The sequence below is a fragment of the Plantactinospora veratri genome (genome assembly GCF_036421995.1).
GTDB lineage: Bacteria > Actinomycetota > Actinomycetes > Mycobacteriales > Micromonosporaceae > Plantactinospora > Plantactinospora veratri.
In genome coordinates this window covers 512,428-569,944 of sequence record NZ_JAZGQL010000008.1, presented here as the reverse complement: position 1 = coordinate 569,944, position 57,517 = coordinate 512,428, and the positions used below count along the sequence as shown (strand labels likewise).

Genomic DNA, 57,517 nt, shown 5'->3' with positions numbered 1-57,517 from the left:
TCGTCGGGCGTACCCGCCCGGCGAGCATCTCCATCTCCTCCCGGGTGAGAGCGCTCGGCGGCCAGACGTAGATCACGATCCGGTTGGTGTTGAAGCGGGTCTTCGAGGGTCGACGCGCCTGTGCCCGGCGGATCGAGTCGAGGCAGGCCGCGACGGTGTCCTCGGTCGTCGGCAGCGAGACCAGCCGGCCGTCCTGCTCGCGCAGCTCCGTCAAGTCGCGCACCTGCGCGAACGCGACGAGGCGCTCGTCGGACGGGTTCTGCCGGGCCACGCACTGGAAGAGGTAGACCTCCTCGTCCGAGGAGGGCAGCCGGGTCAGGTCGAACTCGCGCAGCCGCTCCAACTGCATCCGCTGCGCGATGTACGGGTGCAGGCCGCGGATCAGCCGCTCCTCCGCCATCCCGGTCGGCGACGGGCGGAACGTGAAGTGGTGGTGCATCACCGCCCCGTGCCGCCCCGCGACGGTGGTGGTGAGCCGGCGGACCTGCGGCGGCAGCGGATGCGCGCCGATGACCTCCAGCAGCCCCGCCGCCATCGCGTCGAAGTCCGTCGGCTGGTTCTCCCAGGCAAGGTAGAGGTCGGCGTCGACCGAGTCCTCGCCGCCGGCCACCTCGGCGAGCCCGCGCAGCGCGCTGCCGAGCGCGTCGAAACGTACCGCCGCGGAGACCAGGCTCGAGTCCGCCCGCCGGGCGACCACGAACGTGCAGCCCGCGACCTGGCGGGTGTCGACGCCGGTGAGCCCCTTGTTGCCGTAGTACCGCCGGGTGAGCACCTCCAGCATGACCGCGTTGTCGAGGTCGTCGCGGACGAGCCGCTGGCCGAGCAGCCGGACCAGGGGCTCGGTGCTGCGTACCATCTCGGCGATCCGCTCGGCACGGTCCGCCGCGTCGGGCTGGGCGTCCAGGTGGCGCAGGTGCTTGCGGACCCGGGCGTAGACCAGGGCGCGGTTGCGGCGCAGCAGCGGCTGGGCGAACCAGGCGAACACCACGCCGCGGGCGAGGTCGGCGACCACCGGGAAGCGGACCTGGGTCGCGGCCACCAGCCGCTCCAGGGCCAGACCGGCCGGCTCGCGCAGCGTCTCGTCCGGTGGCGGCTCCCGCAGCCAGGCGCGCAGCAGCGTCGCGACGACCGTGGCGTCGGCGGAGGCGCGTTGCTGGGCGAGGAAGATCCGGAACACGGCGGCTTCCAGCGCGGGGGAGCGCTCCAGTTCGGTGACACCGTAGTGTTCGAGCGCCCGGGCGAGCCTGGCCTGGAAGGCACTCGGCAGTCCGGCCCGCTCGACGTCGAGGCTCTGCAGGTAGGTGTGGAAGTACTCCCGGGCGCTGTGCACGTGCGCCTCGCCGCCACCGTCCTCACCCGAGGGCCGGTTGCGGCTCAACTCGGCGAGGTTGGCGAAGACGTTGACCAGGTCGAGTTCCTCGGCCAGCGGCCGGTGACCCTCCTCGATGGCCAGCTGGCGGGTGGCGAGGTAGTCGTCGAGCACCCGGCGGTCGTCGTGCGGGTCGACGTCGAAGCCGAGCAGCAGGCCGCGCAGGTTCTCCTGGCCGCGCCGGGCGCGTTGCCGGGCCGGGATCTCCCGGGGCGCGGCCGGCAGGTCCAGCTCGACGGTGGCGGCGGCCGGACCCTCGTCGGCCCCCTCGCCGAGCGGCTCCAGCCGCAGCAGCGGCGCGCCGGCCTGCACCTGGCTGCCCACCGAGACGGCACATTCCTTCAGCCGGGCCCGGAACGGCGCCCGCAGCACCGTCTCCATCTTCATGGCTTCCAGCACCAGTACCGGTGCCCCCGCCTCGACCTCGGCGCCGACCGGCAGCGGCGTGGCGACGACCAGCGCGGGCATCGGGGAGCGGACGACACCGCCCTCGTCCCGGCTGACCCGGTGCGTCACGCCGTCCACCTCGACCAGGTGGACCGGCCCGTGCGTCCCGGTGAGCAGGCGGTACCGGTTGCCGTTGACGACGATCTGTCCGCTGTGCCGGTCGAAGCGGTCGAGTTCGACGTCGGCGGTGCGGACGCCGCCGCCCGTCTCGATGCCGACCCGGAACCGGTGCGGGCTGATCCGGGCCACCCGCAGCCGGTAGCCGACCCCACGCAGCTTGAGGTCCAACGGCCGGCCGCTGGAGTGCTGCACCTGCGGGCGCCCGCCGGACGCCGTCGCCAGCAGCCGCCGCCGCTCGACGCGCTCCTCCTCCTCGTACGTCTCGATCGCGGCCGCCGCCAGCGCCACGGCGGAGTGCCGGTGCGCGACGAGCCGGCCGGCGCCCCGGACGCGGTCGATCCAGCCGGTGTCCGCGCTCGCGTCGACGACCTCGGACTGGTCGAGCAGGTCGAGGACGAAGCTCTTGTTCGTCGCGCCGCCCTCGATGACCACCGTGGTCTCCGCCATCGCCCGGCGAAGCCTGCCGAGCGCCTCGTCGCGGTCCCGCCCGTACGCGATGATCTTCGCGATCATCGAGTCGAAGTCGGCGGGGATGGTGTCACCCTCGCTGACGCCGGTGTCCACCCGGATGCCCGGTCCGGCGGGCAGGTCCAGCCGCACGATCCGGCCCGGCGAGGGCGCGAAGTCCCGGTCGGGGTCCTCGGCGTTCAGTCGGGCCTCGATGGCGTGCCCGCGCTCCACCGGCGGCCCGCCCTCCAGCCGTCCGCCGGAGGCGACGTGCAGTTGCGCCTTGACCAGGTCGAACCCGGTGGTGGCCTCGGTGATCGGATGCTCGACCTGTAGCCGGGTGTTGACCTCCAGGAACGCGAAGAGGCGGTCACCGGGGTGGTAGAGGAACTCGACGGTCGCCGCGCCCCGGTAACCGACCGCGACGGCGAGCCGTTCGGCCGACGCCTTGAGTTCGGCGGTCTGCGCCGGGCTGAGCACCGGCGAGGAGGACTCCTCGATGACCTTCTGGTTGCGTCGCTGCACCGAGCAGTCGCGGACGCCGAGCGCCCACGCGGTGCCCTGGCCGTCGGCGATCACCTGGACCTCGACGTGTCGGGCACCGGTGACCAGGCGTTCGAGGAACACCACGCCGCTGCCGAACGCCCGCGCCGCCTCCTGGCGGGTCCGCTCGAAGGCGTCGGAGAGCTCCGAATCGCGTGTGATCACGCGGATGCCGCGCCCGCCGCCGCCCGCGGTCGCCTTCAGCATCAGCGGGTAGCCGATCTCGGCCGCCGCCGCCAGGGCGGCGTCGAGGGTATCGACCGCGCCGCGACTCCAGGGCGCGACCGGTACCCCGACCTCCTCGGCGATCAGCTTCGCGCCGATCTTGTCGCCCAGTTGGCGCATGGCGTCCGGGTTCGGGCCGACGAAGGTGACCCCGAGCTTTTCGCACAACTCGGCGAACGCCGGGTCCTCGGCGACGAAGCCCCAACCGACCCACGCGGCGTCGGCGCCGGACCGGACGAGCGCCTGCTCCAGCACCGCCATGTCGAGGTAGGGGCGCGCGGAGGCGGGGCCGAGGTAGTAGCCGAGATCCGCCTCCCGGACGAAGGTCGCGGTACGGTCGACGTCGGTGTAGAGCGCGATGGTCTCGATCCGCGTCCCGGTCTGCGCAGCCAGCTCTCGGACCGCGTGGATGAGCCGCATCGCGGCCTCACCACGGTTGACGATGGCGATACGGCTGAACACCCGACCGACCCCTCCGGTAGACCCACGATCAACTCGCCACGGGACGGCTGCCCCCGGCAGTGATCACCCTGCTGCCTGGCGGCCGGCGGCGCCATGTCGTACGCACCGAACAGTACGCACCCCTGTTTGTAGGAACCTAACAAAAGCTTTTGGCTGTCTCCACTCCCTGGTTGCCGGCATCGCCACCGATCGGGCCGACCCGTCAGCCGGACTCGACGCCCGCGCGCGGGGTTGCCCGGGCCGCCGCCGGGGATGCCCCGGCGGCTGGTGGACCGGAGACGCGGCGCAGCCCGCGTACCGCCGGGGCGAGCAGCAGGGCGACGCAGCCGAGCACGCCGACCGCGACCGAGGTGGCGAGGACCCGTTCGGCACCGACCAGGCCGGCCGCCGGACCGGAGAGCCCCTGACCGATCGGCAGGCTCCCGTTCGAGCCCAGCACCTCGTACGAGGTGACCCGGTTGAGCAACTGGGGCGGTATGTGGGTCTGCACGCTGGTCTGCCACATGATCGACCAGAAGGCCCAGGCCAGGCCGTTGACCGTCGCCGCGGCCATCAGCACCGTCAGTGGTGCGTGCAGGGCGATCGCCAGCGGCAGTAGCCCGTAACCGAACATCATCACCGCGCCGGCGGCCAGCGGCCGGTGCGGCTTGACGCGCAGGGCACCGAGCCCGCCGAGAATGGTGCCGACGGCGACGGCCGACTGGACCCAGCCGTACGCCGGGGCGCCCAGACGCTGGCTGATCAGCACCGCGCCGAGCGGGATCAGCGGACCGAACAGCAGGATCCCGTAGACGGCCCAGATCAGGATGACGTTCCACATCCAGGTACGGGACCGGAACTCCCGCCAGCCGTCGGCGAGGTCGCGCAGCATGGACCTGCCGGTGCCGGCCACCGGAAGCCGGCCCAGGCGCAACCCGGCGAGACAGGCGGCACTGACGGCGAAGGCACCGACGGCGACGGTGAAGACCGGGCCCGCGCCCAGGAAGCCGAAGAGCAGGCCGGCCGTTGCCGGGCCGAGCATCTCGGCGAGGGAGTTGGCGACCTTGATGGTGGAGTTCGCCCGTTGCACGTCGCTGGCCACGATCGGCACCATGCTGTTCACACCCGGCTGGAACATCGCGGCGGCGGCTCCGCTGACCGCCCAGCAGAGCAGGAGCAGCCACAGCGGCGGCGTGCCGAGGAAGAACGCGGCGGCCACGACGGCCTGGGCGAGCATCCGGGTCAGGTCGGCGCCGACCATCAGCGGGCGGGCGCTGAACCGGTCGGCGAGTACGCCGCCGAAGAGGATGCAGCCCAGGAACGGGATCATCCAGGCGGCGAGCACGAATCCGACGCCACTCGCGCCGTAGAGCCCCCCGATCGCCAACCCGGCGCCGACCACGAGCATCGCGTCGCCGAAGAGCGAGACCGCCCGAGCCACCAGATAGTACGAGAAGTTGCGGGTCCACAACACGTGTCGAGCGAATCATGACACCGGTGGCTGCGCCATCGGAGCGGAGAGCCGCTCCCGATCGGACCGCCGGCTGTCACGCCCCGGTTTCGTGGTGCGGGGTGTTGACCGGCTTCGACTCCGGTGAACCGTGCTGGCGGAGGAAGATACTGAGCACTATCAGTGTGCCGACGGCGAGGAACTCGCTCTGCCAGTTCTGCATCGACTGGAACCAGAACTCGCTGCTGCCGAGGAACTGCCACGCCGTGATTGGCGGCGCACCGGAGTCGAGCATCTGCTGTTCGTTGTACTCGGCGGTCCCGCCGAGCAGGTGCAGCACGAAGGAGGCGCCGAAGAGCAGGAAGAGCGCGATGGAGAGGCTGTTGCGGTAGAGCGCCAGCAACAGGCCACCGGCACGTACCGGCCAGGGGGAGTTCGACTTCGCCTTCGTCGGGTTGTCGCCGGGCCGGTCCTGGTCGGGATCGGGCTTGGACTCGGCGGAACCGCGCTGCACCAGATAGACCGTGAGTAGCACGTACGCGCCCATCTGGAGGAACTCCGATTCCCAGTTCTCGAACACCGCTTCGGCGAAGTGCCCCGTACCGAGGTAGCCGAGATAGCCCTCCGGCCGCGCACCGGCCTGGATCAGCTCGTCGTTGCGGGTCTGCCAGCCGAAGAAGCTCTGTAGCACGAGGAAGAACAGGAACGCGCCGAACATCGTCACGGCCAGCGCGTTGTCCCGCAGCCAGCGACGGAGCCGGTGCGCCGGCTGCGGGTCGGCGGTGCGACGCGCTCCGGCCCGACCTGGTGTGATGGTCTGCTGTCCCATGCCGATACCTCCTTTCGGAGGAGGTGCTCTTCCCGGATCAGGAAATCCCTCCTGCCCGGGCGATGCTTCCCGGCCCTGGTTCGCGGAAAACCTGGTCACGGCGTGTCGTAGCCGAATGAACGGGAGGGGGTTGCCCGGCGGCGGGCGGGCGGAATCAGCACCCGGGCAGCGGAACGGGGTCGTGCTGGTAGGTGTGCACCATTTCGATCTGACCGAAGGGCCGGTGTACGACGAGTCGGCTCGGCCGATTCGCCCGGGCCACCTTGCGACCGGCGACGATCGCGCTTTCCTTGCTGCCGTATCGGCCGACGACGGACGAGTCGCGTTCCACCTTCCAGCAGTTGATTTCGGGGATCACGTGGTATTGCGCCCGGTCGGGCATTCTGCGCCTCCTGTCTGCTTCTCGTCATAGGAGCTACCCAGGAGACCGCAGAGGTAACCGGAAATCCATTTTGGTGGATGGGATCGCCGCTGGTGTCGGCGGTCCGGCGAAGACCTGGAGTGCCCGAGCCGGGCCGGGGGTAGAACAGCCGGCATGGCAGCGATGGTGAACCATGAAGTTGCGTCGCGCTGACCTGGGCGCGCCCGGTTACGGCCGCCGCCGACGGGGACGCGGGGTGACGTTTCTCGACTCCGGCGGACGGGCCATCACCGACCCGGCGCAGCTCCGCCGGCTACGTGGCCTGGCCATCCCGCCAGCCTGGCGGGAGGTGTGGATCTCGCCTGACCCTCGGGGGCACATCCAGGCCACCGGGATCGACGAGGCCGGCCGCAAGCAGTACCTCTACCACCCGGTGTGGCGGGAGCGGCGGGACCGCGAGAAGTTCGCGCACGTCCTGGAGGTCGCCGGACACCTCGGCCAGCTCCGCAAGCAGGTCGACCACGATCTGCGCGAGCGCGGCCTGACCCGGGGCCGGGTGCTGGCCACCATCGCCCGCCTGCTCGACCTGGGAATGTTCCGGGTCGGTAGCGACCAGTACGCCGCCGGGGAGGCGCCGACCTTCGGTGTCGCCACACTGCGCCCGGAGCACGCCCGGGGGGCCGGCGGCTGCGTCGTGCTGGAGTTCCCGGCCAAGGGCGGAGTGGAGCAGAGCCGACGGGTGACCGATCCCGAGGTCTGCCAGGTGCTCCGCAGCCTGCGGCGGCGGCGCCGGGGCCGGGAGCGGCTCTTCGGCTACTGGGAGCGGCGGCGCTGGTGGGACGTACGCGCCGAGGACGTCAACGACTACCTCCGCGAGGCCAGCGGTACCGACATGACGGCGAAGGACTTCCGTACCTGGCACGCCACCGTACTCGCGGCCACCCGGCTCTGTGCGGCCGGACCGCGCAACTCCGAGGCGAAGCGGCGGCGGGTGGTGGCCGGGGTGATGCGGGAGGTGGCCGACCTGCTCGGCAACACCCCGGCGGTGGCCCGGGCCTCGTACGTCGACCCCCGGCTGCTCGACCTCTACCGGGACGGTCGGCTCGGACCCCTGGCGGGAACGTCCGGCCAGTCGGCCGAGCAGGCGGTGCTGGCCCTGCTCGGCGACTGACTCCACCACCCCGGAATGGCCGGGCGTCCCGCTGCCCGGCCGACCGGATGTCCGGCGTGGAGTACGCCGACGCGGTCAGCGCCGCCGTACCTCGCCCATCGTCTCCTGGGTCTGCCCGCGCAGATCCTCCGCCGAGGAGCGCGCCTGATCCCGCATCTCGCCCGCGTGCTGGCCGGCGCGAGAACGGACCGACTCGACGGCGTGTTGGGCCGGCCCGCGCAGGTTCTGCTGTGCCTGCTGGGCGATGCCGCTGGCCTGCTGCTTGATCTGGTCGGAATGCTCGGCGACCTCGTCGCGGATCCGGCCGACCGCCCGCCGTTCCGGCGAACTCGCCGGCAGCAGCGCGGAGGCGAGCACCCCGAGCCCGAACGCGACGAGACCGGCGGCCAGCGGGTGCCCCTCCGGCATCTTCCGGGTCTGCTGTCCCAGCTCCTGGATCCGGTGACCGGCCGAGGAGATCCCGGCCTGCGACGTCTCACGGGCCCGCTGCATTCCGCCGCGGGCCTGCTGGGCACCCTCCCGGGTCCGGTCGACCGCGCCGGCCACGTCCTGGCGGGCATGCTCGGCGGTACCCATCACGGAGTCCCGGATCCGCTGCCAGGCGTTTCGGGCCCGGCTGGCCTGGTGGTGCGCCATGTTGCGCGGGTTCACCCGGTCGCCGATGTTGCGCGGGTTCATCCGGTCGCCGAGCGCGCTCAGGTTCTCGCCCAGGCGATCCTGGGTGCGGTCGGCGTCGGCTCGGATCGAGCCTGGGTCCGTACTCATCCTTGTCCCCCCGATCGATGGTGTGTCCCGTCACGCATGGCGGAAGGCATCCGCCGGATCGACTCGGACGTCTGCGGCAGCGGCCGGAGACTGCGCGCCTGGCGCCTGGCCACCCCGACGAGAACGGCGGCGATCACCGCCCACACTCCCGCGACGACCAGAGCCGCCCAGCCCTGGTCCATCACGTTCGACAACCCCCACCAGAGGGCGTACGACAGGAACAGCAGCACCATCAGCGCGCCCAGCGCGGCGCCGCCGAACATCCCGGCGACCCGGCCGGCGGTGCGCGCCTCCTGCCGCAGCTCCAGCTTCGCCAACTGGATCTCCTGGCGGACCAGGGTCGACGTGTCGCGGGTGACGGCGCCGAGCAGCTCGCCGATCGAGGCGCGGGTGGGGTCCTGCTCCCGGTCCGCGCCGAGACCACCCGCCGAGACGCTCACCGCCGTACCTCGCTGGCTCGTCCGTCCCCGCCGCGCTGGCCGACTTCCGGGTTGCCGTGCGGCGGCCCGGCCTGCGGCGGACCGGTCATCCCGGACGGCTGTCCGAGTGTTGCCGCGTCGGGATGGCCGGCCTCGGCCCGCCGTCCGTCCGGATGGGGCTCGGTTCCGCCGCCACCCTGCAACGCGTCCCGGGTCCGGGTCAGCCGGCCGGCGAGCACACCGGCGACGGCGGCCCCGGCCAGGAAGAGTCCCGGGTTGCGGCGGGCGTAGTCGCGCACGTCGTTGAGTACCATCCCGGGCTCACGCTGGTCGAGCCACTGGGCCGCCCGCTGGACCCGGTCGGCCGCGTGCCGGACCAGGTCCTTGCCGACCCCCTGCTGTTCGCTGCGTTCGGACATCGCCTGCAGCTCGTCGCCGAGCGCCCGCAGACCGGACGCCGCGCGATGCTGCTGGGCGCTGGCCTGCTCTTTGAGCTGGGCCGACGCCTGCCCCATCAGCTCGTTGGCCTGCCGTCCCGCCTCGGCGGCGACGTCCCGGCCCCTATCGGCGGCATTGTGCGCCAGACCGCCTCCGGTCTGTGCCAACCGCTGTCCGGTCTCGGTGGCGCCATGCCGCGCAACCTGGGTCTTCGACCGGTGACCGTCACCGGCCGGGTCGGCATTACTGTGCTGTGTCATATCCGCCCCCAGCTTCGCCCGCGGTGTCGGCGGCCGGTTACCCCGCTGATCGGCTGATATACCGACTGCTACCGACCTTTCGCGCCCCCTGACCAGGGGCGACGGTGATAGTCGACGGGATCGCACCGGTCGGCCCTTCTGTCCCGAACCGGGTGGTGGACGGCGGTGTGGGGGTGAAAGTTGCGGACCGGTGCCGCCCGGCCCGCCCAGTGGCCCGTCCGGTTCGGTCGGGGGCTCAGTCGGGGGTTGGTTCGGCCGGGCGGCTCAGTCGCCCGCCGACCCGGGCCGGGAGAGCCGGGAGTGCAACTCCGCCTTGACCCGCTCGGGGAGCAGCTTGGCCGCGCCGGCGAGCAGCCGGTTGTGCACCGAACCGGCGACGACGTGGTCCTTGCCCGCCATCATGGCCTCGAACCCGTGCCGGGCCACCTCGGCCGCGTCGTCCTTCGGGCCGGCACCGAGCCTGGTGTCGCGCATGTCGGCACGGTCGAAGAACTCGGTTTCGGTCGCCCCCGGCATCAGCGCGGTCACGGTGACCCCCGAATCCTCCAGTTCGTTGCGCAGCGCCTCCGAGAACGAGAGCAGGAACGCCTTGGAGGCGGCGTACCCGGCCTCGAAGGGCCCGGGCTGGGTGGCGGCGATCGACGAGGTGAACATGACCCGACCGGTGCCCCGGGCGACCATCTGCGGTATCCCGAGCTTGGCCAGGTGCACCGCCGACCGTACGTTGAGGTCGATCAGCCGCAGTTCGTCGGCGAGGTCCGTCTCGGCGAACCTGCCGTTGACGCCGATACCGGCGTTGATCACCAGGGCGTCGAGGGGGCGACCCGTCGCGAGGACCCGGTCGTACGCCTGCTGGACGCCGTCGGGCGTCGCCAGGTCCGCCTGTACGGGCTCGACGGTGACGCCGAGCGCCTCGACGTCCCGGGCGGCCTCGCGGATGCGGTCGTCCTCGGCGACGACGACCAGGTCGAAGCCGTGCCGGGCGAACTCCTTCGCCAACTCGTAGCCGATGCCGGTGGATGCGCCGGTGACCAGGGCGAGCGGCCGGCCGGAGGTGTCGGTCATGTCGGTGCTCCCTGATGGTCTGAGAAACGGTCCGCCGCGACGCTCGGCGCCGGCCGCGGAGCCCGCCGCGAGTCTGTCGGGTCGGATGATGCCCCGCCGGCCCCGCGCTAAACCGTTACCCGTACCGCACGGGCGCGGGACCGGCGTCGCTGCGGGGCCGGCGTCGACGTCGCTACGGGGTCAGCACCACCTTGATGCAGCCGTCCGTCTTCTTCTGGAACATCTCGTAGCCCTCGGCCGCCCGATCCAACGGCAGCCGATGGGTACGCAGGTCCTGCACGCCGAGCGGATCGTCCTCCCCGGCCAGCAGCGGCATGATCTCGTCGGTCCAGCGGCGTACGTGTGCCTGTCCCATCCGCAGTTGGACGCCGCGGTCGAACATCTCCATCAGCGGCATCGGGTCGAGTTCCCCACCGTAGACGCCGGAGAGGGAGACGGTGCCGCCCCGGCGTACCGACTTGACCGCGGCGTGCAGGACGCTGAGCCGGTCCACTCCGAACCGGTCCGTCATCGACCGCGCCACCGCGTCCGGCAGCATGCCGACCGTGGTCTGGGCGAGCCTGCCCCACGGGGAGCCGTGCGACTCCATCCCGACCGCGTCGATCACCGCGTCCGGCCCCCGGCCGTCGACCAGGTCGATGAGGGCGCCCGGCACGTCGTCGAGATCGCTGACGTCCACCGTTTCCACGCCGTGCCGCCGGGCCATCGCCAGCCGCTCCGGCACGAGGTCGAGCCCGATGACCCGGGCGGCGCCGAGATGGCGGCCGACCCGGGCGCAGAACTGCCCGACCGGCCCGAGACCGAAGACGGCGAGCGTGCCGCCCGGCGGTACGTCGGCGTACCGCACCGCCTGCCACGCGGTGGGCAGGATGTCGGAGAGGTAGAGGTAGCGCTCGTCCGCACCGGTCGCCGGCACCTTGACCGGCCCGAACTGCGCGTGCGGGACCCGCAGGTACTCCGCCTGGCCGCCCGGCACCGAGCCGTAGAGGGAGGTGTAGCCGAACAGCGCCGCGCCCTTGCCCTCGGACCGGACCTGGGTCGTCTCGCACTGGGCGTAGAGCTGGCGCTCGCACATCCAACACGAGCCACAGGAGATGTTGAAGGGCACGACCACCCGGTCACCGGGACGGAGCCGGTCCACCGCCGAGCCGACCTCCTCGACGATGCCCATCGTCTCGTGGCCCAGGATGTCGCCCGGTTCCAGGTAGGCGCCGAGCACCTCGTAGAGGTGCAGGTCGGAGCCGCAGATGGCGGTCGAGGTGACCCGGATGACCGCGTCGGTCGGTTCCTCGATCCGTGGGTCCGGCACCTCCGTCACCCGCACGTCACGCTTGCCCTGCCAGGTCAACGCCTTCACCGTGTCCGCCTCCCGTCGACAGTTGGGGATGGCGGAAGTGCTACCCGAGTGCCCGATGCGCCAACCCGCGTCGCCGTCCCAGGTGACACCTGACGCCGAACCTACTCCGCAGGGTCACGCCCCAGGTCGCGGAGAGTCACCCGGTGGTCGTGCCCGCCGCGCCCCCGCCGACGGGAGATGGTGCAGATCACGCGGGAGGAACCGGTCGAGCGTTTCAACGGGACGGCCCGGTGGAAGTAGTCACCCGCCGCGTTGCCCGGGTCGGCCGGGAACGCGGGGGAGGGGGCGTCATGCGCAGATACCCGGGCCTGGCGGCGACGTTGGCGCTGCTGCTCGGCGTCACCGGTTGCGGCGGGGTGGGCGGCACCGGTGACGACGGCGGCACCGGCGGGTCCGGCCGGCTCACCACCCTCGGCTTCAGCCTCTCGGACGAGATCGCCACCAGCCGGGTCGACGCCTTCAAGCAGGCACACCCGGAGATCACTGTGGAGATCACCGAGGGTGGTTTCGACGAGCAGCAGTTCCTCTCGGCGGTCGCCGACGGCAACCCGCCGGATCTGGTCTATCTGGACCGGAAGCTGATCGGCACCTACGCCACCCGGGGCGCGGTCACCCCGCTCACCGACTGCGTGCGCGAGCACGGCATCGACCTCGACCAGTACCGGCCGGTGGCCCGCCAGCAGGCCACCCTGGACGGTGTCCTCTACGGCATCCCCGAGTTCTACAGCGTCCGCGTCGTCTACCTGGACGAGGCCGTACTCCGGCAGGCCGGCCTCACCCCCGACCAGGTCGACCTGGCGAACTGGGCCGGGCTGCCGGCCCTGACCGACCGGCTCGCCGGGGTCTCGAACGGCCGTCTCACCCGGATCGGCATCGACCCGAAGATCCCCGAGTTCCTGCCGCTCTGGGCCAAGGCCAACGGAGCCGACCTGCTCTCCGCCGACGGGCGGACCGCCCGGCTCGACGACCCCAAGGTGCTGGAAGCGCTGCAGACCACGTACGGGTTGCTCCAGCGGCAGGCCGGCTGGGACAGGTTCAAGGGCTTCCGAGACACCTTCGACTTCTTCGGCGCGGACAGCCCGCTGGCCCGGCACCAGCTCGGGGTCTGGCCGATGGAGGACTGGTTCCTCAACCAGGTGGCCAAGAACACCCCGGACGCGCAACTGGTCGTCAAGCCCTTCGTCGACCGGCAGGGCAAGCCGCTCACCCTGGTCACCGGCCAGAGCTGGGCGATCCCGAAGGGCGCGAAGAATCCCGACGCGGCCTGCGAGTTCGCCAAGCAGATGACCGCGACCGAGACCTGGGTGGCGGCGGCGAAGGCGCGGGTCACCGCCCGGCAGGCGAGCGGGGCGCCCTTCACCGGCCTCTACACCGGCAACGCGGAGGCGGATCGCCGGATCATGTCGGAGATCTACCGCCCCAGCGGCAATCCCCGGTTCGACAGCGCCGTACAGACCATCCTCTCCGTGCAGGAGCACGCCTTCACCGTTCCGGCGTCCCGGGCCGGCGCGGAGTTCGACAAGGCGTGGATGGACGCGGTCAACCGGGTGCTGTCGGGGCAGAGCGACCCGGCCGAGGCGCTGCGCCGGGCGCAGTCCGAGGCGACCGCCGCGCTGGACCGGGCCGCGAAGTAGACCGACGATGGCGACCACCACCGTCGAGGTCCCGGCGGCCGACCGGGCCGCCGGGCCCCGCCGGCGCCGCCGGATGAAGCCGCTGGCCCGCCACGAGATGCGCTGGGCGTACGTCTTCATCGCGCCCTGGCTGGTCGGCCTCCTGGTCTTCCAGGCCGGCCCGATGCTGGCCAGCCTCTGGCTCAGCCTGACCGAGTACGACGTGGTCAGCGCGCCGACCTGGACCGGGCTGGACAGCTACCGGCGGATCGCCGAAGACCCGACGGTGCTGCGCAGCCTCACCAACACGCTCTACTACACCGTGCTGCACGTGCCGCTCACGATGGCGGTCTCGCTCGGCCTGGCGATGCTGCTGCTGCGGGTCGGCCGGTTGCAGGGCTTCTTCCGTACCGTCTTCTACCTGCCGGTGATGACTCCGGCGGTGGCGATCGGGGTGCTGTTCCTGCTGCTGCTCAACACCCAGGACGGTCTCGTCAACCGGGGCCTGGCGGCCGTCGGCGTCGACGGCCCGGCCTGGACCACCGACCCGGACTGGGTGATGCCGGGAATCGTCCTGATGAGCCTCTGGAGCCTCGGTTCGACCGTGGTGATCTACCTCGCCGCGTTGCAGAACGTGCCGCGCGACCTGTACGAGGCGGCGGACATCGACGGAGCCGGAGCCTGGGCGCGCTTCCGGCACGTGACCGTACCGATGATCTCGGGGTCGCTCTTCTTCACCCTCGTCGTGAACACGATCGCCTCGATCCAGATGTTCACCGAGGTCTACACGATGTACTTCGGGAACCGGGAGACGCAGAAGGCGTTCAACTCCGATGCGGCGACGTTCTACGTGATCCGGCTCTTCCAGGAGGCGTTCCAGTTCCTGCACATGGGCTACGCCTCGGCGATGGCCTGGCTGCTCTTCCTGGTGATCCTCGCCATCACGGCAGTGCAGGTACGGCTCTCCCGGCGGTTCGTCTACTACGAGGGGCGGGACCGATGACCGAGACCGCGACCCGGGCCGGCGACGCCCTCGTCGTACCGCCGGCCCACGGGGGAGCGCTGTCCCCCGGTCGGGCCGGGGCGGCGCCGGAGCGGGCGACCGCCCGTTCCTGGTGGCGCCGGCTGCCGTTCGTCCTCGCGCTGGTCGGCGCGGCGCTGCTCTTCCTGCTCCCGTTCGCCTGGCTCGTCACCGCCTCGTTGCGCCCGCGCGAGTACATCTTCTCCGCCGGGCTCCTGCCGCTGCCCTTCGCCCCGGAGAACTACTCGGAGGCATGGTCGGCGATACCGCTGCTGAGTTGGCTGTTCAACAGCCTGGTGGTCGGAGTCGCCGCCGCGGCGGCGGTCACCGTCTCCAGTGCCTGGATCGCGTTCGGCTTCGCCTACTTCCGGTTCCCCGGCCGGAACCTGCTGTTCGGTCTGGTCCTCGCCACCATGATGCTGCCGTTCGCGGTCACCATGATCCCGACGTACCTGATCTGGTCGGAACTGCGCCTCACCGGCACCCAGGTGCCGCTCTGGGCCGGCAACCTCTTCGGGTCGGCGTTCTACATCTTCCTGATCCGGCAGTTCCTGCTCTCGCTGCCCAGGGAGTACTTCGAGGCGGCCCGGGTCGACGGGGCCAGCTATCCGCAGCTCTTCTGGCGACTGGCGTTCCCGTTGATCCGGCCCGCGCTGCTGGTGGCGTTCGTCTTCGAGTTCAAGGCGAGCTGGACCGACCTGATCAAGCCGTTGATCTATCTGCGCGACGAGGAGCTGTACACCCTGCCCCGGGGACTGAAGGTACTGCTGGACCGGTTCGGGTACGGCGGCGAACAACAGTGGGAGATCGTCCTCGCCGGCAGCGTCATCGCCACCGTACCGATGATCATTCTGTTCTTCCTGGCCCAACGGCACTTCGTCGAGGGCATCGCCACCACCGGCCGCAAGGGGTGACCACCGGCCGGCGCGGCTGTGCCGGATCGCCCGTCGCCGATGCGACGACCCGCATCGAATCCGCAGCTTCTGGGTAGGAGGACCGCAAGCCCGTCCCAAGAAGAGGTGATCTGTTATGACAACCGCACGCGAGATCATGACGCCGAATCCCACCTGTGTCGGCGAGAATGACGACATGTTGACGGCCGCCCGCCGGATGTCGGAACTCGGTGTCGGCTCGATGCCGATCTGTGGCAGTGACAACCGGCTGAAGGGCATGCTCACCGACCGTGACATCGTCGTCAAGGTACTCGCCCAGGGGCGTGATCCCGGCAGCGTGACGGCGGGAGAACTCGCCCAGGGCAAGCCGGTGACCATCGGAGCGGACGACGACGCCGAGGAGATCCTCCGCACCATGGGCAGCCACCAGGTGCGCCGGCTGCCGGTGATCGACGGGCACGACCTGGTCGGGGTGGTCGCGGTGGCCGACGTCGCACGGGCGCTGCCGGACCGTCCCGTCGGTGACCTGGTCGACGCCATCTCGCAGGGCTGACCCGAACGCACCACACCGGGTGGACGGCACCTCCGCCGAGCCGGCCGCCCGCCCCGAACCCGGGCTCGACGGTACCGGCGCCGTCGAGCCCATTGGCGTCCGCACCGTCTGGCGTCCGCACCGTCTGGCGTCCGCACCGTCTGGCGTCCGCACCGTCTGGCGTCCGGACCGTCGCCCCGGTACTCCGCCCGGTGCCGACGATCCGGTCGCGATGACTGATTCTCCGACGATCCGGGTAGGGCGAGGGCACCCCTATTCGAGGAGGACGGCATGCGCATCGGCTACTTCCTGTCCAGTGAGGAGTACACCCCGGCCGAACTGCTGGAGCAGGCACGCGGGGCGGAGGCGGCGGGTTTCCAGGGACTCTGGATCTCCGACCACTACCACCCCTGGGTGGACGCGCAGGGGCAGAGCGGGTTCGTCTGGTCGATGCTCGGCGCGCTGAGCCAGGTCTGCTCGCTGCCGGTCACCACCGCCGTCACCTGTCCCACGGTCCGGATCCACCCGGCGGTGATCGCCCAGGCCGCGGCGACCACCGCGGTGCTGCACTCCGGCCGGTTCGTGCTCGGTGTCGGCACCGGCGAGGCGCTCAACGAGCACATCTTCGGCGACGCCTGGCCGAACGCCGCCACCAGGCTGGAGATGCTGGAGGAGGCCGTCGAGGTGATCCGCGAACTGTGGCAGGGCGGGTTCGTGGACCACCAGGGCAAGCACTACCGGGTCGAGAACGCCCGGATCTACACCCGGCCGGAGACCCCGCCGCCGATCTACATCTCCGGCTTCGGGCCGAAGGCCGTCGACCTCGCCGCCAGGATCGGCGACGGCTACATCAGCGTCAGCCCGGACGGAGAGCTGGTCAGCCGGTTCCGGGCCAACGGCGGAGGCGACAAACCGTGCCAGGCCGGCTTCAAGGCGGCGTACGCCAGCAGCGTCGAGGAGGGCGCGAGGATCGCGTACGAACGCTGGCCCAACGCCGGAGTGCCGGGCGAGTTGTCTCAGGTGCTGCCCTCGCCCCGGCACTTCGAACAGGCCGCCCAACTGGTGACCCAGGACCAGGTGAAGCAGGCGTTCGTCTGCGGTGACGACCCGGAAGCCCACCTGGAGATGATCGGCAGATACGCCCAGGCCGGCTTCGACGAGGTCTACGTGGCCAACACCGGACCGCACTACCAGGGACTCTTCGCGCTCTACGCCAAGCACGTCCTGCCGGCCCTCGGCGGTAACGGCTGAACCGGCGACCAGGCCGGGCAAGGGGTGAGTGAACAGCTCCGACGCTGGGTAGTGGGCAGTCATGACGACACATGACGACTCGATCCTGATCGGCGGCCCGCGAGACGAGAGCCTCGTCGCGGCCGGCGACGCCGGGCTGATCGAGCTGGAGATTGACGGACTGATCCACCGGTACATCCGGACGACGGCGACCAGAGAAGTCGGCGACGGCACGTACCGGGTCTACAACTACGACGGGGAGGTGGCGCCGGACGGCGGGAGTTCGGGTTCAGAGAACGCCCGGGACCGGGTGGCGTCCCCGCTGGCCGCCGGCCAGGCCACCGAACTGGCTACCGGCCCGGGTGACCTGTCCGGGTCCCGGTCGTAACGTTCCCCGTCCCGGTCGTAACGTTTTCCCGGCGCCGTCCGGGGCCCGCCGCCGGCAACCGCCCGGCAACCGGCGGCCCCGGGCGGCGTTCGCGTGCCCGACCGGCCGTCGGCAGCGGCGTCACCCGGCTGCCGGAGCCGTCGGACCGGGCCGGGCCGGCGGCGGCGCGGCCTCGTCCGCGTCCGACCCGGCCGGCCGGGTGGCGGTCACCGGCTGCCCGGCCGTGCGGCGTCGGGGAGCCCGGCCCGGCGGTGCGGGGGGTTCCGGGCCGGGGTCGGACAGTGCCGGCAACGGCAGGCGGCGGGACCGACCCGGCCGCAGGCGCAGCGGCGTGCCATGGTGCCGCAGCCGGATCCCCGCCTCGTCGGTCCCGTCCCGCAGCAGGTACGTCGCCGAGTCACCGGTCACGGTGACCCGGAGCCGACAACCCCGCCAGCGCAGCGAGAACTCCAACCGGGTCAGCGCCGCCGGCAGCCGGGGCGCGAACGCGAGTTCGTCGCCCTGGTCACGGAGCCCGCCGAAGCCCGTCACCAGCGCCAGCCAGACGCCGGCGAGCGCGGCGATGTGCAGACCGTCGCGGCTCTGCTCCGGGAAGTCGTGCAGGTCCTGCAAGGCCGAGTCGGCGAGATGGGCGTAGCCGAGTTCCAGGTGCCCCAGTTCGGCGGCGAGGATCGCGTGCGCGCTGGCCGACAGCGACGAGTCGCCGACGGTACGCCGGTGGTAGTAGTCGAAGTTGCGGGCCTTCTGCTCTCGCGTGAACAGCTCGGCGCAGTGCTGCATCGCGAGTACGACGTCGGCCTGCTTGATCACCTGCCGCCGGTACAGCTCCAGGTAGGGGTAGTGCAGCAACAGCGGGTACTCGTCGGATCGGGTGCCGGCGAAGTCCCACTCCTGTAGCGCGGTGAACCCGGCACACTGCTGGTGCACCCCCCGTCCGGCGTCGTACGGCAGGTGCATCGCCTCGGCCGCCCTCCGCCAGGCGGACAGCTCCGCCTGCGCGACGCCGAGCTGCCGGGCCCGCTCCGGCAGCCGGCCGGCGGCGGCGACGGCCCCGAGCAGGTTGTGCCGGGCCATCACGTTGGTGAACAGGTTGTCGTTGCCGAGCGCGGTGTACTCGTCCGGCCCGGTCACGCCGTCGATGTGGAATCCGCCCGCGTCGTCGAAGTGGCCCACCCGGTTCCAGAGCCGGGCCGTCTCGACCAGCAGCTCCAGCCCGGCGTCGTGCAGGAACGTGAGGTCGTCGGTGGCGGCGACGTACCGCAGCACCGCCGCGGCGATGTCGGCGTTGACGTGCAGGGCGGCGCTCCCGGCCGGCCAGTATCCCGAACACTCCCGGCCGTCGATGGTCCGCCACGGAAAGGCCGCCCCGGCCAGCCGCAGTTCGCCGGCCCGCTGCCGGGCCCGGTCGAGGGTGGCGTGCCGCCAGCGCAGCGTCGCCTCGACCGCCTCCGGCCGCAGGTAGCTGAGTACCGGTAGCACGAACGTCTCGGCGTCCCACATGGTGTGGCCGTCGTAGCCGTTGCCGGTCAGCCCCTTGGCCGGCAACGGACGCTGTCCCGCCCGGGCGCTGGCCTGTAGCACGTGGAACAGCCCGAACCGTACGGCCTGCTGAAGCTGCGGGTCGCCATCGACGACCACGTCCGCGTCGTCCCAGAACCGGTCGAGATAGCCCCGCTGGTCGGCGCGGAGTCCCGCCCAGCCACGTCGGTTCGCCTCCGCGAGTGCCGTGGTCGCCTCCGCGATCAGCTCGTCGAGGGGCCGCTGCCCGGACGAGGCGTACCCGACGAGTTTGGTGACCCGGAGCCGCTGCCCCGGCGCGAGTTCGGCCTCGACGGCGACCCGCACCAGATCCGGGCCGGTGTCGACGTCGGCCTCGGCTCGCGGCGGCCCGTCGAGCAGGTGCGTGACGGTGGCGACGATCCGCTGGCCGCTGCGCCGGGTCTGGTGGGCCAGGAGACCGCCGAGACCGTCGGCGGTGTGCCGCTGCGACAGCAGCGGGCGTTCGAGGACGTTCGGGGCCCTCGGGTCGTCGCTGTCCCGTTCGGGCAGGGCCGGGTTGGCCCGCAGTTCCGAGTGCAGCCGGATCCGGACCGGTCGGTCGGTGGCGGCGACCTCGTACCGGATCGCCAGCACCCCGGGGTGGACGAACGAGACCAGCCGGGTACTGCGCACCTCCACCGCCGCACCGGACCCGGCGGTCCAGCCGAACGACCGCCGGAGGATGCCGGCGCGCAGGTCGAGGACGCGTTCGTGCCGGTGCGTGCCGTCGGCCGTCGGCTCGACCGGCTGGCCGTCGACGAAGAGCCGGAACCGGGTTCCCTCCGGCACCCCGACCAGCACCTGGTTCTGTTCCGGGAAGGCGTAGCCGTTCTCCGGGTAGCTGAGGTCGTACTCCTCGAAGCACGAGTTGAGGTAGGTGCCGGGGTTGCCGCTGACGCCGCCCTCCTCGAGCGTGCCGCGTACCCCGAGCCGGCCGTTGGCCAGCGCGAAGACGGACTCCAGGTCGGCCAGGGCACGGTGGCCGAGGCCCTCCTCGCGGATTTCCCAGGTCGGCTCGCCGGGCTCCGGACGGCCGGTCCTGGCGCGTGGTACCGGCATCGTCGGGTGCCGTCTTCCGCTGGCGGGGCCGGTGTCGACGGTCACGCCGGCCCGCCGATCCGCGAGTCCTCGCCTGGCTCCGGGTCGAGCCCCGCCAGCCGCTTCCGCAGCGTGCTGCCGTCGAGCGCCGGGCGGCCTCCCGGATGCCCGACGCTGGCTCCGGCGGCGGCCACCGCATACCGGGCCGCGTCCGGCGGTGGATCACCGCGGAGCAGTGCCACGGTGAGGGCGGCGGTCAGGGCGTCTCCCGCGCCGGTGGTGTCCACGACCCGCTCCTCGGTGAGCGGCACCAGCAGATGTCCCTGGCCCCAGCGACGGTCCGCCCAGACGAAGAGGTTTCCCGCCGGCCCGAGGCCGAGCACGACCAGACCGGGGCCGGCGTGCAGTAGCTGCTCGGCGGCGGCGCGGACCTGCGCCGGGTCGTCGGCGGAGACGCCGGTCAACAGCCCGGTCTCCCGGTCGTCGGCCCGCAGCACGTCGGCGGCGGCCAGCAGCGGCCGGCGGTGCCGGTCGTCGGCCGGGGCCCCGTCGAGGACGAGCAGCCGGCCCGCCTCCCGGGCGAGCCGCGCCGCTGCCAGCGCCGTCTGCGGTGGCTGCTGGAGCTGCACGAGTACGGCGTCGGCGGCGAACGCCTCGGTGGCCGCCAGTACGTCCGCCTCGGTCAGCAACATCTCGTCGGGCAGGTGTTGCAGGTAGCGCCAGCCACCGTCGGCGTCCAGCGCCTCCACGATCAGCCCCGTGCGGGCCCCGACCCGGCGCCGTACCTGCGACACGTCGACACCGTCCCGACGCGCCTGCGCCAGCAGATCGTCACCGACCCGGTCGTCGCCGGCCACGGCGAGCAGGATCGGACGCGCGCCGAGCTGGGCCAGCGCGACCGCCTGGTTGGCGCCCTTCCCGCCGAGCAGCTCGCGCCGGCACCGGACGTCGGCGGCGTTGCCGGCCGGGGGCATCCGGTCGACCACCAGTACGAGGTCGCGGGCCAACTGTCCGACCACCAGAACCTGCGGGATAGCGCTCACGGACGTCCAGCTACCCAGAACCGGCCCGGGCTACTCGACCGGACGAACCTGAACGGCAGCACCCGGAGGTGCGACTCCACATCCGAGGGAGGGGGCCGAGCCTGGGGACCGGCCCGTGAGCCGGCTCAGGTGCCCTCGGTCATGACGGAGAGCAGGCCGGTCAGCTCCAGGACCCGGCGGACGTTCGCCTGGCAGTTCACCACGTTCAGCCCGGCACCCTGGTTGAGCGCCCGGTTGTACGCGCGGACCAGGGTGGCGATGCCGCTGGAATCCAGGAAGGTGACGCCGGCCAGGTCGACCACGACCTTCTCCGGCTTCTGGTCCAGCAGCTCGTCCAGACAGTCCCGTAGGCTGTCGGCGGTGCTCATGTCGATTTCGCCGTCGGCTGCCACCCGGACCTCGGCGCCGTCGCGTACCACCGTCAAGGACAGCTCGGCGGCGGTGGATTCGAGATCCGGGGACATCTCCCACCTTCCGTCCGTCATCGCATCATAATGACACCTGCCGGGACCGGTGACGCGCAGGTCGGCGCTTGGTTCCCCGTCGACCCCGATCCGAACCCACTATGCCCGATCGACACCCGTGCCCGGTCATGGCGGTGGTGACGGCCCGATCACGGTGGCGAACGGGCAGGACGCGCCCCCGGGCCGGGTCCTCCGCCGGGACCACTAACCGGGGCGAAATCGGGTAGTCGCGCGGAATGTCCGAGGCGGCGATCGCCGATTACGGTTTGCTGTCCGACTGCGCCTCGGCGGCGCTGGTCAGTCGGGACGGCTCGGTCGACTGGTGGTGCCCGGGCCGGTTCGACGCGCCGTCGGTGTTCGGGCGGCTGCTGGATCCGGATGCCGGCCACTGGCGGCTCTGCCCGGCGGACGGGGTGGGCGGGCAGGCGGAGCGGGGCTACCTCGACGACTCGCTGGTGTTGCGGACCGTCCATCACACCGTCGGTGGTGACGTCGCGGTCACCGAGGGTCTGGTGGCGGAGCCCGGGGCGCGCGGGCACGAACTCGGGCAGAACTCCCCGATGCTGCTGGCCCGGGTCGTCGAGGGACTGACCGGCAGGGTACGGATGCGGTGCGAGTACGTGCCACGGCCGGAGTACGGGCTGGTCGTTCCGTACCTGCACTGTCGCGGGGACGAGGTGTTGGCCGAAGCCGGTCCGTTGACCCTGGCCCTGCGCAGCCCCGTGCCGCTGGCGTGTGCACACGGCCGGGCGTACGCCGAGTTCGACGTGGTCGCCGGTCAGGTGCTCGGCTTCGACCTGGTCTCCGCGCCGCCCTACGGGCCGCCGCCCCGGCACCTGGAGCCGGTGTCGGCGCTCGCGGAGACCGTCGAGGCGTGGCGGGTGATCCGGGACCTGCACCCCTACCACGGCCGCTATCCGGAGCTGGTGCGGCGCAGTTCGTTGGTGGTGCAGGGCCTGACCTACCGGCCCAGCGGGGCGGTGGTCGCGGCCGTCACCACGTCGTTGCCGGAGCGGCTCGGTGGTGCCGACAACTACGACTACCGGTACGCCTGGCTGCGGGACTTCTTCCTGACCATGCGGGCGCTGTGGGTGACCACGTGTCCGGAGGAGACGGGGCGACTCTTCGGCTGGGCGGCCCGTTCGGCGGGGCGTACGGGTGACGAGCCGGTGCCGATCATGTACGGGGTGACCGGCGAGCGGGACCTGTCCGAGTACTCCCTCGACCACCTGCGCGGGTACGCCGACAGCCGACCGGTCCGGGTCGGCAACGACGCCTGGCGGCAGCGGCAGCACGACGTACCCGGGGTACTGCTCAGCGCGTACCTGCTCCGCGACGCGCTCGGTGACCTGTCGGAGGAGTCCAAGGCGCTGCTGGTTGGCCTGGCCGAGCAGGCCACACACTGGCGGGAACCGGATGCCGGCATGTGGGAGGAACGCGGTCCTGGACGGCACTACCTGGCGTCCAAGGCGCTGTGCTGGGGTGCGCTGGACAGCGCGGTGAAGCTCGCCCCGCTCCTTGGCCCGCGTGCCGACCCCGAGCGGTGGGCCGCCGTCCGCGACGAGATCCGGAGCACGGTACTGCGGGACGGCTGGAACGAGCGGGTCGGCGCCTACACCGGGGTGATCGGCTCGGCGGAGCTGGACGCCTCCGTCCTGGTCCTGCCGGGCTCGGGGATGGTGGCGGCCACCGATCCGAGGATGCGGGCCACGATCGAGGCCATCGCGACGGACCTCAGTACCGAGGGTCTGGTCCGGCGCTGGCCGGACGATCCGGCCGGCTTCGTGGCATGTACGTTCTGGTTGGTCGAATGCCTGGCGATGGCGGGCGAGACCGAGCGCGCCGTCGCGCTGTTCGAACGCACCGCCGCCCGCGCCAACGATCTCGGACTCTTCGCCGAGCAGATCGATCCGCGCACCGGCGCGCACCTCGGCAACACCCCGCTGGCGCTGTCACATGTCGGCCTCATCGGAGCAGCCTGGCGGCTCACCACACCCGGCTTCCTCTGAACCTCGCGGTACCTCCGGCTCTGAATCTCGCGGTACCTCCGGCCCGCCGGGTCCACAGCGACGGTACGTCGTCGGTTCCGGCGGGCCGTTCACCGGGTGGGACGGTCCCGGCGTCCGACGTACAGGCTGGCGGCGCACCAGAGGGCGAGGACGCCCGACAACCATGCCACGACGACGTTGACGGGACGGTTGAATCCAGTTAGGACCTGGCCCACGAACGCGCACGTCATTGCCGTCAGGAGCAGCCATTGGACGGCCCTGGGTATCCTGCTCATGCGGTCACTCCCTCCGATGCCCCCGGTCGGAGAGTCTGGTACCCGACGCCGAGCGGTGGCACTCGTCCCGGCCCGGGTGCTGGGACGATGTGTCCATGAGGCAGAACGCGTCGGTGGTGTCGGCCGGGCCGACCTTGCGGTGGTGGGGCCTGCTGCGGCTCGCTCTGGTCCTGTTGTGGCTGCTCGCGGCGGGCACGGCCTGGTGGCTGGCACCCCGGGAGCAGAGCTACGACCGGGCGAGGGCGGACGTGCTCGCCGGCCGGGTGAGCGCGTACCAGTGGGGTGACGGGTGGGATGTCGATCCCCTGCCGTGGTTCGACGCTCCCAGCCTGCATGCCTCCGGCACCCTGGGCCCGCTGTTCGTGTGGCGAACCCCCGACGGTCGGGTGCACTGGACCGACACCGGGACGTTCGATCAGGTGATCGTCAGCGGGGCCGTCGAGCCTGCGGGCTACTCCGGACCGGGCGCCGTCGGGATCGCCCAGCACCTCCGGGCGGCCGGCCTGGAACACCGAGCCGGCGACGTCCACCCGCTGGGAGCCGTCGCCGTCGCCGGGTTGGGTCTGGTCCTCGCCGCCGTCTTCCTCGGTGTCGTCGTCGCCGGTCCCGCCCCGGTACACGGCACCCGGTGGTTCTGGTTCTGGCTGGTGGCGATCGCACCGTACGGCCTCGGGGTGCTGTTCTGGTTGGCCCGGGACCGCCCGTGGTCGCGGTCGACGGCACCGGTTGGCATGCTCGGCGGCGGCGAACCGCGGGACCGTGGCGCGCTCGGGTTCGGTCTCGGCATCTTCGCCGCGATCCTGGTCGGCGCGGTGCTGCTGTTCCTGCACGATGCCCTCGGCGACCAGTGGGTGCCACGGCCGGGCGGCTGAGCCGGCGGGCGCCGAACCCGCAACCAATGGTTGCGCATTCCCGGTGGGTGCACTAACCTGACGTGCAACCAAACGTTGCGAGAGGGTGGCGAGCATGGAACTGGGAACGATCGAACGAGAGATCCACATCGAGGCTTCGCCCGAGGTCGTCTTCGACGTGGTGAGCAGTCCGGAGCATCTGCGCGGATGGTGGCCGGACGAGGCGGAGTTCCCGGCCGTGCCCGGGGGAGCAGGGCGGATCGGCTTCGGGGACGTGTCGCAGGACGGCACCTGGGAGCAGTTCACCGTTGTCGACGCCGTGCCGTCGCGGCTCTTCTCCTTCCGGTGGACGCACGGTGCGGGCGAGGCGGCCGGTCCGGGCAACTCCTTCCTGGTCGTCTTCGAGCTGGAACCCGCCGGGACCGGGACCCTGCTGCGGATGACCGAGAGCGGCTTCCGCGAGCGCGGCTGGGACGAGGCCAAGGTCGTCGCGGAATACTCCGCGCACGTCACCGGCTGGGACTTCTACCTGCCGCGCCTGCCGACGTACGCGGCGAAGGTCGGGGCGGGGGCGTAGGCGTGACGGTCGACGACGACCTCTGGTCGGCGGTCGGCGATCCGACCCGGCGCCGGATGCTCGACCTGCTGCTGAGCGAAGACGGCGGTACGGCGACCAGCCTGAGCGAGCGGCTGCCGGTGACCCGGCAGGCGGTGGCGAAGCACCTCGTCGTCCTGCACCGGGTCGGCCTGGTACACGGCACGGCCGCCGGCCGCGAGAAGCAGTTCCGCGTCGATCAGGATCAACTCGCCCGCGCCGTCGCCCAGCTCGCCGACGTCGGTGCCGCCTGGGACTCCCGGCTCCAGCGCATCAAGCGCATCGCCGAGACGATCCAGCGCGGCAGGGACGCGGAGCACGGCACCCGGAAGCAGAGACGGTAGCCGGGAACGCGGAGGCGACCCACTCACCGTGGCCCGGGGCTCGGTACACCACGAGCCCCGGGCCACCGGAGTCAGGGTGTGATGGCGATGCCGATCCTGCGGTCGCGTCGCCCGAGGACGTCACGGGCAACCGGCGGACGGAGCCGTCTCCCCGAAGCTGGCCCCCGGGGCATCGGTCCCGGTCATACCGGCCGGCGGGTTCGAGCGGCGGGTGGCGAAGAGCGCGGCGAAGCCGTCGAGCAGGCAGCTCAGGCCGAATTCGAAGGTCTCGTCCCAACCGGCGTCGAAGGCGTCCTCGGCGAGTGCGGCCATCGCCGGGTAGTTGCCGGACGTCATGGCGCGCTCCAGCACCGGCAGATGCTGGCTCCAGAACTCCTCGTCGCTGACACCGCTCTCCTCGGCCGCCGCGTCGTAGAGGATCCGATGCCGGGCGTAGCCGGTGACGAAGCCGTCGAGGGTGATCATCACACTGATCCGCTCCTGGCTGGTGAGACCGAGGTCGGCCAGCGCGGCGACGACGATCTCGGCCCCGGCGAGACTGTTCGGGCCCATCACCGGGCGGGTCCAGTTGACCTGTAGTAGCCAGGGGTGCGCCAGGTGCAGTCGGTACGAGTCGTGGGCCACCGCCGTCAACAGTTCCCGCCAGCCCTTGTCGGCGGCCCGAACCGCCTCGTCGCCCGGACCGCTGACCCTGTCCAGCATCAGCGCGAGGAGTTCCGCCTTGCCGGGGACGTACCGGTAGAGGGTCATCGCACCGACCCCGAGTTCGCCGGCCACCCGCCGCATGGAGATGGCGGCGGTGCCGTCCCGGTCGGCGACGGCGATCGCCGCGTCGACGATCCGGTCCAGGGTCAGTGTCGGTTTCGGTCCACGGGCGGGGCGCTCGGTGCCGCCCCAGAGCAGATCGATGCTGCGTCGCAACTGCTCCGTGGGGCTGAGCTCGCTCGTCATGGTGCGGTCATCCTACAAGTCGGTTGTGATCTGGGTACGGCGTACGCTAATCTCCGTACACCGTACCCAGTCTAGGGGGTTTTCCGTGCCCACTTCCGGCCACGTCGTCTTCACCGAGGGCCTACAGAAGCGATATCGCGACACCCAGGCACTGGCCGGGCTGGACCTCGCCGTGCCGCGCGGCCTGGTCTACGGACTGCTCGGACCCAACGGCGCCGGCAAGACCACCGCCGTACGCATCCTGTGCACCCTGCTCCGCCCGGACGGCGGTCGCGCCGAGGTCGCCGGCCACGACGTACGGACCGAGCCCCGCCTGGTGCGCCGCCGCATCGGCCTGACCGGGCAGAACACGGCGGTCGACGACAACATCACCGCCCGGCAGAACCTGGTGATGTTCGGCCGGCTGTTCCACATCGGCGCTGCCGCCGCCCGGCAACGCGCCCAGGAGTTGCTGGACCAGTTCGGCCTCGCCCATGCCGCGGACAAGACCCCGAAGAAGTTCTCCGGCGGGATGCGCCGCCGGCTCGACCTCGCCTCCAGCATGATCCTCGCCCCCGACGTGCTCTTCCTGGACGAGCCCACCACCGGGCTGGACCCGGCCGGACGACGCGAGGTGTGGCAGGCGGTCGGTGATCTCGCCTCGCGCGGCACCACGGTCGTGCTCACCACCCACTACCTCGACGAGGCCGACCGGCTCTGCGACCGGATCGGCGTCATCGATCGCGGCAGGAACCTCGTCGAGGACACCCCGGACGGGCTGAAGCGCCGGATCGGCAACGAACGACTCGAGATCGTCGCCGCCGAACCGGCCGACCTGCCGGCGATCCGCACCCTCGCGGCGAAGGTCGCCGCCGCCGGGCGTACGGCCACGGTGGACGACGGCGTACTCGCGGTCAGCGTTCCGGTGGACAACGGCGTGGCCGCGCTGACCGAGGTCGCCTCGGAACTGCGCCAGCGGGGCATCGCCGTGGCCGACCTGGGGCTGCGCCGCCCCACCCTGGACGAGGCCTTCCTGCACCTGACCGAAGAACGCCGGGGCGCCGACACGCACCCCGACGCGATCCGCCCGACCGCTCAACTGGAGGCCAGCAGATGACGACGATCCCCCTCGCACCGGAGACCACCGACACCCTCGGCAGCCGGGTCAAATGGGCGGTCGTCGACTGCTGGACGATCCTGATCCAGGAGATGGTGCACCTCGTCCGGCAGCCCTCCAACTTCGCCTGGCAGCTCGGCTTTCCGATCGTCATGGTGCTGATGTTCGTCTACGTCTTTGGCAGCGCCATGGACGTCTCGGGGCAGGGTGCCGGCGCCGGCTATCTGGAGTACGCCATGCCCGGTCTCTTCGCCATGACCATGGCCTTCGGCTTCATGAACACCGCCTTCGCGGTCGCCATGATCAAGGAACGGGGCTTCATCGACCGGTTCCGCTCCATGCCGATGGCCTCGTCCGCGGTGGTCACCGGACGCGGCCTGGCCGACGTCATCCACGCCACGGTGGACCTGGCCATCCTGGTCGTCATCGCGCTGGTGCTCGGCTGGCGTCCCGGGGGCAGCCTCGCCGCGACGCTGACCGCCTTCGCGCTGCTGCTGTGGCTGCGTACGGCCCTCATCTTCGTCGGCATCCAACTCGGGCTGATGCTGAAGAACACCGAGGCGGCCGGAAACCTCTTCGCGCTCGCCTTCCCGTTCGGCATGGTCTCCTCGGTCTTCGCGCCACCGGACCTGATGCCCGGCTGGCTCGGCGCGGTCGCCGCCTGGAACCCGGTCTCCTCCACCGCCGGTGCGATCCGGGAACTCTTCGAGTCTCCCGCAGTGGCCAGCGGGTACTGGATCGAGGAGCACGCCGTCACCACCGCCGTGCTCTGGCCTGCGGTCATCACGGCGATCTTCCTGCCCCTGGCGGTACGCCAGTACCAGCGCCTCGGTCGCTGATCGCCAGCGCCGCCACCGCCCTCGCCCCCGGTCGGTCTTGCTGGCTCACACACCTAGCCGGCTTCGACCGGGGGCGCCTGGAACCTCTCCGCGTGCTCGGCCACCCACTGCGCGAACGTGCGGGCCGGGCGGCCGGTCACCTGCTCGACGGTGTCGACGACGGTCCTGGCGGCCTCGTCGGGAGCGGCGTACCAGCCGACGACGTATTCGGCCTCCGCCCGAGGTACGCCGGTGGCGATCAGCCTGTCGACGGCCTGTTCGTGCGTGATCGGGACGAGGGTGATGTCGCGGTGGATGGCCCGGGACAGGATCGCGATCCGTTCGCGTGTCGTCAGCGCTTCGGGTCCGGTGAGGTTGTACGCCCGCTCCGCATGGCCGTCGTCGAGCAGTGCCACCGCAGCCACCGCCGCTATGTCGGCTTCGTGGACCAGCGCACTGGGAAAGTCGTACGGCTCGCGCACGACCCCTTCGGTCCGGATCGATTCGACCCAGGTCAACGTGTTGGACATGAACTCCTGCGGCTCCAGGCGTGTCCATCCCACACCCGAGTCCGCCACAGCCTGCTCGACCGGCCCCACCTCGCCACCCCAGAGCACGGTGATCCGGTCCACCCCCGCGGCAACCGCCCGTCGAACCAACTCCGGTCCGACCTCGGCGAGCCCCGTCGTCACCGTGACGTGCAACCGGTTGACGCCGTCGAGGGCGGCGTCCAACCTCTCCGGCATGGTGTGCGTACCGGCCACCAGCTCCACGCCGGCCGGAAACCTGCCGGTGGCAGCGGCCGGATTCCGGGTCAGGGCCCGGACGTGTTCTCCTCGGCGGACGAGTTCTGCCACCACGTGTCGTCCGGTGTTGCCGGTGGCCCCGGTAACAAGCGTCGTCATAGTCGCACCCCTCTCGTCGCCGACGACGCTAGAAGCTCAACCGCGCTTGACGTCAAGGATGTCGGCGCAGCCCGGATCCGCTGGCACCGGATCGCGCTTCGGCGATCCGGGTCTGCGCCTCGGCGAGCAGGTTCGCCGCGTGCGGGCCGGCGGCGTAGCGGGCCGCGTCGACCGTCTCCGTGACGGCGGCGACCGGGTCCGGGTTCGTCGCCCGGTGCAGGGCGAGCCAGACCCATCGGTGCGTACCGTCGTCGAGTTGGGATCGGCGGGCGCGCAGGTGCGCGTCCGTGGTCAGGGCACGGGCCGCGATGCTGGCGACGATGTCCGGGTCGGCGCCGATCCCGGCGTACCGGGCGGCCTCTGCGGCGACCTGCCAGGCCAGGTCCCGCAGTTGCGGTTCGGGTAGTCCGGTCAGCGCCTCGGCGACGTCCCCGAGCAGGTCACCGGGTCCCGACCGGCGTGGGTACAGCGTCGGCAGGTCCGGCACGATCCGGAAGGCGACGTCGGCGGCCTCGATCCGGGCCAGGGCTTCGGCGGTGATGCCGTGGCCGGTGAACCGCTGCACCGCGACCAGCCCCATCAGCCGCTTGCCGCGGTGGTGGTCGGCGAAGTCGAGGTCGGCGAGCATCACGGCGACCGGCGGTGGCGCCTCGATCGCGCCGAACGGTTCCACCGAGAGCAGCACGTCGCCTTGTTCGGCGAACGACAGCCGGGTCAGCGCGTTGACGTTCCAGTACATGCTGGCGGCCCGCCCGCCGGTGGAGGCCCGGGTCAGCACGGGCTCGGTCGAACCCTGCCAGCCGTTGTACTCGACGGCGACCACGGCATCGCCGACATCCAGCACCGCGACCCACGGATCGATCGACTGCCGGCTCATCAGCTCCTCGCCGATGGACCGCAGCGACTCCGGTCGGTCCGGGTCCGCACCGAAGGCGCGCAGCACCTCGTCGGCGCTCGCCCCGGTCACCACCGTGACCGTGGCGGCCTCGGCGAGGGCGCTGCGGCGCACCCACCGGTAGGCGGCCTCCGGCCGTTCGGGGCGTGCAGGTTCGGGTTCGCCGCGCAACCGGTGGCCGAGCCGGTCGGTGCGGGCGTACACGATTTCGGGTGCGCTGGGTGCCTGCCACACCACGAGTTCGTAGTGCTCGCGGTCGGGATCGTCGGTGTCGTCCCTGCCCCGGGCGTGTACCCGCAGCCGGTAGTCGCCCGGCCATGGTGGGGTGGCCCGGCGCAGCCCCGGCTCACCCGAGTCGGGTCCGATCACCGAGGCGCCGCCGACGGCCGCCCGCCAGCTGACCTCGACGATCTCCTCCCAACCGGTCGCGACCTCCGGCGGCGGTCCGTCCAAGATGGTCAGGAGCAGCCGGACGTGTCCGCTCTCGGTACCGGTGCGGATCACCGCGCCGCCCGGGACGACCGCCACCAGCCCGTTGCCGCCGAAATCGACCTCCGGAACGTGATCGCCCTCCAGCAGCGCGAACCGGTGGCCCGACACCGGCACCGATCCGCTCGACCGGCAGGGCAGCAGGTACTCCGCCCTGGCCCGGGCCAGGACCGCCGCCGCGTAACCGGGCGGCATCGGGGTGTCGCGCAGCAGCAGTACCGCCGTGCCGATCCCGACGCCGAGCACGGCCGGTGCTGCCGTGGCCCAGCGGGGGATGCCCACCCGGGGCAGGACGGCGGCGGCGGTGGCCACGGCCAGCCCGAGCCATGCCGCGCCGTGTGCGGCAGCGACAGCGGACTCGTCGGTGAGGTCGGGCGCGACCTCCAGCCGCGGAGACACCTGCGGATGCGCGGCCAGCCGACGGGCCAGCGCGACGACCAGCGGTACGGCACCGGGCCGGATCTGCCCGAGCAGGGCGGCACCGCTGACCGCCTCGCTCTGCCCGCCCATGGTGGCGATGGCGACGTTGCCGGTGAACGGTTCCGGCAGAAAGCCGGTCAGGTCCGGGGCGCCGGTCAGGTCCAGCTCCGCCACGGTCAGTTCCAGCGCACCGAGCAGGCGTTCGGTCAGCAACGCAGGCAGCGTGCCCAGCGCGTCCTGTACCGGCGAGTGGGTCGCCCCGGCCCGGCCGCCCGGACGGATCCCGGCGAAGGCTCGGGCCCGACCGCCGGAAGGGACCCCGGCGAACGCCAGGTGCGGGGCGGTCGGTTCGCGGATCGGCCAGACGTCGTCGTCGGCCATCGCCCGCAGCCGACCGAGTTCGGCCCCCGGTGCCGGCGGCACGCGGGCGACGAGCAGCGGCAACGCGGCGGCGACCGCTCCGGCCAACTCCGCCAGAACCTCGTCAGGAACCTCGACCACAGCGTCTCGCGTCCTCCCCGTAGCGGACGGCGCATTCTAACCATTGACTCATCTCACGGCTGGCCGCCAAGCCTTCGCCGGCCGCGCTGCGGATTATGGCGTATCGTCCTGCTACAACGGTTGCTACATGAGCGGAGGCTTGGTGGGAAGGGGCGCGTTGGACGCGGTACCAGGGATAGTCATCGACACGGCGTCGACGGTGCCGCCGTTCGAGCAGTTGCGTGCACAGCTCGCCCGGCAGATCCAGGACCATGCCCTGGTCGTGGGTACCCGCCTGCCGCCGATCCGCCAGCTCGCGACCGATCTCGGTCTGGCCGCGAACACGGTGGCCAGGACCTATCGGGAACTGGAGGAGGCTGGCCTGATCGAGACCCGGGGGCGGGCGGGCTCCTTCGTGTCGGCGGCCGGCGCGCAGGGGCGCGAACGGGTGCGACGGGCCGCCGCCGAGTACGCGGCCGTGGTCGCCAGCCTCGGCATAGACCCGGACGAGGCCATCCGGATCGTCCAGGCGGCGTTGACCACGGGTACCCGGACGTCGGCCACCTGACTCGTCCCCATTGAGGCTGGTGCTCGTTGACCGACCCCCGGCCTCCAGAACTACTACGACCAGAGGGATCGAGAAGACTACCGAATGGTTATTGGAGACCGAGGGCCGCGGAGAATAAGCAAGGCCCGGACTTGCCCACAAGGGTGGCTCTGGCTTCGTCCGGGACTGCTCATGGTGGAGCGGCGATGGTCCGGGCCAGGGCGATTCACATGAACCTTGCTGCTGCTTGCTCGACTTGCGAGATGAACTCTTCGAGTTGCGGCTCGGTCAGATCCGCGTCATGTAGCAGATTTCCAAGGACAAAGATTTGCACTTGGAAGGCGACCTCGGGATTGATGCTGTCGGCCAGTTCTACCTCGCCAAGGGCAGCTCTGATCATCCCTTCCACGTCCAAGGCGGACAGCTGATTGCCGTCTTGGTAGCGCCCACGGATGTCGGAGACGTAGCGAGCGATGTCGCGGACGTCCGTGGCTGAGTCGAAGCGGTCGTTAACCGCTATCGCGAAGGCCGCACCGATGACCTGAGGAGCGCCCTGCCAGCCCAACTGATCCAGTTCGGCGGTGAGGCGGTCCGCACTTCCCCAGTCACGACGAGCTATCGCGCGGACTAGCTCGCTCAGTTCGATCCTTGTGCCCACGGTTCTTGAACCTCGCTATCTGACTGCGAATCATCTGGCCCGACTTATGCAATGCGATCCCGACCACCAGCCCGGCGACAACTATGTGGCCTGCGGCTTCGGGCACGTCAATCTTGGCCTTCGGCGCGGGCGCAGACAAGGTCGGCGTGCCCGTCCCGGCCTGCTGGCTCCCAGACGGCCCCGAAGGGTTACGGAAGATGCTGATCACCTGCTGGGTCAGTTCTGTCCCGGACTTCGCGCCGTCCTGCACGGACTCGACATCACGCGTCATCCTACCCAGGAAGCTGTCGAGGTTACGCTTCGCGTTTGAACGTCGCTCAGCGTCCGCCACAATCTGCTCACCTGACGGTGCTGCGGCTTCGGCGGCCTGGTGGGTGGGGGTTGAGCCTGGTGCGATTTTGTTGATGTAGGTGGTCAGGTTCTCGTTTGCCTTCGCGAGGAGCCGGGCGTACCGGGCGGCCTTTTCGCTCGCGGTGCGGCTGGCCGTGACGGCCTGCCGGATGTGGTTGTGGTTGGTGCCCCTGGCGACCTCGGTGACGTGTGCTTCGGCCTGGTCGGCGTCGGCTTGGGCACGCAATGCGGTGACGGCGGCGGCGTCCAGGCTTCGGAGCACTGCAAGCAACTGGGCGACGACATCGCCGACGCTGCCGGTCATCCGAGGTCGGCGAGGTAGGACGTGGCGTTGCCCTCGGCGGCGAGGAATCGGCCGACGGTCGGCCTGACCTCGCCCTCCGCCTCGGTCAGATTCTTCCGCACCTTCTGGACGTCGCCATCCCGACTGTCGTGCAGGAGCTGGTGGGCACGCGCGATGGCTTCGGCGGCGTCGGAAGCAGCCTGCTCGAATGTGGAGCGGCCACGCTCGATTGCCTCGATGCCGGCGCGGAGGGTGCCCTTGACCTCATCGATCGTCACTGACTGCCCCCAGATCACCCGGCGGTCTGGGGTACGGTGCCGCTGACCTGTTCGGCCGCTCGTGCGAGTGCCACCCTCACGCCATCGTTGCTGGCCACGCTGGTCCTCCAGATCGCCGTCGTCGTATAGCCACCGGCGCGAGCCGTCGGGACACGGCCCGAGTCAAGCTCCACGTCTGGCCGATGGCCGGACCCTATCGGGTGTGATCGATCGGTCGCTGCCCTGGAGCCGACAGCATGGGCTGAAAGACTTGAGCGTCCGACCAGGTCAGATCCTCCGCTTCGGGAATGGAGAGAACAGCAGATGCCCCCGGCCAAGGCCGAGGGCACTGGTTGGCGCGGGTCGGTCAGCGGGCGATGCTGGTGGTCTTGACTCCGTCGACGAAGGCGGACCAGGTGTACGGCGGGAAGGCGAGGACCGGCCCTGCCTGGTCCTTGCTGTCGCGTACGGCGACGACGTGTGTCAGGTTGTCGGCGACCTCGACGCACTCGCCACCGTTGCCAGCACTCCGGCTGCTCTTGCGCCACTCGGCGTCGGTCAGGTCAACCATGGGTTAGCTCCCCGATGAATTTGTTGATCAGGTTCTTCGATTGTCCCTCATCCAGCGCCAGCCGGCTAAGGCTGGCCCAGACCTTCTCGTAGGCGGCGTATTCGGCTGCGCGGTCGAGGTAGAGGGCTCCGGTCAGCGACTCGCTGTAGACGATCGGTGGCTCGGGCGTATTGCGGTTACCGGACGGGAAGTCGAGCAGGACGAACTCACCCGCCACGGTGCCGTGGTGTGGACCGGCAGCCAGCGGTAGCACTCGAACCGAGACGTTGGGCAGGTCAGCTACCTCGATCATGTGTTGGAGCTGTTCGACCATTACGGACCGGTCACCGACTGGCTGCAGCAGCACCGCCTCGGAGAGGACCATCTCCACGTTGGGCGCGGGCGGCAGGCGCCGGGTCAGCAGGCTTTGCCGTTGCAGTCGCACCTCGACGGCGCGCTCCCGATCTTCGTCGCTCATCTCCGGCTGGTCGATGCCATACATCCCTGAGGCGTATCCACGGGTCTGGACGATGCCCGGTATCAGCGTGTTCTTGAAGAAGCGCAGTCGCGAGGCCACAGACTCCAAGCCGACGTACAGCTCGAACCACTCGGGGATGGCGTCGCCGTACGCGTGCCACCAGCCCTTGGCCTTTGTCTGGGTGGCCAGCCCGACCAGGGCGCCGACCAGGTCCGGCTTGACGTCGTAGAGCGCGCACATCGCCCTGACGTCGAGCGAGCGGACGACGCCGAGTCCACTCTCGATCCGCCAGACCTTCTGCCGGCTGCACTCCAGGGCATCGGCCGCCGCGTCCAGGGTCACCCCGGCCTCGGTGCGGAGCTGCTTGAGCGTTCGGCCGAGCTGGCGGCGCGGCACGGTCGAACCCATGTCCTCGGTCATCTGATCACTCCCCGCGTTCGATTCTGCAACATCCTGCCGCCTCCGATAAAACGTCTATCCGTTGACCAAAAATAAGTCAACAGGCGATGGCGATTTCTTGCGAGAATTCGTTGCCACCCACCCGTCACACGCTACAAGATGGCCCTCGAGAGGCGACCGTCCATACAGTTTCCGACTGGGTCGCCGCGCTGATCAACAATCCTCGGCGAAAGGATGGCGCTGCCGTGCGCGCAAATCTCCGTCGTATTCATTCCACCTACCGCCACCGACCCGATCGCGATCGGCGAACCGACGGGTCACGCCAGGCCGGGCAGCCGTGGACAGGCCGATGACCGGCCGGCCCGTGGTCGTCACCTGCCCGAGCTGTGACGGACTCACCTTCACGGTCGGCGCCTGTCTCTGCGTCGGATACGGCAACCGGATGCTGGTCACCGACGATCCGGCACCCCGGGAGCCGTACCAGGAATGCCGGATGTGTCGCGGCGTCGGCCAGATTGCGACCGCCTGCCATCGGTGCGGGCAGCGCGGCGAGCGGCGGGCGCAGCTCGTGCTGACCGTGGCCAACGTGGACACCGGTGAGGTCGCCTCGGCCAGTGTCGTCCCGGGCACGGTGCCGCCCCGGCCGGCGCCCGGCGGCGGATGGCATCTGCCCCTGCAACCGCTGGTTGACCAACTGGCCGATTCCGTCGGCGCGGCCACCTGGTCGGACTGCCACGGGCAGTCGGGCGACGGGTCGGCCGTGTGGCTGCCCCGCGAGTGGAGTCCCGAGCTGCCCGACGACCAGCGGCTTGCGCTGGAGACCCGGGCCATCGCCGGCCACCCCGGCGAGAGCTGGCAGGTGTACCTCGGCCGCAGCGTCGCCCCGCCACCGGTCGTCCCGGAGCAACGGCTCGGCCAGCTCTGCGACCTCGCCGACCGGCTCTGCCTCGACCTGGTGCTGGAGGCACGCCGGCTGTGCCACGGCCACGACGATCTGCTCTGGGACATCCGCTTCGACGTACCCGGGGCGGCGGTGCCGGCGACCCGGCGCGGGACGGCGTCCAGCCTGACCGAGGCGCTCGGCACCGTCACCGTGGCGTACGCGATCTCCGGTATCGCGGCGCGCGGCCTGGCCGCGCCGGCCCGGTACCTCGTCCCCTCGGTCGCACCGGCCCCCGACCCGGCGCGGCCCGCCCGGGACCTGGACCAGGTCGAGCGTCGGGTGGTCGCCGAGTGCGCCGATCTGCGCACCGGGGAGCCGCTGCCCGGTGCCTGCGCGATCTGGCGGGACGGGCGCTGGTGGTACACCGGCCTGCGGGTCGCCGGCCGGACCGAACGACTGGTCGAGCGGGAAACCGGCCAGCTTCTGCGCCGCCGCACCGAAGTGCTGCGGCGCGGCTGGGAACCACCCGACCCCGGCTGGCTCGGCGACGCGATCGCGCACACCCCGTGCCCGGCCTGCGACCCCGGCAACGGGCTGCGGCCCTGCTTCTGCACCGTCGGTGCTCCTGCGGCCGATCCCGACTGCGCCAGTTGCGGTGGCACCGGACTGCGCGCCGGGATGCTGACCTGCCACACCTGCCTGGACAGCCACCGGATCTTCCAGGGCATGGTCGTCACCCTCACCGACCTGGACCACCAGGTCGTACACCTCAACTGGCGGGCCGGCGACGCCGCGCCCGCGCCGCTGGTCGCGACCCAGCCCGGCGGCAAGCCGGTGGTCCAGCTACCCGAGCGCTTCCGGCTGGCCACCCACGCCACGACCCTTGGCGTACGACCGGAGGACCTCACCGAGGCCGACGGCGGCTGGCCGGTCGACCAGGATCTCCGCGACGGGTACGTCACGCTGCACGTGACCGGCGTCGAGCCGCTGACCCAGCACCTCGCCCAGTCCGGCCGGGGCAGACCCGGCGGCCGGCTGATCGTGCTGGCCGCACCACCCGAGGTGCCGCCGTTGGCCCACCTGATCCGGCTCGCCCACGCCCTCGGCCTGGCGGTCGACGTCTCGGTACGCGACAACCGGCACAACGCCGACGACCCGCTACGCGCGCAGGGCGTCTGCTGGTACGTCGAGATCACCGTCCCCGCCCCGACGGCGCCGGAGGAGGAACCGGCGGGCCGGCCGACGCTGGCCGGGGCGATCGCCTACGCCCTCGACTACCTGGGCAGTGTGCTGGCCGAGGCGGTACCGGACGACCCCGCGCAACCGATCGCGGTGCCGCAGGCGTCGATGTCGGACCCGACCGCCGACCCGGAGCCGATGCTGCGCCGGCTCGGCGCGCACCATGCCGGACAGTGGGTGACCGTCCGGTTCAGCGGCGCCGACTGCCGGATCGGAGTACGCGAGCAGGGGGGCCTACGTCATCTGGTCAGCGCCGCCGACCTGACGGCCGGGCTCACCGCTCTCGGCCTGGGCGCTGTCTGACCCCCGACGCCCCTGCGCTATGCAGCCCGTGAGGCTTCGGCGCGCGGGGCAGGCTCAGGCGCCCCGGGTGATCCGCAGGGTCAGCACGTCGGTCCGGACCGTGATGTGCCCGTGGAACAGCGCCAACCCCTCCGCGTTGTAGCCGATCTGGGTCGCGCTGACCAGCGGATGCCCGACCGGTACCCCGAGCCGGCCGACCGCCGCCTCGTCGGCGAGTACGGCGGCGAACTCGATCTCGGCCCGGCACACCGGCATCCCGGTCGCGCCGGCCAGGAACTCGAACATGTCGAGGTCGATGCTGACCAGGCCGGACGGGTCGAGGTCACGGTCGCCGACCCGCAGCGGCAGGTGGTCGCGGATCCAGGCCGCCGCGACGCCGTCGACGGCGAAGAGCCGGTCGACCCGCCAGACCGGTGAGCCGACGTCCAGCCCGAGGATCTTCGCGCAGTCGTCCGGACACTCGGCCCGGCTCACCGCCGCGTCCTGCAAGGCCGGCCGGTGGCCGGAGGCGGTGATCCGGTCCCGCAGTGCGGTGACGTCACCGATCGACACCGGTACCCGCTCGGCCGGTTCGCTGACGAAGGTGCCGACACCCCAGGTCCGGGTCAGTACGCCCTCGGCGGCGAGCTGCCCCAGCACCTCCCGTACGGTGGCCCGGCTGACCGCCAGCCGGTCGGCCAACTCGCGCTCGTTGGGCAGCTTGTCGCCGGTCCGGAACTCGCTGCCGATCAGATCGCGCAGTTGGACCTGCGCGGTCTGTAGCGCGGTTTCGCGCCGAGCCATCAACCTCACCTCTTCGCTCCGCCGCGCCAGCTACGGCGTACGGAGTGTAGTAGTTGGGCACCCGCCGGATCGACGTCCGAGCGGGTGCACCCCCACCACCCGACGTCGTTACCAGACCTGTTCCAGTACCCGGATGGTGTTGCCGCCGATCACCTTGGCGATCTCGTCGTCCGAGTAGTCGTGTTTGACCAGCCAGCCGACGATGTTGCCGAACGCCTCGCCCGGGTTCTCCACCCCGGAGACGTACTCGACCCTGGGGTGCTCCGGCTTGTTGCCGGAGTCGTGACCGTAGTTGCCGGCGTACGTCTTGTGCACCCCGACGTGGTCGCCGAACATCGTGTCCGGGCCGAACGTCACATGGTCGATGCCGACCAGGTCGACGCAGTAGGTGAAGTGGTCCATCACCGATTCCAGCGAGTGTTCCAGGTGCGCCTCGGAGAGCGTGGTGTGCGGGGCGGCCTCGATGCCGATCACACCGCCGCGTTCGGCGCAGGCCCGGATCACCTCGTCCGGCTTCATCCGCGAGGTGTTCCAGACCGACCGCGCCCCGGCGTGGGTGATGAAGACCGGTACCCGGCTCGCCTCGATGGTGTCCAGGCAGGTCTGGTCGCCGGAGTGCGAGATGTCGATGGCGATGCCGAGCTTGTTCATCCGGTCGACCGCGCGCCGGCCGAAGTGGGTCAGCCCGCCGTCCCGGGCCTCGGAGAGCCCACCGCCCAGCATGTTCGCCTGGCTGTACGCGATGCCGAGCTGCCGCACCCCGAAGCCGTACAGGATGTCGATCCGGTCGAGTTCGTTCTCGATCGGGCTGCTGCACTCCAACCCGGCGACCAGGGCCAGCCGGCCGTCCCGCTTGGCCGCCCGGATGTCGTCGAGCGAGGTGGCCAGCTTGACGTAGTCCTGCTGGTAGAGGTCGCTCATCCGCATCCCGAGGGCGTAGACGAGGTCGTTCCACTTCCAGCCGTTCTCGCTGGTGACGCAGGAGGCGCCGGCCATGAAGTTGTCGAAGACGGCGGTCAGCCCGGACCGGGCCAGCCCCTCGTAGCCGGTCCGCTGCCGGGCGGTCCGGTTGTAGGCGCGCAGCTCGGTGACGTCCGCCGGCAGGATCACCGGGTGCTCGTGCAGGGAGATCGCGATGTGCTCGGCGAGCAGGCGCGTGACCCGCTGCCGCTGCGCGTCGGAGAGCCCGAGGTCGTGCTCGGGCACCCGACCGATCTCCGGGGCCAGGTCGAAGACCCGGTAGTCGGCATGTGGCTCCAGGTACGAGTAGGACTTGTGGCCCTGGTACCGGGAAGCGGGTTCTTGCAGCAAGACTTTCTCCTTACGAAACGCAGCCGGTGCGAGCGGCTAGGCGGCGGCCAGCGGGTAGTGGCAGGCGACCGCGCGGTCGCCGCCGGCCAGCGGTGGTTCGGTGATGGCGCAGGTCTCGGTCGCCTGCCAGCAGCGGGTCCGGAACCGGCAACCGGAGGGTGGGTCGACCGGGCTGGGCGGATCGCCGGCGAGGAGGATTCGCTGCCGCTCACCCCGGCCGACCGGTTCGGGCACCGGCACCGCCGAGAGCAGTGCCTTGGTGTACGGGTGGGCCGGCGTGTCGTACAGCATCGTTTCGGGGCCGCTCTCCACGAGCTTGCCGAGGTACATCACCGCCACCCGGTCGGAGATGTGCCGGACCACCGACAGGTCGTGCGCGATGAAGACGTACGCCACGCCCAGTTCCCGTTGGAGCCGTTCCAGCAGGTTGACCACCTGGGCCTGGACCGAGACGTCGAGCGCGGAGACCGGCTCGTCGCAGACGATCACGTCGGGTTGCAGGGCCAGCGCCCGAGCGATGCCGATCCGCTGCCGCTGCCCGCCGGAGAACTGGTGCGGATAGCGGTCCAGGTGCACGCTCGGATCGAGCCCGACCAGGTCGAGCAGCTCCTTGATCCGATCCAGCCGGCGCCCCCGGTCGAGCACGTCCGGGTGGATCTCGAACGGCTGGAGCAGGATCTCCCGGATCGTCCGGCGTGGGTTCAGCGAGGTGTACGGGTCCTGGAGCACGATCTGGATCCGTCGGCGCAGCGCCCGCAGGTCCCGGCCCCGGGCGGCGTGCACCACCGCGTCGCCGAAGCGTACCGAGCCGGCGGTCGGCCGCTCCAGCCCGACCAGCATCCGGGCCAGGGTGCTCTTGCCGCAGCCGGACTCGCCGACGATGCCGAGCGTCTCGCCCCGGCGCAGCGCGAAGGAGACCCCGTCGACGGCCTTGACCACACCGCCGGAGGTGAACGGCAGCCGCCCCTTCACCGGAAAGTGCCGGACCAGGTCCTCGACCCGGAGCACCAGCTCGTCATCGGCTGACATGCAGCAACTCCTCCCGGTGGTGGCAGGCGCTGGCCCGGCCCTCGGACAGCGGCTCCAGCGCCGGCAGCGTGGCCCGGCAGACGTCGTCGGCGCGCGGGCAGCGCAGGTGGAACGGGCAGCCGGTGGGCAGCCGGGCCGGGTTCGGCGGGGCGCCGGGGATCGCGTACAGCTCCTCGTCGCGCCGGTCGATCCGGGGCATCGAGGCGAGCAGCCCCTCGGTGTACGGGTGCGCCGGGCCGGCGAAGATCTGCCGTACGGTGGCCCGTTCGACGATCCGGCCGGCGTACATCACGGCCACGTCGTCGGCGACCTCGGCCACCACCCCCAGATCGTGGGTGATCAGCAGCAGCGCCATTCCGCTGTCCCGCTGGATCTCCGCGATCAGTTCCATCACCTGTGCCTGCACGGTCACGTCCAGCGCGGTGGTCGGTTCGTCGGCGATCAGCACGTCCGGCTCCAGCGCGATCGCCAGCGCGATCATGATGCGCTGGCGCATCCCGCCGGAGAACTGGTGCGGATAGTCGCGTACCCGGTCCTTCGCGGCCGGGATGTGCACCCGGTCGATCAGCTCGATCGCCCGGCGCCGGGCGGCGGACCGGGACAGCCCCCGGCGGACCCGGAGCAGCTCGCCGAGCTGCTCGCCGACGGTGTAGACGGGGTTGAGCGCGGCCATCGCGTCCTGGAAGACCATGCCGATCTCCTCGCCGCTGACCCGGTCCCGCTGCTTCGGGGTCAGGGTCAGCAGCTCCCGGCCGCGCAGCCGGACCGAGCCGCTGACCCTGGCCGGCGGTACGTCGAGGATTCCCATCACGGCCTGCGCGGTGACGCTCTTGCCGGAGCCGGACTCGCCGAGGATCGCCAGCGTCCGGCCGGACTCCAGCGCCAGCGACACCCCGTTGACCGCCTGCACCGCGCCGGCCGACCCGGCGTCGCCGCCCGGCCCGGGGAAGCTGACCCGCAGCTCCTCGACCTCCAGCAGGGCCATTACCGGATCCCGGCCGAGTCGAGGAAGTCCCGTACGGTGCGCTGGAACAGCTCGGGCTCCTCCAGTTGCGGCGAGTGCCCGGAGTGCTCGAAGACCACCAGCTCGGCGTTCGGGATCAGGTCGGCGATCACCTGCGAGGCGGCGACCGGGGTACGCCAGTCGTGCCGGCCGACGGTGACCAGGGTCGGGCAGGTGATCGAGGGAAGCTGCGGCTTCAGGTCGTAGCGCGGCATGTTCTGCCCGAACGCGGCGTTGTGCGTCCGGTAGTGGAACCGGGTGGCGTGAAGCCTCGCGGCGTCCTTCGCCGGGTCGTGCTGGTGGTCGTAGAGCGGCAGGATCGCCTTCCAGTACTCCCGGAGCTGCTCGTTGCTCTCGAAGTGCCCGGTGCCGATCCGGTCGATCGCCCACTGTGGAATCGCCGTCCGGTCGGTGTTCTTCGCCTTCTCGACCGCGAGTTCGTTGTGCCCGTTGTCGGCGGCGGTGTCCCGCAGGATCAGCGCGGCGACCCGGGCCGGGTGCGCGACGGCGTACTCCAGGGAGATGAAGCCGCCGTACGAGCCGCCGGCCATCACGATCGTCTCGTAGCCGAAGTACTCCCGGATCGCGTCCACGTCGGCGACCCACTGGGCGTGGGTGAACGGCTCGTCGTCGCTGGACTCGCCGGAGCCGCGCGCGTCGAAGACGATCACGCGGTACCGGTCGGCGAAGGGCCCGAACGACCGCTTCGGCTCGGAGCGGGAGCCGAGCCCGGGCGCGCCGTGGTGCACGATCATCGCCGGTGCGTCCTCCGGGCCGAACGCCTCGACCACCAGCTCGGCGCCATTGATCTTCAGTCGACCCGCGAAACTGGGCGAGCTGTCGACGGTCATCGGACCTCCTCGATGATGTTGGACGCGAGATCGCGTGGATATCCGGTCAGCCGGCGCGGCCCGGTCTCCTCGACCAGTACGGTGTCGGAGATCCGGTAGCCGGCGTGCCCGGGGACGTAGACGCCGGGCTCGCTGGAGAGCAGCATCCCGGGCTCCAGCACGGTGTTGTCGCCGTCGGCGACCCAGGGCGCCTCGTGGTTCTGCAAGCCGATCCCGTGCCCCTGCCGGTGCCGGATGTACTCACCCAGCCCGTGTCCGCGCAGCACGTCCAGGCAGATCTTGTTGACCTCGGCGCAGGTGCGGCCGGCCCGCATCGCCTGGGTGCCCACCTCCTGCGCCTCCCGGTCCGCCTCGTAGTAGCGCCGCTGTTCCGGGGTCGGCTCGCCGATGACGAAGGTCCGTTCGCTCTCCACGAACCGGCTGGCCACCGCCGCGCCGAGGGAGAGGATCAGGGTGTCGCCGGGCCGTACCCGCCGCCGGGTCGGCAGGCCGTGCGGCAGCGCCGAGTTCGGGCCGGCGTAGACCAGCCCGCCGGCCAGTTTGGTGGTGTAGACCACCAGGTCGTAGTCGGCGTACATCCGGTCGGTGCCGTACCCGATGACGTGCCGGGCGATCTCGTCCTCGCGGGGGAGTTCGGCGCCCCGGCGCAGCGCGTCGGCGATCAGTTCCCGGCCGGCGGCGAGCATCTCGTCGCAGATCCGTGCCGCCGCCTCGTGGAACGGGATCTCCTCGGGAAACTTGCGCAGCCGCAGCTTCGCCACCGCGTCGGTGGTGACCAGCGTGCTGCCGCCGAGCGCCCGGGACAGTGCCCGGTACGCCCCGATCGACAGTCCGGCGCTCACCCCGATCTGTTTCGCGCCCCGGCTGGCCAGCGCCGTGCCGAGGGTCTGCTCGGCACTGACCACGCCGGGGAACTCGAAGTAGCTCACCGTCTCGACGCCGACGCCCTGCTGTGCGGCGTACTCCTCGTCGAGGCGGGGGATGACCAGCAGCGGGTCGCCCTCGCGGGGCATCCAGAGATAGACCGGCCGCTCGGTGGCGATGTAGAAGAACCCGGAGAGGAACGCCACGTCGGCGGGGGAGGTGGCCAGGAACCCGTCGAGGCCGCGTGCGTCGAGCGCCTCGGCGAGCCGGGCCCGGACGGACGAGTAGAAACTGTCGGGCAGACGCACGGGGTCAGCCTCCGTTTCGGCGGGGGTCTCGGATGTCGTTGAAGCGCATGCCGGCGACCGTCGCGGCGAGTACCAGCAGCAGGATGGCCAGCGACGGGAAGAGGGTCTGCCACCAGGCGATGGCGACCACGCCGCTGCGCTGGGCGTTGAGCAGGATCCGCCCCCACGACCAGGCGTCCGGGTCACCGAGGCCGAGGAAGCTCAGCCCGGCCTCGGAGATGACCGCCCGGGAGGCGGTGAGCAGCACGCTGACCACGATCAGCGGTACCACCGCCGGCAGGATCTCCCGGGTGACGATCCGCCATCCGGTGGCGCCGAGCACCCGGGCCCCGTCGATGTACGGCATCGCGCTGACCACCAGCCCCTGCGAGCGGATCAGCCGGGCCACCTCGGGCCAGGCGAAGACGCCGATGATCACGGTCAGCGTCCAGACGCTGGGGTTGACGATCGCGGCCAGCATGATCATCAGTGGCAGTGTGGGGAGTGCCAGCATCACGTCGGTGACGACGGTGCCGACCGCGTCGACCCGGCGGAAGTACGCCGAGGCGAGCCCGATCGCCGTACCCAGCACGATCGCGATCAGCGACGCCGCCACCCCGATCAGCAGGCTGGTCCTGGTCCCCCAGACCACCTGGGCGAAGATGTCCTGGCCGAGGTCGTCGGTGCCGAACAGGTGCGCGCCGGACGGGGACTGGAGCACGTTCGGGCTGGTGCCACCCGGCTCGTCCGCGATCAGCGGAGCGAAGATCGCCAGCAGCACCATCACCGCAAGCACGATCGCGGCGAGCAGCCCGGACGGTTGCCGGAAGAAGGTCCGCCACGCCGAGCGGGCCCCGACGGTCCGCTCCGCCGCCGGAGCGGTCGCCGCCGCCTCCGCCTCGGTCACCAACGGCGCACTCATAGCTGTACCTCGGTCGTTCGCGGTTGCGGGGCTCGCAAACCCGGCTCACTCCTCGCGCTCACAGTGGCCTCTTCCGTTCGCGACTGCGGGGCTCGCAAACCCGGCTCACTCCTCGCGCTCACAGTGGCCTCTTCCGTTCGCGACTGCGGGGCTCGCAAACCCGGCTCACTCCTCGCACTCACAGCCGGATCCGGGGGTTGAGGACCGCGTAGAGCAGGTCGGTGAGCGCGTTGGCGACCACCACGGTGATGGCGAGCATGATGAACGCTCCTTGCAGGACGGGATAGTCGCGTTGTCCGACCGCCTCGAAGATCAGCCGGCCGACGCCGGGATAGGCGAAGACGGTCTCGGTGAGCACGGCGCCGCCGACCAGGGTGCCGAGTTGCAGCCCCATCAGGGTCAGCGCCGGCAGGATCGCGTTACGCAGGCCGTGCTTCCACAGTCGACGCCGGCCGGAGAGCCCCCGGGCCCGGGCCGCCCGGATGTAGTCCTCGCCGAGTACGTCGATCAGGTTGGTCCGCAGCGTCAGCGCGTACGGGCCGAGTTGTACCAGTACCAGCGACGCGACCGGCAACACCAGGTGGTGCGCCAGGCTCAGGTAGGCGGCCGCGCCCCGGGTGTCCGGGTCGATCGCCCCGCCGATCGGGAACCAGCCGAGCCGGGCGCCGAGCCAGACCAGCAGCAGCATCGCCACGCTGGGCACGAAGAGGGCGTGCCCGGCGATGCCGAAGCCCTGGAGCAGCTTGTCCGGCCAGCGGCCCCGGTGTGCCGCCGCCGACACTCCGATCGGGATGCCGACGGCGATGGTGAGCAGGAACGCCACCCCGGCCAGCAGCAGGGTCCAGGGCAGCCGGTCGAGCAGGATGTCGGTGACCGGCTGGATCTGCCGGAACGAGATGCCGAAGTTGCCGTGCAGCAGCTCGCGCAGGTACGAGACGTACTGTTCCAGCAGCGGCCGGTCCAGCCCGTACGTCTCGAGCAGCGCCGCCCGCATCTCCGGCGTCATGTCCCCCTCGACCATCAGGGTCGTGGGGTCCCCCGGCAGCAACCGGAGCAGGAAGAACGTCGCGGTGATCGCTATCCAGACGGTCAGTACGGCCTTCAGCGCCCGGTTGAGCATGAAGCGTGCCACGTGGGGGACCCCTCCCTTCTACGTCGTCGCGCCGGTCAGCCGACCGGCTTGACCTGGGCCAGCGAGTAGGCGGTGACCATGCCGAGCAGGTCGGACGGCGAGGCCACGAAGCCGGTGAACTTGCTGGCGTTGTAGGCGAACTGGAAGTTCTCCACGTAGAGCGGCGTCAGGTACGCCTGCTCGTGCACCACCTTGTCGATGTTCTTGATCTTGGTGGCGAACGCCGCCGGGTCGGTGGTGGCCGCCGCGTCGTTGATCAGCTGGTCCATCTCCGGCGACTTGAGCAGGTTGTAGTTGATCCCGCCGGGGTTGCTGGAGAGGTAGGTGCTGCGCAGCTGGTCCATCGGGTTGTCGAAGACGCCCCACTGCGACGCGTCGATGTCGTACTCGCCGTCCTTGGTGCGGGACAGGAAGGTGTTCCGCTCCACGCACTCGTTGGTCAGCTTGATGCCGGCCTTCGCGGCACTCTCCCGGAAGAGCTGGACCACCCGGGTGATGTTGGCGTTCGACTGGTCGCAGGCGACGCCCAGCTCGAGGCCGTCGAAGAGGCCGTCGCCGTTGCCGTCGGAGTAGCCCGCCGCCGCCAGCTTCGCCTTCGCCCCGGCCGGGTCGAACGGGTACGGCTGGATCTCGGTGTTGTCGTAGTCGGCGAAGATCGGCGAGATCGGCCCGGCCATCTCCTGGGCGTCACCCTGGAGCACCGACGAGATGATCGACTTGGTGTCCACCGCCATCGACAGCGCCTGCCGGACCTCCTGCTTGGCCAGGTCCTTGTTGTTCATGTTGTAGGTCAGGTGGGCGAAGCCGAGCGCGCCGACCTTGGCCAGCTTGATCTTCGAGTCGTTCGCGAAGGTCTTCGCCGCCGACGCCGGGACCGGGGTACCCATCAGGTCGATGTCGCCGTTGCGCAGCGCCAGCATCATCGTGTTGACGTCCGGGTAGAGCCGGAACTCGACCTTGCCGACCGCCGGCTTGCCGCCGGGCGCCAGCGGGTACCTGTCGTTGCGCTTCATCACGTACCGCTGGCCCTTGGTGGCGCTCTCCAGCACGAACGGCCCGGCGCCGACCCAGTCGGAGTCGTTGGCGAACTTCGACAGGTCACCGGCGGAGGAGAAGACGTGCTTCGGCACGACCGACATCCAGAACCCGACGCCCTCGGCGAACGGCGCGTACGGCTGGGAGAGGTGGAACTTCACCGTGGTCGCGTCGGGTGCCTCGATCGAGGTGACCCAGGTCAGCTTCGCGGCCACGTTGCCGAGCTTGTACTTCATGATCGACTCGGCGCTGAACTTGACGTCCTCGGCCACCACCGGCTTGCCGTCGGTCCAGGTGAAGTCGTCGCGCAGGTGGAACACGGCGGTCTTGCCGCCGTTCTCGTAGGTGTACTCCTTGGCCAGCTCCGGCGCCTTCTTGGCGTTCTCGTCGATCCGCAGCAGGTGCGGGTACATCGCGTTGAGGATCCAGGAGTCGGTCTTGCTCAGCGACTGGAGCGGGTTGAAGTTCGACACGTCGGTGGTGGTGCCGATCCGCAGTACGTCGCCACCGCCGGAGTTCTCCCCGGACGACGAGTTGTCCTCGTTGAGCCCGCACCCGGACAGGGCGAGTGCGGCCGCCGCGCCGAGCGCGACCGCGACCCGCCACCGGCGGGTACGGGCGGAAAATGTCCTGCTCACCAAACCTCCCGAAGTACGCGAATGATGTTGCCGCCGATGACCTTGGCGATCTCGTCGTCGGAGTAGCCGTGCGTGACGAGCCAGCCGACGATGTTGCTGAAGCACTCGGCCGGGTTCTCCAGGCCGGAGACGTACGGCACCCGGGGGTGGTCGACGGCGCCGTGCGCCTTGCCGATCGCCAGGTGGCCGGTGAAGCTGTCGTGCAGCCCGACGTGGTCGCCGAAGTTGGTGTCCGGGCCGAACGCCACGTGGTCGATGCCGACCAGGTCGACGCAGTAGACGAAGTGGTCCATCACCGACTCGATCGAGTGGTGCGGATGCGCCTGCGATAACGTGGTGTGCGGGGCGGCTTCGATGCCGATCACACCGCCGCGCTCCGCGCAGGCCCGGATGACGTCGTCCGGCTTCATCCGGGGGGTGTCCCAGACGGTGCGGGCGCCGGCGTGGGTGATGAAGACCGGTACCCGGCTCGCCTCGATGACGTCCAGTGAGGTCCGGTCGCCGGAGTGCGAGACGTCGATGGCGATGCCGAGCTTGTTCATCCGGTCGACGGCGCGCCGGCCGAAGTGGGTCAGCCCGCCGTCGCGGTCCTCGGAGAGCCCCGAGCCGAGCATGTTCGCCTGGCTGTACGCGATCCCCATCTGGCGCACGCCGAAGCCGTACAGGATGTCGATCCGGTCCAGCTCGTTCTCGATCATCGTGGCCGCCTCCAGCCCGGCCACCAGGGCGAGCTGGCCGTTCCGCTTGGCGGTGAAGATCTCCTCCAGGGTGGTCGCCACGACCACGTAGTCCTGCTTGGCGATGTCGGCGAAGCGCAGCCCGATGTCGTAGATGACGTCGTCCCACTTCCAGGCGTGCTCGCTGGTGACGCAGCCGGTGCCGTTCATGAAGTTGTCGAACACCGCGGTCATGCCGGACCGGGCCAGCCCCTCGAAGCCGAAGGAGTTGCGCCCGGTGCGGTTGTAGTCCCGCAGCTGCGTCACGTCGGCCGGCAGGATCTTCGGGTGCTCGTGCAGCGAGATCGCGGCGTGCTCGCGCAGCAGCCGGGAGACCCGGTCGGATTGCTCGTCGGTCAGGCCGAGGTCGTGCGCGGGCACCCGGCCGAGTTGTGGGGCGAGGTCGAACACCTTGAAGTCGACCTGCGGGGTCAGATAGTCGAACGACCGGTATCCCGTATAGCGGGAAGCACGTTCCTGCACTAGTCAGCTCACCTCGGAACACTCAGAGGCATGAGGATGGAGGTCTGACCTCCTGCCTTTCCGGGACCGTACGTGAACTCGCTGCGCATTGGGAAGATCTCGTAATCTGACCGTTATCTGCCGCACCCCGCTGCCGCAGCGCCGGAAATCTGCTGGTAAAAGCCGTGCCGAGGCGAGAAACGGTCGTCGTCGGCGGTGTGGCCGCCGACTCGACCGGCCGCCCACCGGGCCGAAGAGCAACTTTTCGGAGGTCTGACCACTGCCGATCGGACCCACCGGCGAACCCGTTCGGTCGACCGCTGGCGGGGGCCCCACCCCAAACTCTGGGACGCTGCCCGGAGGCGACGGCGCGCGTGCCGGGCACGATCGGCGCGCGCGGGGTGGCTGAAATCGTCACTGGCCCGTCATTGCTGCCACGCCCGCCCGGCCGAAACGATGGAGGCGTGGACCACCGCCGTATCGTTTTCGTGATCTATCCGAGATTCCAGGTGCTCGACCTGACCGGTCCGCACGAGGTGTTCGCGCAGGCCGAACGGCTCGCGCCGGGCTACCGGCTGGAGACCGTCGCACCGCTGCCCGGGCCGGTCACCGCCAGCGGCGGCCTCAGCGTGATGCCGGACCTCGGCCTCGACGCGTGCGTCGGGCCGATCGACACGCTGGTGGTCGTCGGCGGCGCCGGCCGGGTCGAGGCGTGCGCCGACCGGCGGTTGATCGACTGGCTCCGCGCGGCCGCCGGGCGGGCCCGACGGGTGGCCGGCGTGTGCAGCGGGGCATTCCTGCTGGCCGAGGCCGGGCTGCTCGACGGCCGGCAGGCGGTCACGCACTGGGGGAGCTGCGCCGAACTGGCCCGCCGGTACCCGGCGGTGACCGTACGACCGGATCCGATCTTCGTCCGGGACGGTGCCGTCTGGACCTCCGCCGGGGTCACCGCCGGGATCGACCTCGCACTCGCCCTGGTCGAACAGGACCGGGGAGCCGAGACATCCCGGACCATCGCCCGCCGACTGGTCATGTTCGTCCAACGTCCCGGCGGCCAGGCCCAGTTCAGCACCCAGCTCGCCGCGCAGCGGCCGGCCCGTGGCGGGCTGCGCCAGCTCCAGGACTGGGTGGTCGAGCACCTCGCCGACGACCTCACCGTGCCGATCCTCGCCGCCCGGGCCGGGATGAGCGAGCGGCACTTCGCCCGGGTGTTCAGTGCGCAGACCGGCCAGACCCCCGCCGCGTACGTCGAGGCGGCCCGGGTCGAGGCCGCCCGGCGCCTGCTGGAGACCACCGACACCCCGCTCGGATCGATCGCCCGGCGCTGCGGGTTCGGCACCGTCGAGACGATGCACCGCCGCTTCCGGCGCACGGTCGGGGTCACCCCCGGCCGGTACCGCCAACACTTCGGCTGAGAGGACCCGCCATGCGTATCGTGATCCCACTCTTCGACCGGTTCACCGCGCTCGACGCCGTCGGGCCGTACGACGTACTCAAGCTGCTGCCCGGCGCCGAGGTGGTGTTCGCGGCGACCGCCACCGGGCCGGTCCGGAACAACGTCGGCAGCCTGGCCCTGACGGCCGATGTCGCGCTGGACGACGTCGACTCCTGTGACGTACTCGTGGTGCCCGGTGGCCCCGGCGTCGACGCACACCTGGCCGGCGGAGCACTGCCGGAGTGGATCCGGCGGGTGCACGACGGCACCCGGTGGACGACGTCGGTCTGCACCGGTTCGCTGCTGCTCGGCGCCGCCGGACTGCTGCGCGGCCGTACCGCGACCACACACTGGCGGAGCGCGGAGCGGCTGGCCTCCTTCGGCGCGACCTACTCGGCTCGACGGGTGGTCGACGACGGCAAACTGCTCACCGCGGCCGGGGTCTCCGCCGGAATCGACATGGCACTCACCCTTGCCGCGCGGCTCGCCGACCGGACCACCGCCGAGGCCATCCAGCTCGCCATCGAGTACGACCCCCAGCCGCCGTTCGACGCCGGATCACCGGCGAAGGCGTCCCGGGCGGTCCGGGAGCGGCACGCCAGCGGCCCGCGGGCGGGTATCCGCCCGGCATCCGGGTGAGCGCGGCTAGTCGGCGGGGAGGGGCTCGTCGTCCGGCGGGCAGAGCGTCGAGACCGGACGCTCCGGGTTCGTGGCGACCAGGCTGAGCAGGAACGCGAGATCGGTGAGCAGGCTCTCGACCGTCTCCGGCGTGAGGCGCCGCAGGTCGTACCTGGCATGCAGGCCGAGCCGCTCACCCGGTACGACGAGCAGGTTGAGCGGGTGGTGCGACGCCGACCACCGGCCGTCGAAGCGTACGGAGAGGGTCGACGCGTCGGCCGTACCGGTGAACAGGTCGTTGTCCATCGGGTAGCTCTCGAAGTCGAGTACGGTCTCGAAGAGCGGCACCTCGGCGGGCGGCCCGGCCCAGGACCGGACCAGTGCCGGCGGCACGTGGTCGAACGGGCGGGCCAGGGCCTGACGGGCCTGCAACCCCCGCAGCCACACCCCGACCGGCTGGTCGGGTCGGATCCGGACCCGGACCGGCACCGTGGTGGCCAGCGGACCGACCAGGGTCTCGGCCCCCGGTCCGGTCGCCCGGCCGGCGACCGTCGCGCCGATGACGACCTCGTCGGTGCCGGCGCGGGCGGCGAGCAGCCGGGCCCAGCAGCCCTGGACGACCGCGTCCAGCGTGAGTCGCTGCTGACCGATGGTCTCGTGCAGGAGCCAGGTGTCCTCGCTGGTCAGTTCGAGCGGGTATTCGTCGAACGCGTCCGCCGGATCTCCCTGCCAGTCCGGCGGATCGCTCTGTAGCGGTCCGGGCACGGGCCGGTCGGACAACTCCGCGCGCCAGAACTCCTCCGCCTCGGCGAGGTCACGCACGGCCGACCAGGCGATGTGGTCGCGGAACGGCATCGGAGCCGGCAACCCGGCGTCCCGGCCCTCGATGGCCGCGCGGTATTCGGCCAGCGCCTCGCGGAGCAGGATCGGCAGGCTCCAGCCGTCGACGACCAGGTGGTGGGCCGTCCAGACCAGCAGGTGTTCGGTCTCGGAGACGCGGAGCAGGGCGAACCGGCACAGCGGCGGTACGTCCAGCGCGAAGTTCCGGACCCGGTCGGCGGCGAGGAGTTCGGCGAGGCCGCGTCGACGCTGGCACGCCCGGATGGTCCGTAGGTCGTCGAGGTGCCATTCGGCCGGCGCCGCCGCCGCGACGACCTGGAGGGTCTCCCCGTCATCGCCCCGGACGAACCCGGTGCGCAGCACCTCGTGGCGGGCGATCACCCGGTCCCAGGCCTGCTGGAACTCGGCGACCCGCAGCCGGCCACGGATGACGAGGCGTACCTGCTGGAGGTCGCGGGCCGGATCCGCCTCGTCCGAGGCCGGGCGGAGGAGGTCACGCTGGACCGGTGAGAGGGGGTAGCCGCCCCGCAGGTCGACCGAACTGGTCATCCCGTCACCTCCTGAGGTCGGGTGGACGTGGCCGGAGAGCCGGGGACGACCAGCGGGCCCGGCGCGGTAGGCACCCGTGACGCGAGAAGAACTGAGAGGCTCATCTGGGCAGTGACAACTCCCTGTTCGAGCACCTGCCGGTACGAGGGCGACGCCGGACGGAAACATGGAGATCCATGATTCGACGCCGAGTGTCGCCGACGTTACCAGGGGTGGTGCGGCGCTGTCTCCCCGCCACGCGTCGGAACAGTGCCCGCCTTTTTCGCCGGAAATGTCATTGCTCGTCGTTCCGCTGCGCGGAACGCTGCTGCCCGCAGGTCAGGCCGATCGTCCACTGTGTGGGACGGCCAGGCCAACCCGGACTCCGGGTAGAGGTCGCCGGAGCGGTCGTACGGCCGGTGGCGAGGCTTCGTCAGCCCGCCCCGGACCCGTCCACGTCGCACCGCACACGTCGTCCGGAACTCCCGGCGAACGAGGGCGCTGATCCGTCCCTTCCGGACGCCAGCAGCGGGGGACCGGTACCCGCCGTGGTCGTGGCCGGTACGCGCGCTCGTCGCGGATCCGGGGCCGGGTGCCCTAGCGTGCCTGGCCCGGCGAGCCGGCGAGGTACTCCGACCAGGTGATCCGTCCCCGGTCGCCGGTCGGGGAGACCAGCGCACCCGCCCGGAAGGCGCGGCCGAGCCGACCCGGCACCGGTAGCCGGAGGAGCCGGCGCCGGAGCTGCCGGGCTGCCAGCCAGTCCCGGGCGAGCGTGCCGGCGTCCAGTACCGCCGGCCCACCGAACTCCTCCGTCGCCCCGCCGGGCGCGGCGGTCACCCGCCACCGCAGGTGCGCGGCGACGTCGGCGACGTCGACCGGCTGCGCGGTGATTCGCGGGTCGACGGGCAGCACCGGCAACCGGGCCAGCCGGCTCATCGCCTCGGCCAGGAACTCGTGGAACTGGGTGACCCGGAGCACCGTCCACGGCACCGGGCCGGCCGCGACCGCCGCCTCGGCCTCGATCTTGATCCGGAAGTACGGCCAGGGCACCCGGTCGGCGCCGACGATCGACAGGTACACCAGGTGCCGTACCCCGGCCCGGCCAGCGGCCTCGACCAGCCGCCGGGTACCGGTCAGGTCGACCTGGCGGGTGTAACCGCCCTGGTAGGGCGCGGACGCCAGGTGGACGACGGTGTCGACGCCGTCGACCGCCGTCGGCAACCCGTCCCCGGTGGCCAGGTCGAGCCGGATCCGGCGTACCGGGCCGACCTCCTCCGCCGGCCGGCCCGGGGCGGGTTTCCCGGTCGGTGCCGGAGTCCGGCTGGCGGCCCGCACGGTGTGCCCGGCCCGGGCCAGTTCCGGGGCGAGTACGCGGCCGAGCCGCCCGGTCGCTCCGGTGATCAGGATGTCCATGGTCTCTCCGTGTGTCGTGGGACCGGGCCGGAGCCGGACCGACGAGTCGGCGGCCGGGGCACGGTGGCATCGCAAGGACGGGCCAGGGCCGGCCGTTGTGACCGTCCCCGTAAGACCACGAGGTTCCGCCGTGCCCGGGCAGGCCGGTGGCGCACGTGGCGCACGCCGGACACGGCCGTGAGGTTGCCGACACGCCGACACGACATCTTGGGGTATGACTTTCTGACCATCCCTATATATGGTGTTGATCGCAGCTGGTTCGCACGCCGTCCGGCGTTCGAGGCAAGAGGGAACCCGGTGGGAGTCCGGGACTGCCCCGCAGCGGTGAGTGGAAACGACCGCCGTCATCACGCACTGGGTCGCCCGGCCCCACAGCCGGACGCCTGGGAAGCGACGGCCAGTAGGCGAACCCCGGGTACGCCCGTGGCCCGTCCACGAGTCCGAAGACCTGCCAGCGCGCCGCGTACGAGCCCGTACGCGGCGGTCCGAGGCCGCGCGGGACGGCCGACGCCACCGACGCACGTCAGCGCGTGCCCGTCGGCGTCCCCGCGCGGCTTCCTCCGCCACCGGAGGAGTCGAGTGCGCGAGGAGAGAGTTGTGACGGTCACCGAGGCCACGCCGAACGGGTCGGCGGCGGGAGACGGCGAGCGGTCGACGATGCGGGGAACCGCCCACCGCCCTGACTGGCGCGCCGGCCCGCCGCAGGCGCCCAGCGGCGGAGGCGCGCCCGGACCGGCCGACGTCGACACGATCGCCCGTGCGGTGCGCCGCCAGGCCGACGACCTCCCCGACGTCGACCCGGTACGGCTGGCGACCCGGGTGGTCAACGGCCTGCCCGAGGGGGCCAGCGCGGCCGACCTGCACCGGCTCTGCGTGCAGACCGCCGCCGAGCTGATCGGGGAGGAGCCGCAGTACTCCCGGTTGGCCGCCCGGCTGCTCGCCGGATACCTCGAACAGGAGGTCCGGGGACAGGGCGTCGACTCGTTCAGCGAGTCGATCCGGCTCGGCCACCGGCACGGCCTGATCGGCGACGAGACGGCCGAGTTCGTCCGGACGTACGCCCGCGCGCTGGACGACGCCGTCGACCCGACCGCCGACCGGCGCTTCGAGTACTTCGGGCTGCGTACGGTCTACGACCGGTACCTGCTGCGGCATCCGGTCGACCGGCTGGTGCTGGAGACCCCGCAGTACTGGCTGCTCCGGGTCTCCTGTGGACTCTCCCGTACCCCGGCCGAGGCGATCGGTTTCTACCGGCTGATGGCGTCGCTCGCCTACCTGCCCAGCTCGCCGACGCTGTTCAACTCGGGCACCCGGCACACCCAGATGTCCTCCTGCTATCTGGTCGACTCGCCCCGCGACGAACTCGACTCGATCTACGACCGGTACGCCCAGGTGGCGCGGCTGTCGAAGTTCGCCGGTGGGATCGGCATCGCCTGGTCCCGGGTACGCTCCCGGGGCGCGCTGATCCGGGGCACCAACGGTGCGTCCAACGGCATCGTCCCGTTCCTGCGTACCCTCGACTCGTCGGTCGCGGCCGTCAACCAGGGCGGTCGGCGCAAGGGCGCGGCCTGCGTCTATCTCGAACCGTGGCACCCGGACGTCGAGGAGTTCCTGCAACTGCGGGACAACACCGGCGAGGAGGCCCGGCGGACCCACAACCTGAACCTGGCCAACTGGATCCCGGACGAGTTCATGCGGCGGGTCGAGGCGGACGAGGTCTGGTCGCTCTTCGACCCGGACGAGGTGCCGGAGCTGCCCGACCTGTGGGGGGCGGAGTTCGACGCGGCGTACCGGGCCGCCGAGGAGCAGGGCCGTTATGTCCGCCAGGTCCGGGCCCGGGACCTCTACGGCCGGATGATGCGCACGCTGGCCCAGACCGGCAACGGCTGGATGACCTTCAAGGACACCTCGAACCGGCTCTGCAACCAGACCGCCGAGCCGGGCAACGTGGTGCACCTCTCCAACCTCTGCACCGAGATCGTCGAGGTCTCCGGCGATACCGAGACCGCCGTCTGCAACCTGGGCTCGGTCAACCTGGCCGCGCACCTGGTCACCGGCACCACCGGCCGGGCCGACCCGGGCGGCGCGTCCGCCGCCCCGGACGGGATCGACTGGGAACGGCTGCGGGAGACCGTCCGGACCGCGGTGACCTTCCTGGACCGGGTGATCGACATCAACTACTACCCGAGCCGGGAGGCGGCGGCGAGCAATCCGCGCTGGCGGCCCGTCGGGCTCGGGGTGATGGGGTTGCAGGACGTCTTCTTCGCGCTGCGGCTGCCGTTCGACTCGCCGGCCGCGAAGGAACTCTCCACCCGGATCGCCGAGGAGATCTACCTGACCGCGCTGGAGACCTCCGCCGGGCTGGCCGAGCGGTTCGGCGCCCATCCGGCGTACCCGCAGACCCGGGCGGCGGCCGGGCAGCTCCAACCCGACCTCTGGGGAGTGGCCGGCCACCAGACCGGGCGCTGGGCGGCGCTGCGCGAGCGGATCTCGGCGTACGGGCTGCGCAACTCGCTGCTGGTCGCGATCGCCCCGACGGCCACCATCGCCTCCATCGCCGGCTGCTACGAGTGCATCGAGCCGCAGGTCTCGAACCTGTTCAAGCGGGAGACGCTGAGCGGGGAGTTCCTCCAGGTCAACACGGCCCTGGTGGCCGAGCTGAAGGCGCGCGGGCTGTGGACGGAGCGGATCCGGGCCGCGATCAAGCGGGCGGACGGTTCGGTGCAGGGCATCGAGGAGCTGCCGGCGCGGCTGCGGGAGGTGTTCCGTACCGCCTGGGAACTGCCGCAGCGGGCGCTGATCGACCTGGCCGCCGCCCGGGCACCCTACGTCGACCAGTCCCAGTCGCTGAACCTCTTCATGGCCGCCCCGGAGATCGGCCGGCTCAGCTCGATGTACCTGTACGCCTGGAAGTCCGGGCTGAAGACGACCTACTACCTCCGGTCCCGCCCGGCCACCCGGATCCAGCAGGCGACGGTGACGGCGCAGCCGAGCGCCCGGCCCGCGCTGCCCGCCGTGACCCTGCCCGGCGCGGACTCGCCGGACCCGGCGCTGGCCTGCTCACTGGAGAACCCCGAGTCCTGCGACGCCTGCCAGTGACCACCGCCGCCGCACCTTCGACCGAGCCCGCCGTCAGCCGCCGCCGCGCCGCCGACCGACCCACCAGAGACCCCGAGGTACCCATGCTGCTCGACCCCGGAATGGACCTGACCCTGCGCCCGATGCGCTACCCGCACTTCTTCGACCGGTTCCGCGACGCGATCCGGAACACCTGGACGGTCGAGGAGGTCGACCTGCATGCCGACCTGGCCGACCTGGACCGGCTCTCCCCGGCCGAACGGCACCTGGTCAGCCGGCTGGTGGCATTCTTCGCCACCGGCGACACGATCGTGGCCAACAACCTGGTGCTCAACCTCTACCAGCACGTCAACTCGCCGGAGGGCCGGCTCTACCTCTCCCGCCAGCTCTACGAGGAGGCGGTGCACGTGCAGTTCTACCTCAACCTGCTCGACACGTACGTGCCGGACGACGAGGAGCGCTTCGCCGCCTTCGCCGCGATCGAGAACATCCCGTCGATCCGCCGCAAGGCCGAGTTCTGCTTCCGGTGGATCGACTCCGTCTTCGAGTTGCGTGAGCTGAGGAGCCGGGCCGACCGGCGGGCGTTCCTGCTCAACCTGATCTGCTTCGCCGCCTGCATCGAGGGGCTCTTCTTCTACGGGGCGTTCGCGTACGTCTACTTCCTCCGGTCCCGTGGGCTGCTGCACGGGCTCGCCTCCGGCACCAACTGGGTGTTCCGGGACGAGTCGATGCACATGGCGTTCGCCTTCGACGTCGTCGACACCGTACGCCGGGAGGAGCCGGAGCTCTTCGACGACGAGCTGCGCGGCCAGGTCCGGGAGATGCTCGCCGAGGCGGTCGAGTGCGAGGTGCAGTTCGCCGAGGACCTGCTCGAACACGGCGTCTCCGGACTCTCCCTCCCGGACATGCGGGAATACCTCCGGTACGTCGCGGACCGCCGGCTGGCCCAGCTCGACATCGCCCCGCTGTACGGGTCGACGAACCCGTTTCCCTTCATGGAGTTGCAGGACGTGCAGGAGCTGTCCAAC

Annotated in this window: 50 protein-coding genes, 1 pseudogene and 1 riboswitch (2 of these 52 running past the window's edge); of the genes and pseudogenes, 19 read left to right on the top strand and 32 right to left on the bottom strand. The window is 71.2% G+C overall.

Annotated features, from left to right (window positions below):
- The 4 genes from V1634_RS14790 to V1634_RS14775 form a co-directional block, all read right to left on the bottom strand.
- Positions 1-3,613, bottom strand: the 5' portion of a protein-coding gene (locus tag V1634_RS14790; protein ID WP_331208363.1) for an ATP-binding protein. It extends 1,904 nt beyond the left edge of the window; only the first 3,613 of its 5,517 coding nucleotides appear in the window; the start codon lies at positions 3,611-3,613; its stop codon lies off the left edge, out of view.
- 202 nt (positions 3,614-3,815) lie between these two features.
- A complete protein-coding gene (locus V1634_RS14785) occupies positions 3,816-5,066 on the bottom strand; it encodes an MFS transporter (RefSeq protein WP_331208362.1) in 1,251 nt (416 codons plus the stop codon).
- 73 nt (positions 5,067-5,139) lie between these two features.
- Positions 5,140-5,871 (bottom strand): DUF6766 family protein, encoded by a 732-nt coding sequence (locus tag V1634_RS14780; protein WP_331208361.1) that lies wholly within the window; start codon positions 5,869-5,871, stop codon positions 5,140-5,142.
- A 154-nt stretch (positions 5,872-6,025) separates the two neighbouring features.
- Complete coding sequence (locus V1634_RS14775; RefSeq protein WP_331208360.1) at positions 6,026-6,253, bottom strand: DUF2188 domain-containing protein; 228 nt, start codon at positions 6,251-6,253, stop codon at positions 6,026-6,028.
- Between the two features lie 172 nt (positions 6,254-6,425).
- Between V1634_RS14775 and V1634_RS14770 the strand changes: the two genes are divergently transcribed.
- On the top strand, positions 6,426-7,403 hold the full coding sequence (locus V1634_RS14770) for a DNA topoisomerase IB (protein ID WP_331208359.1): 978 nt from the start codon (positions 6,426-6,428) through the stop codon (positions 7,401-7,403).
- A 75-nt stretch (positions 7,404-7,478) separates the two neighbouring features.
- On the opposite strand, the gene V1634_RS14765 is transcribed toward V1634_RS14770, so the two are convergent.
- From V1634_RS14765 to V1634_RS14745, 5 genes are all read right to left on the bottom strand, one after another.
- Positions 7,479-8,168: a DUF3618 domain-containing protein gene (locus V1634_RS14765; RefSeq protein ID WP_331208358.1), complete on the bottom strand. Its 690-nt coding sequence runs from the start codon at positions 8,166-8,168 to the stop codon at positions 7,479-7,481.
- Positions 8,165-8,608, bottom strand: coding sequence for a phage holin family protein (locus V1634_RS14760; protein WP_331208357.1), 444 nt, complete (start codon positions 8,606-8,608; stop codon positions 8,165-8,167). The genes V1634_RS14765 and V1634_RS14760 overlap by 4 nt, the downstream gene beginning before the upstream one ends.
- Positions 8,605-9,192, bottom strand: coding sequence for a hypothetical protein (locus V1634_RS14755; RefSeq protein WP_331208356.1), 588 nt, complete (start codon positions 9,190-9,192; stop codon positions 8,605-8,607). The genes V1634_RS14760 and V1634_RS14755 overlap by 4 nt, the downstream gene beginning before the upstream one ends.
- A gap of 357 nt (positions 9,193-9,549) precedes the next feature.
- Complete coding sequence (locus V1634_RS14750) at positions 9,550-10,350, bottom strand: SDR family NAD(P)-dependent oxidoreductase (protein ID WP_331208355.1); 801 nt, start codon at positions 10,348-10,350, stop codon at positions 9,550-9,552.
- A 172-nt stretch (positions 10,351-10,522) separates the two neighbouring features.
- A complete protein-coding gene (locus V1634_RS14745) occupies positions 10,523-11,707 on the bottom strand; it encodes a zinc-dependent alcohol dehydrogenase (RefSeq protein ID WP_331208354.1) in 1,185 nt (394 codons plus the stop codon).
- 290 nt (positions 11,708-11,997) lie between these two features.
- On the opposite strand from V1634_RS14745, the gene V1634_RS14740 reads away from it, so the two are divergent.
- The 6 genes from V1634_RS14740 (at position 11,998) to V1634_RS14715 (ending at position 17,384) form a co-directional block, all read left to right on the top strand.
- Positions 11,998-13,341, top strand: a complete 1,344-nt coding sequence (locus V1634_RS14740; RefSeq protein ID WP_331208353.1) for an extracellular solute-binding protein — start codon at positions 11,998-12,000, stop codon at positions 13,339-13,341.
- A 7-nt stretch (positions 13,342-13,348) separates the two neighbouring features.
- Entirely contained in the window at positions 13,349-14,323 is a 975-nt protein-coding gene (locus V1634_RS14735; RefSeq protein WP_331208352.1) for a carbohydrate ABC transporter permease, read from the top strand.
- Positions 14,320-15,255, top strand: coding sequence for a carbohydrate ABC transporter permease (locus V1634_RS14730; protein WP_331208351.1), 936 nt, complete (start codon positions 14,320-14,322; stop codon positions 15,253-15,255). Before V1634_RS14735 ends, V1634_RS14730 begins: the two co-directional genes overlap by 4 nt.
- Before the next feature lie 115 nt (positions 15,256-15,370).
- Positions 15,371-15,787, top strand: coding sequence for a CBS domain-containing protein (locus tag V1634_RS14725; RefSeq protein ID WP_331208350.1), 417 nt, complete (start codon positions 15,371-15,373; stop codon positions 15,785-15,787).
- A 270-nt stretch (positions 15,788-16,057) separates the two neighbouring features.
- A complete protein-coding gene (locus tag V1634_RS14720) occupies positions 16,058-17,017 on the top strand; it encodes a TIGR03557 family F420-dependent LLM class oxidoreductase (RefSeq protein WP_331208349.1) in 960 nt (319 codons plus the stop codon).
- 61 nt (positions 17,018-17,078) lie between these two features.
- Positions 17,079-17,384, top strand: a complete 306-nt coding sequence (locus V1634_RS14715; protein ID WP_331208348.1) for a hypothetical protein — start codon at positions 17,079-17,081, stop codon at positions 17,382-17,384.
- A 120-nt stretch (positions 17,385-17,504) separates the two neighbouring features.
- On the opposite strand, the gene V1634_RS14710 is transcribed toward V1634_RS14715, so the two are convergent.
- The 3 genes from V1634_RS14710 to V1634_RS14700 form a co-directional block, all read right to left on the bottom strand.
- Entirely contained in the window at positions 17,505-19,982 is a 2,478-nt protein-coding gene (locus V1634_RS14710) for a glycoside hydrolase family 65 protein (RefSeq protein WP_331208347.1), read from the bottom strand.
- Between the two features lie 41 nt (positions 19,983-20,023).
- Complete coding sequence (locus V1634_RS14705) at positions 20,024-21,004, bottom strand: PfkB family carbohydrate kinase (RefSeq protein ID WP_331208346.1); 981 nt, start codon at positions 21,002-21,004, stop codon at positions 20,024-20,026.
- A 125-nt stretch (positions 21,005-21,129) separates the two neighbouring features.
- Entirely contained in the window at positions 21,130-21,489 is a 360-nt protein-coding gene (locus V1634_RS14700; protein WP_331208345.1) for an STAS domain-containing protein, read from the bottom strand.
- Between the two features lie 215 nt (positions 21,490-21,704).
- Here V1634_RS14700 and V1634_RS14695 point away from each other — a divergent pair, with 215 nt between their 5' ends.
- From V1634_RS14695 to V1634_RS14680, 4 genes are all read left to right on the top strand, one after another.
- Complete coding sequence (locus V1634_RS14695) at positions 21,705-23,477, top strand: glycoside hydrolase family 15 protein (protein WP_331208344.1); 1,773 nt, start codon at positions 21,705-21,707, stop codon at positions 23,475-23,477.
- Between the two features lie 370 nt (positions 23,478-23,847).
- On the top strand, positions 23,848-24,624 hold the full coding sequence (locus V1634_RS14690) for a hypothetical protein (RefSeq protein ID WP_331208343.1): 777 nt from the start codon (positions 23,848-23,850) through the stop codon (positions 24,622-24,624).
- 94 nt (positions 24,625-24,718) lie between these two features.
- Positions 24,719-25,180, top strand: coding sequence for an SRPBCC domain-containing protein (locus V1634_RS14685; protein WP_331208342.1), 462 nt, complete (start codon positions 24,719-24,721; stop codon positions 25,178-25,180).
- A gap of 2 nt (positions 25,181-25,182) precedes the next feature.
- The gene (locus V1634_RS14680; protein WP_331208341.1) at positions 25,183-25,542 is read left to right on the top strand and encodes an ArsR/SmtB family transcription factor; all 360 of its coding nucleotides are present in this window, start codon (positions 25,183-25,185) and stop codon (positions 25,540-25,542) included.
- A 120-nt stretch (positions 25,543-25,662) separates the two neighbouring features.
- Here V1634_RS14680 and V1634_RS14675 read toward each other — a convergent pair whose 3' ends face one another.
- The gene (locus V1634_RS14675; RefSeq protein ID WP_331208340.1) at positions 25,663-26,493 is read right to left on the bottom strand and encodes a TetR/AcrR family transcriptional regulator; all 831 of its coding nucleotides are present in this window, start codon (positions 26,491-26,493) and stop codon (positions 25,663-25,665) included.
- Positions 26,494-26,578: 85 nt separating this feature from the next.
- On the opposite strand from V1634_RS14675, the gene V1634_RS14670 reads away from it, so the two are divergent.
- Together V1634_RS14670 and V1634_RS14665 are read left to right on the top strand one after the other, a co-directional pair.
- A complete protein-coding gene (locus tag V1634_RS14670) occupies positions 26,579-27,589 on the top strand; it encodes an ATP-binding cassette domain-containing protein (RefSeq protein ID WP_331208339.1) in 1,011 nt (336 codons plus the stop codon).
- Positions 27,586-28,428: an ABC transporter permease gene (locus V1634_RS14665; protein WP_331208338.1), complete on the top strand. Its 843-nt coding sequence runs from the start codon at positions 27,586-27,588 to the stop codon at positions 28,426-28,428. The genes V1634_RS14670 and V1634_RS14665 overlap by 4 nt, the downstream gene beginning before the upstream one ends.
- Positions 28,429-28,481: 53 nt before the next feature.
- On the opposite strand, the gene V1634_RS14660 is transcribed toward V1634_RS14665, so the two are convergent.
- Together V1634_RS14660 and V1634_RS14655 are read right to left on the bottom strand one after the other, a co-directional pair.
- Positions 28,482-29,312: an NmrA family NAD(P)-binding protein gene (locus V1634_RS14660; protein ID WP_331208337.1), complete on the bottom strand. Its 831-nt coding sequence runs from the start codon at positions 29,310-29,312 to the stop codon at positions 28,482-28,484.
- Positions 29,313-29,364: 52 nt separating this feature from the next.
- Positions 29,365-31,617, bottom strand: a complete 2,253-nt coding sequence (locus V1634_RS14655; RefSeq protein ID WP_331208336.1) for a DUF6461 domain-containing protein — start codon at positions 31,615-31,617, stop codon at positions 29,365-29,367.
- A 127-nt stretch (positions 31,618-31,744) separates the two neighbouring features.
- Here V1634_RS14655 and V1634_RS14650 point away from each other — a divergent pair, with 127 nt between their 5' ends.
- Positions 31,745-32,164 carry a GntR family transcriptional regulator gene (locus V1634_RS14650; RefSeq protein ID WP_331208335.1) on the top strand — a complete coding sequence of 140 codons (420 nt, stop codon included), beginning with the start codon at positions 31,745-31,747 and terminating at the stop codon, positions 32,162-32,164.
- 205 nt (positions 32,165-32,369) lie between these two features.
- Here V1634_RS14650 and V1634_RS14645 read toward each other — a convergent pair whose 3' ends face one another.
- From V1634_RS14645 to V1634_RS14625, 5 genes are all read right to left on the bottom strand, one after another.
- Positions 32,370-32,801, bottom strand: a complete 432-nt coding sequence (locus V1634_RS14645) for a hypothetical protein (RefSeq protein ID WP_331208334.1) — start codon at positions 32,799-32,801, stop codon at positions 32,370-32,372.
- Positions 32,749-33,456, bottom strand: coding sequence for a hypothetical protein (locus tag V1634_RS14640; RefSeq protein ID WP_331208333.1), 708 nt, complete (start codon positions 33,454-33,456; stop codon positions 32,749-32,751). Before V1634_RS14640 ends, V1634_RS14645 begins: the two co-directional genes overlap by 53 nt.
- Positions 33,453-33,713: a hypothetical protein gene (locus V1634_RS14635; protein WP_331208332.1), complete on the bottom strand. Its 261-nt coding sequence runs from the start codon at positions 33,711-33,713 to the stop codon at positions 33,453-33,455. Before V1634_RS14635 ends, V1634_RS14640 begins: the two co-directional genes overlap by 4 nt.
- Positions 33,714-34,059: 346 nt before the next feature.
- Positions 34,060-34,263 carry a DUF397 domain-containing protein gene (locus tag V1634_RS14630; protein ID WP_331208331.1) on the bottom strand — a complete coding sequence of 68 codons (204 nt, stop codon included), beginning with the start codon at positions 34,261-34,263 and terminating at the stop codon, positions 34,060-34,062.
- Positions 34,256-35,140, bottom strand: coding sequence for a helix-turn-helix domain-containing protein (locus V1634_RS14625; protein ID WP_331208330.1), 885 nt, complete (start codon positions 35,138-35,140; stop codon positions 34,256-34,258). The genes V1634_RS14630 and V1634_RS14625 overlap by 8 nt, the downstream gene beginning before the upstream one ends.
- 328 nt (positions 35,141-35,468) lie before the next feature.
- On the opposite strand from V1634_RS14625, the gene V1634_RS14620 reads away from it, so the two are divergent.
- Positions 35,469-37,544, top strand: coding sequence for a hypothetical protein (locus tag V1634_RS14620; protein WP_331208329.1), 2,076 nt, complete (start codon positions 35,469-35,471; stop codon positions 37,542-37,544).
- A gap of 54 nt (positions 37,545-37,598) precedes the next feature.
- Here V1634_RS14620 and V1634_RS14615 read toward each other — a convergent pair whose 3' ends face one another.
- From V1634_RS14615 to V1634_RS14570, 10 genes are all read right to left on the bottom strand, one after another.
- Positions 37,599-38,327 carry a GntR family transcriptional regulator gene (locus V1634_RS14615; protein WP_331208328.1) on the bottom strand — a complete coding sequence of 243 codons (729 nt, stop codon included), beginning with the start codon at positions 38,325-38,327 and terminating at the stop codon, positions 37,599-37,601.
- Between the two features lie 108 nt (positions 38,328-38,435).
- Positions 38,436-39,638: a dipeptidase gene (locus V1634_RS14610; protein WP_331208327.1), complete on the bottom strand. Its 1,203-nt coding sequence runs from the start codon at positions 39,636-39,638 to the stop codon at positions 38,436-38,438.
- A gap of 36 nt (positions 39,639-39,674) precedes the next feature.
- Positions 39,675-40,667, bottom strand: a complete 993-nt coding sequence (locus V1634_RS14605) for an ABC transporter ATP-binding protein (protein ID WP_331208326.1) — start codon at positions 40,665-40,667, stop codon at positions 39,675-39,677.
- Positions 40,654-41,652: an ABC transporter ATP-binding protein gene (locus V1634_RS14600; protein WP_331208325.1), complete on the bottom strand. Its 999-nt coding sequence runs from the start codon at positions 41,650-41,652 to the stop codon at positions 40,654-40,656. The genes V1634_RS14605 and V1634_RS14600 overlap by 14 nt, the downstream gene beginning before the upstream one ends.
- A complete protein-coding gene (locus V1634_RS14595) occupies positions 41,652-42,521 on the bottom strand; it encodes an alpha/beta fold hydrolase (protein ID WP_331208324.1) in 870 nt (289 codons plus the stop codon). Before V1634_RS14595 ends, V1634_RS14600 begins: the two co-directional genes overlap by 1 nt.
- Positions 42,518-43,693 (bottom strand): M24 family metallopeptidase, encoded by a 1,176-nt coding sequence (locus V1634_RS14590; RefSeq protein ID WP_331208323.1) that lies wholly within the window; start codon positions 43,691-43,693, stop codon positions 42,518-42,520. The genes V1634_RS14595 and V1634_RS14590 overlap by 4 nt, the downstream gene beginning before the upstream one ends.
- Before the next feature lie 4 nt (positions 43,694-43,697).
- On the bottom strand, positions 43,698-44,594 hold the full coding sequence (locus tag V1634_RS14585) for an ABC transporter permease (RefSeq protein WP_331208322.1): 897 nt from the start codon (positions 44,592-44,594) through the stop codon (positions 43,698-43,700).
- Between the two features lie 178 nt (positions 44,595-44,772).
- Positions 44,773-45,726 carry an ABC transporter permease gene (locus V1634_RS14580; RefSeq protein WP_107256591.1) on the bottom strand — a complete coding sequence of 318 codons (954 nt, stop codon included), beginning with the start codon at positions 45,724-45,726 and terminating at the stop codon, positions 44,773-44,775.
- Positions 45,727-45,761: 35 nt separating this feature from the next.
- Positions 45,762-47,399, bottom strand: a complete 1,638-nt coding sequence (locus tag V1634_RS14575) for an ABC transporter substrate-binding protein (protein ID WP_331208321.1) — start codon at positions 47,397-47,399, stop codon at positions 45,762-45,764.
- Entirely contained in the window at positions 47,396-48,598 is a 1,203-nt protein-coding gene (locus tag V1634_RS14570) for a dipeptidase (RefSeq protein ID WP_331208320.1), read from the bottom strand. Before V1634_RS14570 ends, V1634_RS14575 begins: the two co-directional genes overlap by 4 nt.
- A 443-nt stretch (positions 48,599-49,041) precedes the next feature.
- Here V1634_RS14570 and V1634_RS14565 point away from each other — a divergent pair, with 443 nt between their 5' ends.
- Positions 49,042-49,992 carry a GlxA family transcriptional regulator gene (locus tag V1634_RS14565; protein WP_331208319.1) on the top strand — a complete coding sequence of 317 codons (951 nt, stop codon included), beginning with the start codon at positions 49,042-49,044 and terminating at the stop codon, positions 49,990-49,992.
- An 11-nt stretch (positions 49,993-50,003) separates the two neighbouring features.
- Positions 50,004-50,525 (top strand): annotated as a pseudogene (locus V1634_RS14560) (DJ-1/PfpI family protein); the annotation flags it as partial.
- Between the two features lie 132 nt (positions 50,526-50,657).
- On the opposite strand, the gene V1634_RS14555 reads toward V1634_RS14560, so the two are convergent.
- Positions 50,658-52,019 carry a condensation domain-containing protein gene (locus tag V1634_RS14555; RefSeq protein ID WP_331208317.1) on the bottom strand — a complete coding sequence of 454 codons (1,362 nt, stop codon included), beginning with the start codon at positions 52,017-52,019 and terminating at the stop codon, positions 50,658-50,660.
- Positions 52,020-52,595: 576 nt separating this feature from the next.
- Positions 52,596-53,411, bottom strand: coding sequence for an SDR family oxidoreductase (locus V1634_RS14550; RefSeq protein WP_331208316.1), 816 nt, complete (start codon positions 53,409-53,411; stop codon positions 52,596-52,598).
- A gap of 238 nt (positions 53,412-53,649) precedes the next feature.
- A riboswitch (cobalamin riboswitch) is annotated at positions 53,650-53,881 on the top strand.
- A 187-nt stretch (positions 53,882-54,068) separates the two neighbouring features.
- Between V1634_RS14550 and V1634_RS14545 the strand changes: the two genes are divergently transcribed.
- Both V1634_RS14545 and V1634_RS14540 read left to right on the top strand, forming a co-directional pair.
- A complete protein-coding gene (locus V1634_RS14545; RefSeq protein ID WP_331208402.1) occupies positions 54,069-56,510 on the top strand; it encodes a ribonucleoside-diphosphate reductase subunit alpha in 2,442 nt (813 codons plus the stop codon).
- A gap of 83 nt (positions 56,511-56,593) precedes the next feature.
- Positions 56,594-57,517: the 5' portion of a ribonucleotide-diphosphate reductase subunit beta gene (locus V1634_RS14540; RefSeq protein ID WP_331208315.1), read on the top strand. 72 nt of this gene lie beyond the right edge of the window; only the first 924 of its 996 coding nucleotides appear in the window; its start codon is at positions 56,594-56,596; its stop codon lies off the right edge, out of view.

Bases quoted from the DNA above. Each gene is read 5' to 3' on its own strand.
- V1634_RS14780 (WP_331208361.1), bottom strand. From the start codon at position 5,871: ATGGGACAGCAGACCATCACACCAGGTCGGGCCGGAGCGCGTCGCACC.
- V1634_RS14775 (WP_331208360.1), bottom strand. From the start codon at position 6,253: ATGCCCGACCGGGCGCAATACCACGTGATCCCCGAAATCAACTGCTGG.
- V1634_RS14770 (WP_331208359.1), top strand. From the start codon at position 6,426: ATGAAGTTGCGTCGCGCTGACCTGGGCGCGCCCGGTTACGGCCGCCGC.
- V1634_RS14765 (WP_331208358.1), bottom strand. From the start codon at position 8,168: ATGAGTACGGACCCAGGCTCGATCCGAGCCGACGCCGACCGCACCCAG.
- V1634_RS14750 (WP_331208355.1), bottom strand. From the start codon at position 10,350: ATGACCGACACCTCCGGCCGGCCGCTCGCCCTGGTCACCGGCGCATCC.
- V1634_RS14740 (WP_331208353.1), top strand. From the start codon at position 11,998: ATGCGCAGATACCCGGGCCTGGCGGCGACGTTGGCGCTGCTGCTCGGC.
- V1634_RS14735 (WP_331208352.1), top strand. From the start codon at position 13,349: ATGGCGACCACCACCGTCGAGGTCCCGGCGGCCGACCGGGCCGCCGGG.
- V1634_RS14730 (WP_331208351.1), top strand. From the start codon at position 14,320: ATGACCGAGACCGCGACCCGGGCCGGCGACGCCCTCGTCGTACCGCCG.
- V1634_RS14725 (WP_331208350.1), top strand. From the start codon at position 15,371: ATGACAACCGCACGCGAGATCATGACGCCGAATCCCACCTGTGTCGGC.
- V1634_RS14720 (WP_331208349.1), top strand. From the start codon at position 16,058: ATGCGCATCGGCTACTTCCTGTCCAGTGAGGAGTACACCCCGGCCGAA.
- V1634_RS14715 (WP_331208348.1), top strand. From the start codon at position 17,079: ATGACGACACATGACGACTCGATCCTGATCGGCGGCCCGCGAGACGAG.
- V1634_RS14710 (WP_331208347.1), bottom strand. From the start codon at position 19,982: ATGCCGGTACCACGCGCCAGGACCGGCCGTCCGGAGCCCGGCGAGCCG.
- V1634_RS14700 (WP_331208345.1), bottom strand. From the start codon at position 21,489: ATGACGGACGGAAGGTGGGAGATGTCCCCGGATCTCGAATCCACCGCC.
- V1634_RS14695 (WP_331208344.1), top strand. From the start codon at position 21,705: ATGTCCGAGGCGGCGATCGCCGATTACGGTTTGCTGTCCGACTGCGCC.
- V1634_RS14690 (WP_331208343.1), top strand. From the start codon at position 23,848: ATGAGGCAGAACGCGTCGGTGGTGTCGGCCGGGCCGACCTTGCGGTGG.
- V1634_RS14685 (WP_331208342.1), top strand. From the start codon at position 24,719: ATGGAACTGGGAACGATCGAACGAGAGATCCACATCGAGGCTTCGCCC.
- V1634_RS14675 (WP_331208340.1), bottom strand. From the start codon at position 26,493: ATGACGAGCGAGCTCAGCCCCACGGAGCAGTTGCGACGCAGCATCGAT.
- V1634_RS14665 (WP_331208338.1), top strand. From the start codon at position 27,586: ATGACGACGATCCCCCTCGCACCGGAGACCACCGACACCCTCGGCAGC.
- V1634_RS14660 (WP_331208337.1), bottom strand. From the start codon at position 29,312: ATGACGACGCTTGTTACCGGGGCCACCGGCAACACCGGACGACACGTG.
- V1634_RS14650 (WP_331208335.1), top strand. From the start codon at position 31,745: ATGAGCGGAGGCTTGGTGGGAAGGGGCGCGTTGGACGCGGTACCAGGG.
- V1634_RS14640 (WP_331208333.1), bottom strand. From the start codon at position 33,456: ATGACCGGCAGCGTCGGCGATGTCGTCGCCCAGTTGCTTGCAGTGCTC.
- V1634_RS14630 (WP_331208331.1), bottom strand. From the start codon at position 34,263: ATGGTTGACCTGACCGACGCCGAGTGGCGCAAGAGCAGCCGGAGTGCT.
- V1634_RS14625 (WP_331208330.1), bottom strand. From the start codon at position 35,140: ATGACCGAGGACATGGGTTCGACCGTGCCGCGCCGCCAGCTCGGCCGA.
- V1634_RS14620 (WP_331208329.1), top strand. From the start codon at position 35,469: ATGACCGGCCGGCCCGTGGTCGTCACCTGCCCGAGCTGTGACGGACTC.
- V1634_RS14615 (WP_331208328.1), bottom strand. From the start codon at position 38,327: ATGGCTCGGCGCGAAACCGCGCTACAGACCGCGCAGGTCCAACTGCGC.
- V1634_RS14605 (WP_331208326.1), bottom strand. From the start codon at position 40,667: ATGTCAGCCGATGACGAGCTGGTGCTCCGGGTCGAGGACCTGGTCCGG.
- V1634_RS14600 (WP_331208325.1), bottom strand. From the start codon at position 41,652: ATGGCCCTGCTGGAGGTCGAGGAGCTGCGGGTCAGCTTCCCCGGGCCG.
- V1634_RS14595 (WP_331208324.1), bottom strand. From the start codon at position 42,521: ATGACCGTCGACAGCTCGCCCAGTTTCGCGGGTCGACTGAAGATCAAT.
- V1634_RS14585 (WP_331208322.1), bottom strand. From the start codon at position 44,594: ATGAGTGCGCCGTTGGTGACCGAGGCGGAGGCGGCGGCGACCGCTCCG.
- V1634_RS14555 (WP_331208317.1), bottom strand. From the start codon at position 52,019: ATGACCAGTTCGGTCGACCTGCGGGGCGGCTACCCCCTCTCACCGGTC.
- V1634_RS14550 (WP_331208316.1), bottom strand. From the start codon at position 53,411: ATGGACATCCTGATCACCGGAGCGACCGGGCGGCTCGGCCGCGTACTC.
- V1634_RS14545 (WP_331208402.1), top strand. From the start codon at position 54,069: ATGCGGGGAACCGCCCACCGCCCTGACTGGCGCGCCGGCCCGCCGCAG.